Genomic DNA, 44654 nt, shown 5'->3' on the forward strand with positions numbered 1-44654 from the left:
CGCATGGAATGAATGTCCATTGGGAAATTTGCTAAACGTGTTGGTGTAAATGTTGTAACGCTGAGAAGAATGGAAACAAAGGGCGAGTTTATGCCTACCCTGGCGGTACGAGATATGACTCTGTTGAACAATTAAATATCTGCTCTTGTGGATTAAAATTGGATAGAGATTTGAACGCAAGCATTAACTTAGCAAATTACTCAATCTAGGGAATTTAACTGACACTAAACCTTAGATGTGTACGCAACGATACTGCGGAATTTAAGCCTTTGGAGAGTCATACTAAATGGCAGTAGCTTTATGCGAAACCAGACTCGGAGAATAAGGAAGACACAAATACGAAAGTCGGAAGATATAAGTGGTGTCACAGTAGAGATGTATACATTTTTTAAGAAATGTATATGTTTTTCGTATCGGAAAGTAGGACATTAACTAAAGGTGAACATGAATTTGCCTATAAATTAAAAAATAAATTGCAAACGCTTTCTTATTTCCAGCAAAACCCAGAATTTATTGAATTACATGATGCGGGCCTTGAACGCAATGCTGTGACTGCCTTGTATAAGCACCCATCTGCAACAGAAACGGTTGTGTTAATTAGTCATTTTGATACGGTCCATACGGAAGAATATGGCGAGCTGGAACCATTAGCCTTCTACCCTGAAGAGCTGACAAAAAAGCTAATGGAACCTAAATACAAAAAGGATTTACCTGAAGCGGCAAGGTTTGATTTAGAATCAGGCAACTATTTATTTGGTCGTGGAACGATGGATATGAAAATGGGGCTTGCTTTGCATATGCAGTTGATTGAAAAGGCAAGTATCGAAGAATGGCCCATCAATCTTATTTTAACGGCTGTGCCAGACGAAGAAGTGAATTCTGCTGGGATGCGTGCAGCAGTTGTAGAGCTTGTCAGACTTCGTGAACAGCACGGACTCTCTTATAAACTATTTTTAAATAGTGAGCCTTCTTTTTCACAAGGACCAGCTGATACCAATGAATATATTTATTCAGGAACGATCGGTAAAATTATGCCGGCTGCCTTATTTTACGGAAAAGAGACACATGTGGGTGAGCCATTAAAAGGAATGACCGCAAATTTTATTGCTTCCTATATGACGCAGCATATGGAATGGAATCCGATTTTCCGTGAAACAGATCTTGGTGAAAGTACACCATTACCAGTATCCTTACAATTAAAAGATTTGAAAATGGAGTATTCTACACAAACACCCTATCGTGCAGCAGCCCTTTACAATGTGTTTTTATTAAAGCGTACAGCATCGCAAGTAATGGATATTTTTGAACAAGTTGCATCGGAAGCAATGTCAGCTTGTAATGAACAATATAAGCGGATTTGTGAGCGAGAAAAGGTACAAGGCGTAGGTGAAGTAAAAGTACTTCGTTATGAGGCACTTTTAGAGTATGCGATTAATAAATTCGGCGCCGAGGAAGTAAATTTAATAAAAAATCAAGTTCTTGAAAATAGCGCATGGGATGATCGAGAGAAATCTATTCGCATCGTGGATCAGCTAATGATTCGTTGCCAGGAACTATCACCAGCGACAGTGTTGCTATATGCACCACCTTACTATCCGGCTATCAATTCATCCAATGATCCTCTTGTTATTCAATCCATTGAATTGATGAAGAAAACAGCCCAAACATTTAATATTGAAGTGGAGCAAATTCACTATTTTAATGGAATTTGTGACTTGAGCTATGTCAATTATTCGGATAACTCTAATGAATGGATAGCATTCGAACGCAACACACCTGTATGGGGAGACACGTATAGTATTCCGTTTGAATCCATGTCCGCGTTACAGGGCCCTGTTTTAAATGTTGGACCGTTTGGGAAGGATGCTCATCAAAAGACGGAAAGACTACATGTGGATAGCGCATTTAAGGAAATGCCAGTGATGATTGATACGCTTATTAAAAGCTTATTTTAATTAAAAAAGTAATTCAAATGAATATAATTGTATGTAGCGTATAGAAATAAAATAGTATTTTAATTAGGCTTGTTAAAATAAAGTACCTATCTATCAGCATAATGGATAGATGGGTACTTAAGTGGTCTTTATTTTTACTTTATGACTTCTATGAATAATAAATTTATATAATTTTTTTCACTAACGTCGCATAAATTTTAATTGAATTTTCTGTTTTCTATTTCTTCCGTTTTTGAAGAAAATAAAAGACTCTCAAATAGAGATAGTAAACATCTATTTTTTTACTATAACCTTTGGCTGGGACAACTGACAGTTCAAAATCCTTATGGTACCGTATTTCCTTCGATTTCTCGAAGCCAAATACGTGCCGGTTTCCATAGTGTTGCTTTTAAGTACCTACTAATTTGTAAGTACGTCCGTGAACTGTTTGTGTGAAGATGTGCTAGTACGTTTAAGCAGTAAACGATCATCGCAATGTACACCTGATTATGCACAGCTTGCTCGCTTTGCCCGTAGAACTTTTTAATGTTCAGATGCTGCTTCATCCACTTAAAAAAAAGTTCGATTGCCCAGCGTGATTTATACAGTTCAGCGACTTCATCTGCACTTAAATCAAAACGATTCGTCATCAGATGTAGCTCTTTACCGTTTGGATCCAGTACTTCGATACGGCGAAATACATTTTCAGTACGATTTTGCGTGGTGCCAATCAGAATCATTTCATCCGATAACACCGCTGACTGTTCAGGTACTTCAAATGATTCAATCACACGTATTACGGCGTTTTTTCGTAAGCGTGAGACAAAGAAAAATCCGTCATCTGTCATGCGGTCAAAGCGTTCATAATCTAGGTAGCCTCGGTCAAAAACGTACATGCACTCCTTGTCATCAACGAGAATTTCAAGCTGACCACGATCATGTTCTTTCGCATTCGTCAGCACCGCTTTATCAGGGTACGAACAACCTTTTTCTAGGTAAACAAGGCGCAAATGTAACTTTACCCCTGATTTTGTTTTACGGAATTCAGCCCATCTATGGTTGTTTAAGTTCAATGGCAGTGTGCTGGAATCAATGATTTTCAGTGGTGTTGTGGTTTTTCGGCTCTGTTCAAAATGCGTTTTCTCATGAATTTGCCCGACTAAGTCTAGAAAAATCTGTTGAAAAAACTCAGTTGGCACTCGATTTAATCGCCGACCTAACTGCGAAAAGCTGATGGACTCTAAATACGTTGCTTTTTGTAAGTCATCTGATAACAGCGTGTCACTAATGGCACGTAGACTTTCGGTTTCATTTAGCTGCGCAAACAGTAATAATTTCAAGAATGAAGCGATGTGAAGCTTCTTTGTATAGTAATTTAATTGATGAATTTCAACTAATTTCTCCATTTGCGTAGAAGAAATAGGTGAAAACCATTGTTCAAATGATGTTTTTCGTGTAAACTTAACCATGCTTATGTCCTTTATTTTGGATTTGGATGGTTTACTACCACCCAACCATTATAAAGGCTTTTTTTATGCACGCATAATATTGCGGAAAATTCAGTTTTTAAAAATACATTGAATTATTTTAATGCGACGCTAGTGAATTTTTTTGAAGACGAAAGCATACCCTATCCCCTTGTTTGAATTAAAACTAAATGACCTAAATATTTTTGTGTATCCATGAACGTAACTTTTCCGCGTAGAAAGGTCGTTCGTCAGGTTCTGTGTAGTAACCTTTCGTCATGTAAAGATTGTCACCTTCAAATCTTGGATATACATGAAGATGATAATGCCACACATCTTGATTTCCTGCAGGTTCATTATGCTGCCGAGTAGAAATCCCATCACAACCGTATGTATTTTTCATTGCAAATGCTGCTAATTGAGCAACACGATGAATTTCAGTAGCCATTTCTGCTGGAAGTTCATATATATTTTCAAAATGTTCGTTCGGAACAACTAGAACATGTCCTTTATTGTTTGGCCACCATTTACTCGCAATAAATGCTGTTACATGTTTATCTTGATAAATAATGTCTCTTTGTTTTGTACCATTATTTTGTTTTTCTTTACCTGATACAATACGACAAAATGGACACTCATAATCTTTTGGCTTATGAGAATACAACCTAGCACACCACCATTTCCTTATGTATATAAATATTGAAATATTTATCAATACTTTTATTATATAAGGAAATCAGAAAGAGGGTATGAAAATAAAATTCCCACGCAAATTTTTAAAAACTTTAGTATCTTTAGAGCCACTTCTGCCGTAACGGTGCGATGACACTTCGTTTTCGCGCAGAAAACATTGATTGCTGCCGTTTCACTGTCGCACAAACAAAACCCAGTTGTTGCCCCGACGCCCCCGGAAAGCGCCCGGCCGGAACGAAAATCAACCCCTCACTTTGCAACAAAACCATATTTTTAGGGCACCTTCATTTCATTGACACAATAGTTTTACAAAAAACATGAAAGCTGATCTTTGAAATAAAGCAGCAGCTTTTTTATTTTTTTGAGAATGTTTTATGCAGCGAAGTGAAATGCCTGCTATAGAAGTTTTGTTTTTTGAGCTTTGGCTAAAAGTGGAGCTAATTCCACTCCTTTTTAAATGATTTTGCAAAGACTACTTGTAATTTTCATTGTTTAGACGATAAAAATAGCACAAATTATCTTCATTCAGCCATTTTTTAGCGAAATCGGTTGCGACAGCAATAATTACGCCATGGCGAAATGAATTTGCAAGATTGTTTTATTAGGAGCGGACGTTATGGAAAATCAAGAAAAGCTAGTTCTCTCTATACGGAAAGAAATGATTCAATTTAATTTGAAACGTATGCGAACAGTAGCGTGGACATTAATGTATGTATCAGCCATCATTACAATAATTCATTATGGTGAGGTCTTTTTTTCGAAAACAGAACGAGCGATGGTGCCAGCTTATATAGCAATACACACTATATTGTTTTATATAGATTTAGCGGTGTTATTATTTGTAAAAGAAAAGAGAATTCAGGTTACAACTCTTAATTTACGAAAATATGAATTTATCTTACTCTCTTATATTTATACTATATTGTTATTAATTACTGTTATCACCGTAATGGACGTTTATTTCTTTAAACATGCGGCTCTTTATGAAGTGCTGTTTTTATTGATTTGCGTTATTTTTTCTATCCCTTTCCTGAAAATTTTTTGGATTATGTTAATAACAGTACCACCCATTTTAATAAGTGCTTATCTGAGTGTTGGGGTATCGGGTGAAAGTATTAAAATACTTTTACCAATGTCCCTTATTATTCCCATAGGGCTAGTTATTCAGCGATATATTTATAAAGTTCAAAGACAATTGACGAAACAACATATTTTATTACAAGAAGAAATGATTAAATCCAAAAAATTGTCGGAATTATTAGCTGAGAAAAATAATGAACTATCAGAGCAAGCGCTTCGGGACACGTTGACAAATTTGCCTAATCGACGAGCTTTTAATAATAAATTGACACAAATAGGACAACAACTTAGTAAACCAAAATCTTTATCTGTCATGATGATTGATATTGATTTCTTTAAAAATTTAAATGATACTTACGGTCATTTACAAGGTGATGAAGCATTAATAAAAGTGGCAGCTCTTTTAGATGAAATTGCAGAAAAGTATAATGCATTTGCAGCACGTTGGGGAGGCGAAGAATTCGTAATCGTTAGCCAGCATGCCGCCAAGTTTTCAGAGCATGTTTGTGAGGAAATTTTAGAGGAAGTACGCAACTTAAACATTCGTCATGAGCATTCAAAAGTAGCTGATATTCTTACGGTCAGCATCGGGATGTGTCATGCTAAAATTTCAAATAGCGAGCAATTAAAAACATGCTGTGAATTAGCCGATCAAGCACTATACACAGCAAAGCAAAACGGTCGTAACAACTTTTACAGTAAAAGTGGAAATTTCGATGAAGATGTATGTGTACCTTTATAATGTCAGAAAAACGTTGATACAGTGCGCTTTCATGCCTTCTAAGGTTGCTTAATGTATAACGAAAGTGTTACAATATCATTTAGTCAAAAAGAGCCAAGGGGGCATTTCTATGTCAATTGAGTTAAACAATGAATTCGGCCAAATTGATATTTCAACTGATGTACTTGCGCAAATAGCTGGTGGCGCTGCTGTAGAGTGCTACGGTATTGTTGGCATGGCATCTAAACATCAAATTCGTGATGGTCTAACTGATATTTTACGTAAAGAAAACTTTGCAAAAGGTGTTGTGATTCGAAAACAAGACGACGATTTACATATTGATATGTACATTATTGTTAGTTACGGGACAAAAATTTCGGAAGTTGCTTATCAAGTACAATCGAAAGTGAAATATACAGTGGATAAAACATTAGGTATGAGCGTAAAATCTGTCAATATCTTTGTGCAGGGCGTTCGTGTAGCGAATGACTAAGGAGGAACTAAATCGAATGCAGTCTTTAGACGGAATAAAGTTTGCAGAAATGGTGCAAATGGGTGCCCATCACCTATTCCAAAATGCAAATTATGTTGATTCATTAAATGTATTTCCAGTACCAGATGGTGATACAGGAACGAATATGAACTTATCGATGACATCTGGCGCAAAGGAAACGGAGCAATATGTCTCAGAGCATATCGGTAAAACTGCTCAAGCTTTATCAAAAGGTTTACTTATGGGAGCACGCGGGAATTCTGGCGTTATTTTATCGCAGTTATTCCGTGGCTTTGGTAAATTTATTGAAAAAGAAGCGACAATTGATGCCAAGGGCTTAGCAGGTGCTTTCCAAGCTGGCGTTGAAACTGCCTATAAAGCAGTAATGAAGCCGGTTGAAGGAACAATTTTAACAGTTGCACGTGAAGCGGCGAAAAAAGGCGTGGAAGTGGCAGAAACTGAAACCGATATCATTGCAGTGATGGAAGCCTTTACTGCTGAAGCACAGGCTTCGTTAGAGCGTACACCTGAGCTTTTACCTGTTCTAAAAGAAGTAGGTGTTGTAGATAGTGGTGGCCAGGGTCTATTATTTGTGTACGAAGGATTTTTAGCATCCTTAAAAGGTGAGCCATTACCGGTGAAAAATGAAGCAACTTTAGATGATTTAATTAATGCAGAGCATCATAGAGCACAAGATTTCATGAATACTATCGATATTGAGTTTGGTTATTGTACAGAAATCATGGTACGTTTTGAAGAAGGAAAAGAGCCATTTAGCGAGGAACAATTCCGTAATGAATTAAACCCTCTAGGTGATTCTTTACTTGTTATTTCAGATGAAGAGATTGCAAAAGTGCATATTCATTCTGAGCAGCCAGGTTCTGTTTTAGCAATGGGTCAAAAATATGGTAGTCTTATTAAAATTAAGGTCGACAATATGCGTGAACAGCATTCTGCCATTGTTGGTGAGGATCATAAAGCACCTTCTCCAGCTAAAAAAGCAGAAAAGCATCCATATGCAATTGTAACGATTGCAATGGGCGAGGGAGTTGCTGAACTACTTCGTTCAATTGGTGCCTCTTATGTTATTGAAGGCGGTCAAACAATGAACCCTTCAACTGAAGATATTGTGAAGGCGGTACAAGAAATTGGTGCTGAAAAAGTATTAATTTTACCAAATAACAAAAATATCGTCATGGCAGCAGAACAAGCGGTAGAGCTTTTAGATATAGAAGCGGCCGTAGTTCCTACGAAAACAATCCCTCAAGGTATGGCAGCGATTCTATCGTTTAATCCAGAGGCGACAGTTGAAATGAACCAAGCAACAATGACAGAAGCTTATGCAAATGTTAAAACAGGTCAAGTAACCTATGCAGTTCGAGATACATCTATTGATGGTGTGGACATTCATAAGGACGATTTCATGGCTCTTGCAGAAGGTAAAATTGTATTATCTACTCCAGCATTAAAAGATGCTGCTGAGAAGGTAATTACTGATTTAGTGGATGAAGATGCAGAAATTGTAACAGTCATCTATGGTGAGGATACAACAGAAGAAAATGCCTCGGAATTAGTAAAATTTATTGAAGAGAATTATCCAGAGGTTGAAGTAGAGTTATTTAATGGTAAACAAGGATTATATCCATATATTATTTCAGCAGAATAATTCAATGCTACTTGCGGATAAGTAGACAAAGCAGTGCACACAACGTGTACTGCTTTTGTTTATGGTACAAGGAGACTAGGGGAATATATTAGATATAAATTCGCTAAAATAAACGATTTGATGTGCGTATCCAGAGGACGATGCATTTGAAAATGCTGGAATATCGGCAATTTGAAATCGTTGTTTATCTGGAGTAGACAAAGGTAATCAATATTTCCATTGTGTAAATTATAGTCGTGTAAATTTTCTGAAAGTTGATAAAGAAATGTTTTGCTTTTATAGTAACTATCAAGCATTATATAAGTAAAAAATCAAAAAAATTATATAGATAGAATAGAGGGGTGTTATTATGAAGTTTACTTCAGTATTTGATATTATTGGACCAGTGATGATTGGGCCTTCTTCTTCTCATACGGCAGGTGCCGCACGAATTGGTCGTGTAGCTAGAGATTTATTTGGAAGACAACCAAAGTGGGCGAAAATACACTTATATGGTTCGTTTGCAGAAACGTATAAAGGACATGGAACAGACGTAGCTTTGATAGGGGGCCTATTAAATTACGATACATTCGATGAGCGAATTAAAACAGCTTTTGCCGATGCAGAAAAGGCCGGCTTAGACTATGAATTTATCCCAGAAACAGCAAATATGGAGCATCCGAATACAGCTCGCCTTGTGATTGGCGATGATGAAGGAGAGATGTCCGTTGTTGGTATTTCTATCGGTGGCGGTAAAATTGAAGTCAGTGAGGTGAACGGCTTCAAGCTACGTTTAACAGGAGGCATGCCAGCAATTCTTGTTGTCCATGATGATCGTGCAGGCTGTATTGCCAATGTGGCAAATTGTTTGGCGATGCATGCAGTCAACATTGGGCATATGGAGGTTTCTCGTATTGAACGTGGTTTAACAGCCCTTATGGTGATAGAAATCGATCAAAACATCGAGGAAAAAGTATTACAACAAATTTCTTTAATACCACATATTTCGAAGGTTTCTAAAATTAATAACTAAGGAGGTGCCCCAATATGGACGTATTGTTTCATAATGTTCGTGAACTAGTTGAACGAGCGGAGCAAGAAGGAAAACTAATTTCTGAAATTATGATAGAGCAGGAAATGTTAATAACTGGACGCACAAGAGAAGAAATTATACAGCAAATGGACAATAATTTAACGGTGATGGAGGAAGCTGTTGAAAGAGGTTTGAAGGGTGTTAAATCTGTAACGGGTTTAACAGGTGGTGACGCAGTATTGCTTCAAAATTACATTGCACAAGGAAAATCATTGTCGGGGGATTTATTACTAGACGCGGTGAGTAAAGCGGTTGCAACAAATGAAGTTAATGCGGCTATGGGCACTATTTGTGCTACCCCAACTGCAGGTTCAGCTGGAGTTGTACCAGGGACACTGTTTGCAGTGAAGAATAAGCTGAATCCGACACGTGAGCAAATGATTCGTTATTTATTCACATCGGGTGCTTTCGGCTTCGTTGTTGCCAATAATGCTTCGATTTCAGGCGCTGCTGGCGGCTGTCAAGCAGAGGTTGGCTCAGCTGCTGGTATGGCAGCGGCAGCGATTGTAGAGATGGCTGGTGGTACACCGCAGCAATGTTCAGAAGCATTTGCCATTACATTGAAAAATATGCTAGGGCTTGTTTGTGACCCGGTGGCTGGATTAGTAGAGGTTCCTTGTGTTAAGCGAAATGCTATGGGAGCGGCAAATTCACTTGTTGCAGCGGATATGGCACTTGCAGGGGTCACAAGTCGCATCCCGTGTGATGAAGTGATTGGTGCAATGTATCGAATTGGACAATCTATGAGTCCGAATTTAAAAGAAACTGCACGTGGAGGCCTTGCTGCAACACCAACAGGTAAAGCGATAAGCAAAGCCATTTTTGATAATGGTAATTTAGAAAGTATCAAATCACTTCAAAAATAAAAATACTAAGCACGCTTTCCTAAGTGGAAGGCGTGTTTTTTTGAGGCAATATAAATGAAAAGTTATATAATGATAATTGAATCTATATAAATGCGTAGCATGGATTATTCAAAAGTGTTAAACGCGAACAACAATATTATGAAAGCTAATAGTAATCGTAAGAAAGGGGAAAACTCAAATGCTGAAAAATAGTATGGTGAAACGAATGGCTGTAGGTAAAGTACTTGTGGTGAAAAAAATTGGAGGAGCTGTCGTGCAAGGTGACTGATTTAACGTGTCCCGTTACTGAATTAAAGGGAATCGGGAAAGAAACAGCAGGACATTTAGAGGCATTAGGCATCGAGACAATCGCGGATTTGTTATGGACTTTTCCGCATCGACATGAGGATTTTCGTTTAAAGGATTTGGCACAAACACCACATAATGAACGTGTCACTGTTGAGTGTAAAGTTGAAAGTGAGCCAACAGTTTTGTTTTTAGGTCGCAATAAATCACGATTACAAGTCACGGTGCTAGCGGGTCGACATTTAGTTAAGGTTGTTTTTTTTAACCAAGGCTATTTGAAGCAGAAGCTTGTACCGGGAGCTATTATTACCGTTACAGGGAAATGGGACAGGGGTAGACAAGTAATCAATGGAACGTCTGTAACGTTTGGGCCTAAGACAGATCAAGTCGACTTTGAACCTGTTTATAGTTTAAAAGGTTTGATTCCGCAAAAACGTTTTCGTAAATATATGCGTCAAGTGCTCGATGAATTTGGTGCTGATATACCTGATGCTGTTCCACAGAGCTTACGAACGGATTATAAGCTTGCTACAATACGTGATGGGCTGGAGGGAATACATTTCCCTATTGATGCAGGACATGCGAAGCAGGCTAGAAGACGCTTTGCTTATGAGGAGTTACTAAACTTTCAACTACGTATTCAAGCGTTACGTAAAATTAGAAAGGACAGTGAGCAAGGGACAGTTATACAGTTTGATTTGCAAAAGATACGTGCCTTTATTGCATCGTTACCATATGAATTAACAGGTGCACAAAAACGCGTCGTTAATGAAATTTGCAAAGATTTGAAAGAGCCACATCGTATGAACCGCTTACTTCAAGGTGATGTAGGGTCGGGGAAAACCGTTGTTGCGGCAATATGTTTATACGCAGCCGTAACTGCTAGTTTTCAGGGGGCATTAATGGCGCCGACGGAAATTTTAGCTGAGCAGCATGCTGAAAATTTGGTGGAATGGTTTGAGCCATTTGGCGTACGTGTATCTTTACTATCAGGATCAACGAAAGCGAAGGAGCGTCGTTTACTGTTAGAAGAACTGGCAAATGGAGATATAGATATTTTAATTGGTACACATGCGCTAATTCAGCCTGATGTTGTTTTTTGCAAGCTTGGTTTTGTTATTACAGATGAACAGCATCGTTTTGGTGTAGAGCAGCGTAGAATATTGCGTGATAAAGGAGAAAATCCAGATGTGCTCTTTATGACGGCGACACCAATACCGCGTACACTAGCGATTACAGCATTCGGAGAAATGGATGTTTCAATGATCGATGAAATGCCAGCCGGGCGTAAGCAAATTGAAACACATTGGATGAAAAAAGAGCAATTTGGCTCTGTTATGTCAAAGCTAGAATTAGAACTTGCTGCTGGTAGACAGGCTTATGCTATTTGTCCTCTGATCGAGGAATCAGACAAGCTGGATGTACAAAATGCTGTAGAAATCTATGAACAGCTTGCTGCATATTTTAATGGGCGTTACAATGTCGGATTAATGCATGGTCGCCTATCCGCGGATGAAAAAGACGCTGTTATGCGAGCCTTTAGTGAAGGAACTATTCATGTGCTTGTGTCTACAACAGTTGTTGAAGTTGGGGTTAACGTGCCGAATGCAACGTTTATGATTATTTATGATGCTGAACGCTTTGGCTTAGCTCAGTTGCATCAGCTACGTGGGCGTGTTGGACGAGGTGAACATCAGTCATATTGTGTGTTGCTAGCCGATCCTAAATCGGATGAAGGTAAAGAGCGAATGCAGTCGATGACAGAAACGAATGATGGCTTCCGCCTAGCTGAAAAGGATTTGGAACTACGTGGTCCGGGTGATTTCTTTGGGCGTAAACAAAGTGGTTTGCCTGATTTTAAAGTAGCGGATTTAGTGCATGATTATCGAATACTTGAAACTGCGAGAAAAGATGCAACAGATATTCTTAAGACGGATGCTTTTTGGCATGATGATGAGTACAAATATTTACGTGAAATGCTTGAAAATTCAGGTGTTTTACAAGGGGATCGATTCGACTAACTGAATATTGATGCTCCATTAGGAATGTGAGCACTTGTTTTTAAAACAAGTCTTGCATTCTTTTTTTATACTCTATATACTGATATTAGTACCAAGTGCTAATAACAACTAAAAAGGTGGCGAATGATGTTGAGACGAACGAAAAAAGAGCGACAGCGACTATTATCCGAAACGATAGCTGATAATCCATTCGTCACAGATGAACAGCTAGCAACACAGTTTCAGGTTAGTGTCCAAACAATTCGTTTAGATCGTATGGAATTAGCGATTCCAGAATTACGAGAACGAATTAAAGATGTTGCTTCGAAAACCTATGAAAATGAAGTGAAATCTCTACCGATTGATGAAGTGATCGGAGAAATAATTGATATTGAATTGGATAATCGTGCATTATCTATTTTTGATGTAAAAGAAGAACATGTTTTTCAGCGCAATGGCATCGCACGTGGACATCATTTGTTTGCACAGGCAAACTCATTAGCGGTAGCAGTTATTGACGACGAACTAGCATTAACAGTACATTCTAACATTACCTTTGTGAAACCTGTTAGAGCTGGAGATCGTGTTATTACAAAAGCAATCGTTATCGGACGTGATGAAAAAAGTCATCGTACAAAAGTAGAGTTAACGTCCACTGTTAACGGTGAAACAGTTTTTGTTGGTGAATTTGATATGTACCGCACGAAAGGTAAAGGTGAACAACAATGAAATTAGCGCTTGATGGAATGGGTGGAGACAACGCACCTAAATCAGTTGTTGAAGGTGCTTTATTAGCATTAGAGCAAATCCCAAATTTAGAAATTCAATTATATGGTCAGCAGCAAAAGCTTGAACCATTTTTAAAAATACATGATCGATTAACTGTAGTACATTGTGATGAAGTTGTCGAAGGAACAGACGATCCAGCACGCGCTGTTCGTCGTAAAAAGGATTCATCGATGGCGCGAATGATGGATGCCGTTGAAGAAGGAAAGGCGGATGCTTGTCTTTCAGCAGGTAATACAGGTGCTTTAATGGCGGGAGGCTTATTTAAAGTAGGACGTATTGAAGGGATTGCTAGACCTGCTCTAGCCACTACACTGCCTACTTTAGATGGTAAGGGCTTTTTAATGCTTGATTTAGGGGCGAATGCAGACGCGCGACCTGAGCATTTATTGCAATATGCGATTATGGGCGATATTTATGCAAAAAAGGTAGGCGGCTTACAAAAGCCACGTGTCGGCTTGTTGAATATCGGTACTGAGGATAAAAAAGGGAATGAATTAACGAAGGCGGCTTTTGGATTATTAAAAGAAGCAGATTTAAACTTTATCGGCAACGTTGAAGCTCGAGATTTACTTGAAGGGGTAGCGGACGTTGTCGTAACGGATGGGTTTACAGGTAATATGGTGCTGAAATCGATAGAAGGTACAGCTGGCGCATTATTTTCAATGCTAAAAGAGGCGTTTATGTCTTCAACAAAAACGAAAATTTCGGCAGTACTTATGAAAAATAATTTGCGTGACCTAAAAAACAAAATGGACTACACAGAGTACGGTGGTGCAGGTTTGTTTGGTTTACAAGCACCTGTGATTAAAGCACATGGTTCATCCAATGCTAAAGCAATATACAGTGCAATTCGCCAAGCAAATACGATGGTTGAGCATACAGTCATCTCGACGATTACAGAAACAGTACGTCACTTAGAAATTGATTAACTTCTTTCAGCGGGTGTCCAAACACCCACTGAAATAGAGGAACTCAGTCTAAGAACGCCACGTCCTGTGGCAATTTATCTGTGCGAAAGCGAAGCGACAGCAACACTGTTTTATCTGTGCGAAAGCGAAGCGACAGCAACACTGTTTTATCTGTGCGAAAGCGAAGCGACAGCAACAACACACGACTGAGTGACCAACATCATGTTGCTGACGCTACGTTAGCACTGCGCTTTCACACAGAAAACATTTGCTGCTGACGCTACGTTAGCACTGCGCTTTCACACAGAAAACATTTGCTGCTGACGCTACGTTAGCACTGCGCTTTCGCACAGAAAACATTTGCTGCTGACGCTACGTTAGCACTGCGCTTTCGCACAGAAAACATTTGCTGCTGACGCTGCGTTAGCACTACGCTTTCGCGCAAAAAAACATCATGTTGGCCTAAAGCCTCCGGCGGATGACACGGAATTATGCCGAGGCATAATTGATTAAAAAGGGGATTAATAAAAAATGACGAAAATAGCATTTATTTTTCCAGGCCAAGGTTCTCAAGTAGTTGGGATGGGGCAAGAGTTTATCGAGAATGCGGCAGCAAGTAAAGCATTTTATGAACGTGCAAATCAAGCACTTGGCTTTGAGCTATCTAAGCTTATGTTAGAGGGACCAGCTGAGGAGCTAACATTGACTTACCATGCACAGCCGGCACTCTTAACTACTGGTGTGATGGTTGCAGAAAAATTACGTGCAGCAGGTATTACGCCGAATTATGCAGCTGGACATTCACTTGGAGAATACGGTGCATTAGTAATCGCTGGTGTGCTATCGTTCGAGGATGCAGTTTCTGTTGTGCATAAGCGTGGGCTTTATATGAATGAAGCTGTACCTGCAGGGCAAGGTGCTATGGCAGCTATTCTAGGGATGGAGCTTGAGGCACTGCATGAAGTAACTGAAAAAGTATCTGCAGCAGGTGAGCCAGTTCAGGTAGCGAATGTAAACTGTCCAGGGCAAATCGTTATTTCTGGTACAAAAGAAGGCGTTGAAAAGGCTTCTTTAGCGGCAAAGGAAGCTGGTGCAAAACGAGCAATTCCTTTAGTTGTTAGTGGTCCATTCCATTCAGAGTTAATGCGACCATCATCTGAAAAATTAAAAGAAGCGTTGGCTGATTTATCATTATCAGCTCCACAAATCCCTGTAATCGGCAATGTAATGGCGAAAGAATTAGAGGATGTTTCAGCTATTCAACAGGAGCTAGTAGAACAAGTATATAGCGCTGTCCAATGGGAAGCATCTGTGCGTGAAATGATTTCGCAAGGTGTGGAAGTCTTTATTGAGTGCGGACCAGGCAAAGTATTAAGTGGATTAGTGAAAAAAATCGATCGCTCAGTAACGACATACTGTGTTTATGATGAAACATCATTAGAGGCTGTACTAGAAGCGGCGAAGGAGTGGACAATTAATGCGTAAATTAGAGGGTAAAGTAGCTGTTGTAACTGGTGCTTCACGTGGAATAGGACGATCTATTGCATTAAAGCTTGCTAATGAGGGTGCTAAAGTTGTCGTAAACTACAGCGGGTCACAGGCAAAAGCAGAAGAAGTTGTTGCGACGATTCAAGAGAATGGCGGCGAGGCAATAGCCGTACAAGCGAGTGTTTCCAAAACAGAGGAAGTTACAGCATTAATGGATGCAGCGGTGAAAACATTCGGCTCGCTTGATATTTTAGTGAATAATGCGGGTATTACGCGTGATAACTTGTTAATGCGTATGAAAGAAGATGAATGGGACGATGTGCTAGATACGAACCTAAAAGGTGTTTTCCTTTGTACAAAAGCAGTAACACGTCAAATGATGAAGCAACGTGCAGGGCGTATCATTAATATTTCATCGATTGTTGGTGTAGCTGGTAATGCTGGGCAAGCTAATTACGTAGCTGCAAAAGCAGGGGTTATTGGATTGACTAAAACGACTGCTAAGGAATTAGCATCACGTAATATTTTAGTAAATGCGATTGCACCTGGCTTTATAGAGACTGAAATGACTGATCAACTACCAGAAGATCTAAAGCAAGGCATGCTTACGCAAATTCCTCTAGCGAAACTTGGACAACCTGAGGATATTGCAAAGGCCGTAGCTTTTCTAGCTTCAGAGGATGCTAACTATATGACAGGTCAAACGTTACATATAGATGGCGGTATGGTAATGTAATTTCAATTAGTCATAGATAATGATTTTTTGTATAATCATTTGAGGGGAGGTGAATGTTTTGTCTACAGTATTAGAACGCGTAACAAAAGTAATCGTGGACCGTTTAGGTGTTGAAGAAAGTGAAGTTACTCTAGAAGCTTCTTTCCGTGATGATTTAGGTGCTGACTCATTAGACGTAGTTGAGCTTGTAATGGAGCTTGAAGACGAATTCGATATGGAAATTTCTGATGAAGATGCTGAAAAAATCTCAACAGTTGGTTCTGCAATTTCATACATCGAAAGTAAATTAAACTAATTCGTTTAACTTTATATAGCAGAGATTAATCACCTCTACTGGTGCTGACATGGATGCGGTCATTATACAATAAATGTTTATGATTGAATAAAGTTAAAGCCTTTGGCAGAAATTACTCATGCTTTTCTTCAGTGTGAAGAGCAGATACTATGCTGAGGTATGTTTAAAAAGGGGACGAAATGGTTCGTTTAGCGAACTATGAACGTCCTCTTTTTGATTTCGGAAAAAATTAATTTCCAAAACATTGTATTTAAGCCGAAATACTTTTGCATAAATCCCTTGAAAAAGGTACACTTAAACGGTAGAAACTATTAGGAAGGCAGATTGTTCAATGGCTATGAAAAGAAAAGGAACTATGCAGAAATCTGGCGTGCTTCCTGAAAAAGTACGCAATCAATTCGAGCTGTTACAGCATGAATTAAATATCACATTTAGTAATAAAAATTTATTGTATCAAGCATTCACACATTCATCTTATGTGAATGAGCATCGCCGTAAATTGTTTACGGATAATGAGCGTCTTGAATTTTTAGGAGACGCAGTACTTGAACTGTCTGTTTCTAAATACCTTTTTGAGAAATACACTCATATGAGTGAAGGTGAGCTGACGAAGCTACGAGCATCTATAGTATGTGAGCCATCACTTGTTATTTTTGCAAATGAATTAGGCTTTGGCCGCTTTGTATTACTCGGAAAAGGTGAGGAATTAACAGGTGGACGGGAACGCCCAGCGCTACTTGCAGATGTATTTGAGTCATTTGTTGGCGCCCTTTATTTAGATCAAGGCTTACAAACGGTTGTGTCTTTTTTAGAACGAATCGTATTCCCGAAAGTAGAAGTCGGTGCTTTTTCGCATGTGATGGATTTTAAAAGCCAATTGCAAGAAATGGTACAACAAACAAATAACGGCCTTCTTCATTATGAAATTATTGATGAAAAGGGTCCTGCACATAACCGTACCTTTGTATCGAGCGTACTGTTAAATGGTCAGGAGCTAGGTATTGGTCGTGGGAAATCAAAAAAAGAAGCCGAGCAGCAAGCAGCGCAATGTGCAATGCGTACAATGCGTGAGCACACTGCAAAAGAGGAGGCTTAAAAGATGTTCCTAAAACGACTCGAAGTGATTGGCTTTAAATCTTTTGCGGAGCGCATTGGAATTGATTTTGTACCCGGTGTTACAGCAGTGGTTGGACCAAATGGCAGTGGGAAAAGTAATGTCATTGATGCCATTCGTTGGGTACTTGGGGAGCAATCGGCAAAGTCGTTACGTGGGGCAAAGATGGAAGATGTTATTTTTGCTGGGAGTGACTCGCGTAAGCCACTAAACTTTGCAGAGGTAACACTAGTATTAGATAACACAGATGAACAGCTTGCTTTTTCATATACAGAAGTCAGCGTAACAAGACGCGTATACCGTTCAGGTGATAGTGAATATTTACTTAATAACCAGCAGTGTCGCCTGAAGGATATTACGGACTTGTTTATGGACTCGGGACTTGGGAAAGAGGCCTTCTCCATTATTTCACAAGGCCGTGTCGATGAAATTTTAAATAGCCGACCTGATGATCGCCGTTCAATTTTTGAAGAGGCAGCTGGCGTGTTAAAGTATAAACTAAGAAAGAAAAAGGCAGAGCATAAGCTTGTTGAAACAGATGAAAATTTGTATCGTGTTTTAGATATTTTACATGAGTTAGATAGTCGTCTGGAACCGTTAGAAATTCAGGCATCAAGTGCAAGAGATTATGTGCAAATGTCAACAGAGTTAAAGGATTTTGATATCGCCATCCTTGTGCACGATTTAAAAAATTGTGCACAATCTTTGCATGCTCTAAAAACTGAGTACACAGAGCTTTATGAAACAGAGCAAAAACAAGCTCATCATATTTCTTCAATAGAAAAGCAAACTGTTAGTATTCGTAAGCTTTTAAAAGAGCTAGATGACTATTTAGATACTACTCAGGCTGAGTTTGTTAATGCAACGATGGAGGTAGAGCGTTGGGATGGTCGTAAAGCGTTAATGGCTGAAAAGCGACAAAATGCTTCTAATCAACTACTTCAATTGAATACCGCATTACAAGAAGCAAAAGATGAGGTTGAGACTCTTGTAGCTCAAGAACAAGAGAAAAAAGAATTGTTCACTGAAAAACAGCAAGAGGTATTAGAGCTGAAACAAAGTATTAAGCAATTAGAGCAATCTTTAAATCGCTCTGTTTCTGAGATTGAACAAGAAATAGAAGAACAAAAAAACCGATATATCGACTCCTTAAACGAAGAAGCAACAGTAAAAAATGAATTAAAAAATATTGAACAACAATTAGTGCAGCAAAAAGCGATGGCGGCACGAATGTCAGGCCAAACGGATGAAATCGGGCAAGAGCTTGCGCAAATTCTAGCGGAAAAAGAGAAGCTAGTTGTTGCTTATGCTACAACAACAAACGAATTACAGGAAAGTCTCGAGCAATATGAAGCATTGCAAATACAGCTTAAGAACGTGAATGCATCATTTAATGAAAAGCAGGATATGCTTTATAAAGCCTATCAGCATCAGCAGCAACTTAAGGCTAGAAAAGATACGCTTGCTGAACTAGAAGCTGATTTCTCTGGGTTTTTCCATGGAGTAAAAGAAGTATTATTAGCGCGTGATAAAGGTGAATTAGCTGGGATTGAAGGAGCCGTTGCTGAATTAATTCAAGTGGATGGGAAATATTCTCAGGCTATTGAAACGGCATTAGGGGCAGCCTCTCAGCATATTGTGACAACCGATGAACGATATGCGCAACAGGCGATTCATTGGTTAAAACAAAAGAGAGCTGGACGCGCAACATTTTTACCGAAAACAGTTATCAAGTCACGAAAAATCAATCTATCTATGATTCAGCTAGCCACTGAGCACCCAGCGTTTGTTCAAATGGCTGATGCACTTGTAACGTTCGGTGAAGAGAACCGTACAATTGTCGAGAACCTCCTGGGCAATGTCATCGTTGCATCAAGTTTAGAAGGTGCAAGTCAAATTGCTCGATTATGTGGGTTTAGATATCGTGTTGTAACACTTGATGGAGATATCGTCAATGCAGGCGGTTCATTAACAGGTGGTACAACGAAGCAGCAATCTTCACTTTTTACAAGAAAAGCGGAATTAGATGGTTTAATAGTAAAGCTAGAATCGTTGGAAGAATCTATTTATAGTGCTGAACAGGCTGTTTCGGATGAAAAAGAGAAGCTTGCAGTATTACGAGACAAAGTAGAGCAATTGAAACTTGACGGTGAACAACTACGAAAAGAAGAAATGCAGCAAGCAAGTCGTATTCGTGAGCTAGAAGTAGTCGAGAAAAGCTTATCTGCACGAGTATCTTTTGCTTCTAATGAAACACAAGATGTAAAAACTCGTGAAGAGGCATTATTAGATCAGAAGGAAGCGGCAACGGAGCGTTTAACGGCACTAGCAACAGAGCTGTTAGAGATAAATGAAACAGTGGAACAACTAAGTAAGGTGAAGTTACAAAGTGAATCGGAGAAAGATGTACTCCGTGAGCAGTCAGCAGAAAAACGCTCGCAGTTAGCGGTAATGCAGGAGCAAATGTCACAAGTGCAAATTGCTACAGCAGAGTTAGCCCTACAATTAAACAAAGCTCGTCAAAAAGTCGACAATATTTCTCAGGAAATAATTTGGCTTCAATCTGATGAATCGACAAAACTTTTAAGCGATGAAGAAGTGGATGAGCAGGTTACTACGTGGAAAGCGCGAAGAGATTCGCTACAGGATACTATTTCACAGAAAAAAGATGAAAAAGTAGCACAACAACAAGAGCTTACTACTTTAGAAGAACAGCTGAAGGAATTGCAACGTACACATAAAGGCTACCTTGAGGCGATACGTGCAAATGAATTGAAGCGAAATCGCGTAGAATTCGAGGTCAATAATTTCAATGAGCAGCTAGAAGAGAATTATCAGCTAACATTTGAGGAAGCTGAAGAGTTAGCCCTTGCAATTGAAGATGAAGAGCATATGCGACGTCGAGTGAAATTACTGAAGAAATCTATAGAAGAGCTAGGTCCTGTTAATTTGAGCGCCATCGAGGAATACGATCGGGTACTTGAACGCCATTCATTTTTAACAGAGCAACGCGAGGATTTACTTGCTGCGCAGGAAACATTACATGAGGCTATTAAAGAAATGGATGAAGAAATGACGCTACGATTTAGTGAAACATTCTATGCCATTCGAGAGCAATTTAAACGTGTATTCCGTGAATTGTTTGGTGGAGGTCAGGCAGATTTAGTATTATTGGACCCTCAAAACCTGCTAGAAACAGGTATAGAAATTGTAGCTCAACCACCAGGGAAAAAATTACAAAATCTAAGCTTGCTTTCAGGTGGGGAACGTGCACTAACGGCAATCGCTTTATTATTCTCCATCCTAAATATACGACCTGTACCATTCTGTATTCTCGATGAGGTAGAGGCGGCTTTAGATGAGGCAAATGTCGTTCGTTATAGCCAATATTTGAAGAAATTTAGCCTTAATACGCAATTTATTGTGATCACACATCGTAAAGGAACGATGGAGGGAGCGGATGTGTTGTATGGTATTACAATGCAGGAATCTGGCGTGTCTAAACTTGTATCAGTAAAATTAGAAGATGAACCCGTACTTGCGGAGCAAAGGAGCGAACAAGCATGAGTTTTTTTAAACGTTTAAAAGATAAATTGACAGGCAACCCCACCGAGGAAGAAAAAGTAGTAGCAATCAATGAAGAAGAAGCTGCTGAACAGAAGCAAGACGAAGCAACAGAGCCTACTCAAATTGAAGCAACTGTAGATGAAATGGAAAAAGCTGAGAAAGTTTCTGTAACGGAAACCTCAATTGAAACAGAAATTCCTGAAGAAATAGAAGATCAAGAGCAACAAGAGCAACAAGAGCAACAAGAGCAACAAGAAGTGCAAGAGGTCGCGATAGTAGAAGAACTAGTAGAGGAGAAAAAACCTTCTGCATGGTCTATTACACAAAAGTTCAAGGCTGGTCTTGAAAAAACGCGTAATTCATTTACTTCTAAAGTAAACGATCTAGTTGCTCGTTATCGAAAAGTGGATGAAGATTTCTTTGAAGAATTAGAAGACTTATTATTACAGGCAGACGTTGGCTTTGAAACAGTAATGGAGCTAATGGACAAATTACGCTTTGAGGTTCAGCGTAAAAATATAAAAGATACAAACGGTATTCAAACGCTTATTTCTGAAAAACTTGTGGAAATTTATGAGCAAGGAGAAGAGGATTTAATCGAGCTTAATATGCAACCTAAAGGTGAACTTACTGTAATTCTATTCGTCGGGGTAAACGGTGTTGGGAAAACGACAACAATCGGTAAACTTGCCCATCGTTTAAAATCACAAGGTAAAACGGTTGTTTTAGCGGCAGGTGATACTTTCCGTGCTGGTGCCATCGATCAATTACAAGTTTGGGGAGACCGCGTAGGCTGTGAAGTGATTAAACAATCGGAAGGCTCAGATCCAGCAGCAGTTATGTATGATGCAATTCGTGCGGCGAAAAACCGTAATGCAGATGTGTTAATTTGTGATACAGCAGGGCGCCTACAAAACAAAGTAAACTTAATGAATGAACTTGAAAAAGTTCATCGAGTAATCTCTCGAGAGGTACCGAATGCTCCGCATGAAGTACTATTAGCTTTAGATGCAACAACAGGTCAAAATGCACTTGTTCAAGCACAAACATTTAAGGAAGCTACAAATGTAACAGGGATCGTTTTAACAAAGCTTGACGGCACTGCAAAAGGTGGTATTGTTCTTGCTATTCGTAATAAATTACACATTCCTGTGAAGTTTGTTGGTCTTGGCGAAAAAATGGATGATTTACAACCATTTGATGCAGAGCGTTATGTGTATGGCTTATTTGCTGATGGTTTAGATAAAGAACTACAAAATAGTGAGGACTAGGTTCATCACCGATGTGGATGACTTTTGTTAAAACGTATACTATGTAAATAAGTTGATTGGAGTGGAGGCTGGGCGACTCCTTGGGGATTAGCGATAGGTGAACGAAGGCTAAAACCATCACGTCCTGTGATAACGCCTTCGTGACCAACATCGTGTTGGCCCAAGCGGCTCATCGGACGCCCCCAGGAAGCTTTGCTCTGTGCGAAAGCGAAGCGACAGCAACAACAACAAAGCGCCCAGTCGGAACGGAAATCAACCACACGCTTGGTGATGGTCCGAGGATTAACATTTAAGTAAGTAAATTTGTAATTGCGCTCGTCTGTGCAGGTGAATCGCATTGTTTAAAAGGGAAATACTAGCTATAGGTGAAAAACGCCTAAAAAGCAGTTAATTAAAGCTTTTAGACAAGGAGATTACCTTGACACAGACGGGCGCTTTTCGTTATGATACAAATGACTAATAACGGGAGGAGAAACATTCGATGCTACTTGAAAAAACAACACGCATGAACTTTCTCTTCGACTTTTATCAAGCATTATTAACAGATAAGCAACGAAGTTATATGGAGCTCTATTATTTAGATGATCACTCACTTGGAGAGATCGCTGAATCGTATGGAGTTTCACGCCAAGCTGTTTATGATAATATTCGTCGAACAGAAGCGATGCTTGAAGAATATGAAGAAAAACTATGTTTACTTGAAAAATTTCAACAACGTACACAAATGCTTGCGCAGCTAACAACAGGGATGACAGAACAAAGTATGACAGTTGAAGAGCAGATAACGCTTATAGAACAGTTGAAAGAATGGGATTAGGAGGCGAAAGCAATGGCTTTTGAAGGATTAGCGGAACGACTCCAAGGAACGATCCAAAAGATTAAAGGTAAAGGTAAAGTATCGGAACAAGACGTTAAAGAAATGATGCGCGAAGTCCGATTTGCTTTAATCGAGGCGGATGTTAACTTAAAAGTAGTCAAAGAATTCGTTAAAAAGGTCAGTGAACGTGCTGTCGGTGTAGATGTTATGCAAAGCTTAACACCAGGTCAGCAAGTTATTAAAATCGTACAAGAAGAATTAACAGAATTAATGGGTGGTGAGCAAAGCCCAATTAAATTTAATACAAAGCCACCAACTGTTATTATGATGGTCGGCTTACAAGGTGCAGGTAAAACGACAACTACAGGTAAATTGGCAAATGTGTTACGTAAAAAATATAATCGTAAGCCATTACTAGTTGCTGCTGACGTTTACCGTCCAGCGGCTGTTCAACAGCTACAAACATTAGGAAAGCAGTTATCCCTACCTGTTTTTTCGTTAGGAACTGATGTATCTCCAGTAGAAATTGCACGACAGGCAATTGAATTGGCAAAAGAAGAACATCATGATGTTGTGATAATTGATACAGCAGGGCGCTTGCATATCGATGAAGAATTAATGCAAGAATTAAAAGATATTCGTGCGTTAAAAGAGCCGGATGAAGTATTCCTAGTTGTAGATGCTATGACAGGTCAAGATGCTGTCAACGTGGCAGAAAGCTTTAATGAAGCAGTCGGTATTACAGGAGTTGTTTTAACAAAGCTCGATGGTGATACACGTGGTGGTGCGGCATTATCAATTCGTTCTGTTACACAGAAGCCGATTAAATTTGTCGGTATGGGTGAGAAGCTGGATGCGCTGGAACCCTTCCATCCAGAGCGTATGGCGTCTCGTATATTAGGTATGGGTGACGTTTTATCGCTTATTGAAAAGGCTCAGGCAAATGTTGACGAAGCAAAGGCTAAAGAACTAGAGGAAAAATTTAAAACCCAAAGCTTTACATTTGATGATTTTGTTGAGCAATTGCAGCAAGTAAAGAAAATGGGGCCACTTGACGAAATTTTAAAAATGTTACCAGGTGCTGGCAAAATCAAAGGCTTAGACAATGTTAAAGTTGATGATAAGCAAATGGGCCGCGTAGAAGCGATTATTTATTCGATGACACCTGCTGAAAAGACGAATCCAGAAATTATTAACGGTAGCCGTAAAAAGCGTATAGCGAAGGGTTCAGGGACATCGATTCAAGAGGTAAATCGTTTAATAAAGCAATTTGATGAAATGAAAAAAATGATGAAGCAAATGACAGGCATGGCAAGTGGCAAAGGCAAGAAAAAGATGAAACTACCAGGCTTCGATTCATTGTTTAAATAATAATTTATAGGTGTTAAGAAAAAACACTTTACAAACAACCTAAACATTGATAATATACTATCTTGTGTGAAACTTATTCGGAGGTGCTATTAAAATGGCAGTTAAAATTCGCTTAAAACGTATGGGAGCTAAAAAATCTCCTTTCTATCGTATCGTAGTTGCAGACGCTCGTTCACCACGTGACGGTCGTTCAATCGAAACAGTTGGTACTTACAACCCACTTACTCAACCAGCTACTGTAAACATCGATGAAGAGAAAGCTCTTAAATGGTTAACTGACGGTGCAAAACCATCAGATACAGTGCGTAACTTGTTCTCAGAACAAGGTATCATGGAAAAATTCCATAACCAAAAATTCAGTAAATAATCGGGGGCGACGTTTTTGAAGCAGCTGATTGAAGCAATCGTTTTACCATTAGTCGATTATCCAGAAGAAGTTCGTATAGAGACGGATGAAAATGCAAATCGAATTGTTTATAAACTTTTTGTTCATCCAGAGGATAGAGGGAAAGTCATAGGCAAGCAAGGGCGAGTAGCGAAAGCGATTCGTACAATTGTTTATTCAGCGGCGGGTAGTCACCATCAAAAAAAGACCTACGTCGATATATTGGATTGATAGAAAAGATTTTCACGCTCTTTTACATGCAACAAGCACTGGAGAGTCCTGATCGGTATGTTTACATGCGCTTAGGAATTCGAAGTGGCCTTGAGGTAAAGCGGAAAATCTGGACTACAAAGGAAGGAGCTTGCCGGTTCCTTCCTTTTTTCATTATCATCATTACTTTGAGAGGTAATTGAACATAATGACATTAAGGGAGACTGGTCAACTTCTTCTTAGCTATAACATCGTCCGCCAAAAGTTAATCTGCTACTTTAGGTGAAAGTGAGAGAAGGTTACTTTTATTCTGGTTAGCTAGTAGCTTGACGGGGATAGGATGTTTAGCAATTGTGTACTGTGCGAAAGCGAAACGGTCGCAAAAAAATGTTTTGTAATGAAAGTAAAACGGCAGTTATAGAATACGCCCATCTCTAAAGGTGGGAAGGTGAAAAACATACGTTGGTTTAAAGCCTCTGGCGGATGTCATGGATTTTGATTTGTGCTAGCACATTCAAAATCGGGACGCATTGTTTATCTGTAACAATTACGTCAAGGCGAAATTGATACGAGGTGAGATTTGAATGGAATGGTTTAATGTAGGTCGTATTGTCAATACGCATGGTATTCGTGGTGAGGTGCGTATATTATCAACAACAGATTTTGAGGAAGAACGCTTCGCAGTAGGAAATAAGCTTGCAGCGTTTAAAAAAGACGATAAAAAGCCAACATGGGTAACAATTGAATCAATGCGTCGTCATAAGAACTTTATTTTATTAACTTTTGAAGGAATGTATAACATCAATTTTGTGGAGCCTTTCAAAGAAGGCATGCTTAAAATTACGAAGGATCAATTGTCAGATAATTTATTAGAGGAAAATGAATATTTCTACCATGATATAATTGGCTGTTCAGTTGTTTCTGAAGAAGGCGAAACAATCGGAGCAGTGACCGACATTCTTCAAACAGGTGCAAATGATGTATGGGTAGTCAAAGGCGCTAAAAAAGAGCATTACATCCCGTATATCGAAGACATTGTTAAGGAAATTAATATTGATGAGAAGAAAATTGTGATATACGTAATGGAAGGCCTGCTATGATGAATATTCATGTGTTAAGTTTATTTCCTGATATGTTTACAGGTGTCTTTGGTGCATCGATATTAAAAAAAGCACAAGAAAAAGATGCTGTAAAGCTAGAAGTAACCGATATCCGTGAATATTCGGGTAACAAGCACAATCAAGTAGACGATTATCCGTATGGTGGTGGTGCGGGAATGGTGTTAAAACCAGAGCCGATGTTTAGCGCTGTCGAGGCCATTACTGAAGGAAGAAATCCTCGTATCATTTTGATGTGTCCACAAGGTGAGCGTTTTACTCAAAAAAAGGCAGAAGAGCTAGCGCAAGAACAAGAACTAGTATTTTTATGTGGTCATTATGAAGGCTATGATGAACGCATTCGTCAGCATCTTGTCACAGACGAGATTTCAATTGGAGATTTCGTCTTGACTGGTGGAGAGCTAGGGGCTATGACGGTTATAGATAGCGTTGTACGTCTTCTGCCGGGGGTTTTAGGACAAGAGGATTCCCACATACAGGATTCGTTCTCAACAGGTCTTTTAGAGCACCCACATTATACACGACCTGCTGAATTTCGCGGAATGAAAGTACCTGATATTTTACTATCGGGCAATCATGCAAAGATTGAGCAATGGCGTGAGGAAGAATCTTTTAAAAGAACATTCGAGCGTCGTCCAGATTTACTCGAGAATTATCCGTTAACAGATAAACAAAAATTGTATGTAGAAAAACTTAAAAACAATAATAAAGATGCTTGATTGCTATCTATATTTATGATAACATCTATTCTGTACTTCTATGTGGAGTACTGAATTACGGTGTTCCGCTGTGGCATAGATTGCGTGCAAGAGCATCTGTCTAAGGAGAGAAAACAATGTCAAACATTATTACAGAAATTACTAAAGATCAGCTTCGCACTGATCTACCAACTTTCCGTCCTGGTGATACTGTTAAGGTACACGTGAAAGTAGTAGAGGGTACTCGTGAACGTGTCCAAGTATACGAAGGTGTAGTAATTAAACGTCGTGGTGGCGGTATTAGCGAAACTTTCACAGTTCGTAAAATTTCTTATGGTGTAGGTGTTGAACGTACATTCCCTGTACACACACCAAAAATCGCTAACTTAGAAGTTGTACGTCGTGGTAAAGTACGTCGTGCTAAACTTTACTACCTACGTAACCTACGTGGTAAAGCTGCTCGTATTAAAGAAATTCGATAATTATGACTTAAAAGTGAGGGGCTTGTGCAACAAGCTCCTTTTCTTTTTGCTTGTCATCTTAAATAGCTATCAACTAAAATGAGGATAGACAAGGGGGCAATTCTCGATGGAAAAACAGGTTAAAGAAAAGAATGAACTATGGGAATGGACGAAGGCACTTCTAATTGCATTTGCGATTGCAGCGATTATTCGTTATTTTTTATTTACACCTATTGCAGTAGATGGAGAGTCCATGATGCCAACCCTTGAAGATGGCGACCGTATGATTGTGAATAAAATTGGTTATAAAATAGGTGAACCAAAACGCTTTGATATTGTTGTATTCCATGCTCCTGAAAAGAAGAACTATATTAAACGTGTTATTGGGCTACCGGGAGATACTTTGGAATATAAAAATGATCAATTATACATTAACGGTGAACCGATAGACGAGCCTTATTTAGATGCCTACAAATCAAAAATTACAGAAGGTACTTTAACAGAGGATTTTACGTTAAACGACATTGATGTAAATTTAAAAGATGGAATTCCAAAAGGTTATGTTTTCGTTATGGGAGATAATCGTCGATACAGTAAGGACAGTCGTCATATTGGACTTGTCGATCAGAAAGAGATTATTGGTAATACAAGTCTGATTTTCTGGCCGTTTAGTGATATTAAAATTGTAAAGTAATTCTTAAAAGGGAGGACAAACACTCCCTTTTTCTTTTAGTTTAGGAGGTATAGATATGGCTATACAATGGTTTCCAGGGCATATGGCAAAGGCCCGCAGAGAAGTAACAGAAAAATTAAAGCTCGTTGATATTATATTTGAATTAATAGATGCACGTTTGCCTCTATCTTCCCGAAATCCAATGATAGACGAAGTGATTAATCAAAAACCACGTCTTCTTATTTTAAATAAATCAGATATGGCGGATGAGCAGGAAACACGTAAATGGGTTGAATACTTTGCGCAAAGGGGTCATAAGGCAGTAGCCATCAATTCTCTTGAAGGCAAAGGATTACAACAGGTTACAAAGGCTGCTCAAGAAATATTAAAAGAAAAATTTGAGCGTATGAAGTCACGTGGGATGAAGCCAAGAGCCATTCGTGCAATGATTGTCGGAATTCCGAACGTAGGGAAATCGACGCTAATTAATCGCCTAGCAAAGAAAAATATAGCAAAAACAGGGAATACTCCAGGGGTAACTAAGGCTCAGCAATGGATAAAGGTTGCGAAGGAGCTTGAATTACTCGATACGCCAGGTATTTTATGGCCGAAATTTGAAGATCAAGAAGTAGGCTATAAATTAGCCTTAACAGGTGCCATAAAGGATACTATAACGAATATGGAGGATTTAGCCGTATATGGCCTACGCTTTTTATCCGTTCATTATCCGGCAAGAATGGAAGAACGCTATGGCTTCCAGTTTATACATGAAGATTTAGTTGAAACCTTTGATCATATTGGGAAACTTCGACGTGTTTTTGGTCCTGGAGGAGAAATTGATTATGATCAAGTAGCTCAACTAATTGTTCGAGATATTCGAGGATTACAATTAGGTAAACTAACATTTGACTTTGTTAACGAACAGCTTGAAAAGGAAGCACAGCAGTAATAAGAAAAAAACTGTCATACTCACTTGAGAAGGTTGTGAGCATGGCAGTTTTTCTTTTAGGAATACTTCTTCTTGCCGATAAATGATATAGAGCGAGAAATTTATTAGATTGTATAGTTGTCTATTGAAAAAAGGAATACATATTTTACGAGACGGTCCTCTATTCACTAAGACAAAAACTGATCGGCTTCGTCAATAATTTGAGTAGAATGCTCAAAAGCAATTAGCAAAGATATATTAGAACGCAAACATTGGCTACGAACTGTTGATGTAGAACCAAAAGGGAGTAAGTAATATGAAAACAATTAAAGAGATTACAGCAGCATTGAAAGAAGCGGAGGAATGGCAGGAATGGATGACCACTGTAGCAACCGACGAACGAGCGGGAGTGCAAAAAGCTTGGCAAAGTTGGGAAAAGCGTCAAGAGAAAAAACAACAACTAGTAAAGGAACATCAAGCGAAAGTCGATTTTGACCGAAGCTATGGAGGGATAGGGGCACTCATTGCAGGGATAGATGAAGCAGGGCGTGGACCGTTAGCAGGGCCAGTAGTAACAGCAGCTGTTATTTTACCTGCAAACTGTGAAGCGCTAGTCGGATTAAATGATTCAAAGCAATTATCAAAAGATAAACGCAATGCTTATGCTGCTTTAGTAAAAGAGCATGCATTATGTTATTTTATCCATTTCCAATCAGCGCAACAAATCGATGAATTAAATATTTACGAAGCGACGAAGCAATCGATGAAGACAAGTGTAGAATCGTTATCTATGAAACCTGATTATGTACTAGTAGATGCTATGACGCTGCCAATCTCTATTCCACAGGATTCAATCATTAAAGGGGACGCGAAAAGCCTTGCTATTGCAGCAGCATCGATATTGGCTAAAACGGCTCGAGATGATTATATGGATCAATTGGATGAGGAATTCCCTATGTATGGTTTTGCTCAGCATGCGGGATATGGAACAAAGCAGCATTTAATAGCACTTGAAGAACACGGTCCGACTATTCATCATCGCAAATCATTTGAGCCGATAAAGTCAATGCTTTAACTTGTTTCAGCAATTGTTTTATGTAGCGAAAGCAAAGCGGCAGCTACAAATGTTTTATGTAGCGAAAGCAAAACGAAAGCTACAATTGTTTTATGTAGCGAAAGCAAAACGAAAGCTACAATTGTTTTATGTAGCGAAAGCAAAGCGGCAGCTACAAATATTTATTGTGCAAACATCCGCTGAAATAAGTTAATGCTCCGGCGGATGTCATTTTGAAAACATAATAGCATACAAAAAATAAAAGGCACATCACCAAAAGTTAGGAATGATATTTGCTAAAACGATCATGTGCATAAGTTGATTGGAGCGGAGACTGGGCGACTCCTTGGGGCTCATCGGACGCCCCCTAGGAAAGCGTCCAGTCGGAGCGGAAATCAACCCCATGCTATAGCGATGAGCCAAAAAAAATGGAAGCAATTACGCCGAGGAGTAATTGATGAAAGGAGTACGTATATGACAGCCACATCTTTTAATCCGATTCAAATGCAACAAGCTGCCTTAACCTCAGCTAATCAGCCACTTACTTTAAAACAAGGACAAGTATTTCAAGGAACAATCAAACAATTATATCCAGACCAAATGGCAGAAATACAGGTTGGTCAACAAAAGTTTATTGCTAAACTCGAAGTGCCACTAAAAGCAGGTGATGCTCATTTCTTTCAAGTAACCGGTACAAGCCCACAAACAGAACTAAAAGTTGTTACGGGTCCTATGGAGCAAACGGCTACCCAAAGTCAACAAATTAATCAGTTACTTGAATCAATGAATTTGCCTAAAACAGCTGAAACACAGCAGCTTCTAGCTCATTTTATGAAAGCGCAGCTACCGATTTCAAAAGAGCAACTGATGCAGGCAGAAATGTGGTTAAAAGCATTACCAGAGGGCGTAACTAAAATGGATGCCCTGCAAGCCATTCAAAAAATGGTGGAGTTTAAAATGCCAATGACAAATGATGTTTTTCAAGCTCTTATTAGTGGACAAAAAACTGCCGGCATGATTTCTATAATGGAAAACTTTACACAGCTTTTAACGAAGGATATAGCTTTACCAGAAAATCTTAAACAAAATCTAATGCAACAAGTGCAGGCAATTGCAAAGCCTTTTGAAGTAGAAACAGGTAGTTTAGTACTGGCCAAGTCTATACAAATATTAACGAATAATGCGGCTTCTATGAGTGAAAAGATTCAAGCTATGAATAGCTTAAAAGAGGCAGGGATACTACCTCAAGAGGCTACTTTGCAAAATTGGTCCAGCCTTAGCGATGTAAAGTCTATACAGTCAAATCAGTTTCAACAGGCTGGAGAAGTTATTCAAACAATTTTATCGACAAAATCTGACAATATCAATCATCTTATTAATCAGCTTAAATCATGGACAGCGAATCAAAGCTTGTTAACAGATGAACAAAAGCAATCATTAAATCAACTTATCGAACGATTTAATCAGCTGCCAGCAACTAAACAAACGCTAGAAATTTTTGCAAAACAGATGCAAGAACAACTTCTAAAAGCATTTGCAGAAAATTCTTCGGAGCGACTATTTACACAAGATGCCAATGCTCTTTCAGTGAAGGACCATTTATTATCCCTTCTAAAGCATGAGGCTACTACTCCGCTACAAAATGAAGCATTCATGCGGAATCTAATGAAAAATAGTGTTGAATCTCCCCAATCAATGATTCAGCAAATTGTTACGCAAGCAGATGCCCATGTACAAAATTCTATGGATAGTAAAGCAATGGAACATGCGCTTAAAACGGTATTAAAAAATCTAGGAGTTAGCTATGAAGCGACACTTAGTAATAAGTCAGCGGATTTACAGCAGATTGCACATCAATTAAAACCTCAGCTTCATACATTATTGCAGGAAACAAATATTACTCCGCAACTGAAGGAAGCTGCCGAAATGTTAATGGCACGTATGAACGGCATGCAACTAGCATCAGGGGAGAATGGCCATCAGCATCAACTTATAATGCAAGTGCCATTAGAATTCTTCGGCAAGAAAATGGATGCAACACTACAATGGAATGGACGCATGAAGGAAGATGGTAAAATTGATGCCAATTACGCCCGTATATTATTTTATTTACAAATGGAATCAATGCAAGAAACGGTAATTGATATGCAAGTTCAAAACCGTGTCGTTTCTGTGACAGTATTTAATGAAAATAATGATATTATTCCGCTTGCAGAACCACTAAAAGCAGCGTTAAAAGTAGGCCTAGCTGAAAAAGAGTATCAACTTTCAGGTGTTTTTATAAAGCAATTTGAAAAAGCCCAACCTGAAAAAACCCCTGTAGTAGAACAGGAGGAGGAACATAGTGGGGTGGATTTCCGCGTATGAGTGAAGAAAAAATTACTCGAAAAGAGGCTATCGCTCTCACGTATAAGTTAGGACGTTTTGATAGTCCGACAGTGGTGGCAAAAGGGAAAGGGAAAATAGCAGAAAATATATTAGCACGCGCAAATGAGCACGATGTCCCGATTTATGAGGATCCGAACCTAGTTCAATTACTTGGACAATTAGATTTAAATGAGTCAATTCCAGAAGAATTGTATGAAGCTGTTGCCGAGGTTTTTGCGTTTATTTATCGATTAGACCAACAATATGCACAAAAATATAGAAAAGATAGAGAATTCTGATTTTCATAAAACTCTGTTTTAGTACACGAAACAGAATAAAGTGTCATATTAATAGATAAAAAATGAATAAAAGACAAGGTGTAGACTTTATCAGAATCTTTCGTTAGAATAGATTATGTTAGTAAAACAATTTTATGCAAATGTTTGATGGGAGGATGTATTATGAATATCCATGAATATCAAGGGAAAGAGATTCTAAGAAAATATGGTGTAGCTGTACCAAACGGAAAAGTTGCTTTTTCCCCTGATGAAGCTGTGAAAGTAGCGAAGGAACTTGGCTCTAATGTGACAGTAGTCAAGGCGCAAATACATGCAGGTGGACGCGGAAAAGCGGGTGGCGTAAAAATCGCTAAAAACCTTGACGAGGTGCGTACATATGCAAAAGAATTACTAGGTAAAATTTTAGTAACTCATCAAACAGGTCCTGAAGGAAAAGAAATAAAACGCTTATATATTGAAGAGGGTTCTGATATTCAAAAAGAATACTATTTAAGTTTAGTATTAGACCGCGCAACATCCCGTGTAACAGTGATGGGATCAGAAGAGGGCGGCATGGATATTGAGGAAGTAGCGGAATCACATCCAGAAAAAATCTTCAAAGAAGTTGTGGATCCTGTTGTGGGATTAACAGGTTTCCAGGCACGTCGCATGGCGTTCAATATGAATATTCCAGCTAACCTAGTAGGGAAAGCTGTTAAATTAATGTTAGGCCTATATCAAGCGTTTATCGACAAAGATGCTTCTATTGTAGAAATTAATCCACTTGTTATAACTGGACAAGGAGAAGTTTTGGCATTAGATGCTAAATTTAATTTCGATGCAAATGCGTTGTATCGTCATAAAGATATTGTCGAACTACGTGATTTTGATGAAGAAGATCCAAAGGAAATCGAAGCATCAAAATATGACCTTAGTTATATTTCATTAGATGGCAACATTGGCTGTATGGTTAATGGAGCAGGTCTAGCAATGGCTACAATGGACACAATTAGTTATTATGGCGGAAGTCCTGCTAACTTCCTAGATGTAGGTGGCGGTGCGACAGCTGAAAAAGTAACAGAAGCTTTCAAAATCATCCTTTCTGATTCACATGTAAAAGGCATCTTTGTAAACATTTTTGGCGGAATTATGAAATGTGACATTATCGCTGAGGGTGTTGTAGCAGCTGCCAAAGAACTTGGTTTAGCTGTGCCGTTAGTTGTACGTTTAGAAGGTACAAATGTAGAACTTGGAAAAGAGATTTTAAATGCATCTGGTTTAAACATCGTTGCAGCGGATTCAATGGCTGACGGTGCACAAAAAATTGTGGGACTAGTAGGCTAAGGAAGGCAGGGAGAACAATGGCTGTATTTATTGATAAAGATACGAAGGTAATTGTACAAGGGATTACAGGCGAAACAGCGCTTTTCCATACGAAGCAAATGCTTGAGTATGGTACTAAAATTGTAGCTGGTGTAACACCAGGTAAAGGTGGTCTTGAAATCGAAGGAGTGCCTGTATTTAACACTGTAGCGGAAGCTGTGGCTGCAACAGGTGCGACAACTTCAGTTATTTATGTACCTGCTCCATTCGCGGCAGATGCTATTTTAGAGGCTGTTGATGCTGAATTAGAATTAACTATCTGTATAACTGAGCATATTCCTGTACTTGATATGGTTAAGGTTAAACGTTATATGGAAGGTAAAAAGACACGTCTAGTAGGTCCAAACTGTCCAGGTGTTATTACGGCAGATGAATGTAAGATTGGTATTATGCCTGGTTATATCCATACGAAAGGGCATGTAGGAGTTGTATCTCGTTCTGGTACATTAACATATGAAGCCGTACACCAATTAACACAAGCTGGTATAGGTCAAACTACTGCTGTAGGTATCGGTGGAGACCCTGTCAATGGTACAAACTTTATCGATGTTTTGGAAGCGTTTAACAACGATCCAGAAACATATGCAGTTGTGATGATTGGGGAAATTGGGGGTACAGCTGAAGAAGAAGCAGCTGAATGGATTAAAGCGAATATGACAAAACCTGTCGTTGGCTTTATCGGTGGACAAACTGCTCCTCCAGGTAAACGTATGGGTCACGCTGGTGCTATTATCTCAGGTGGTAAAGGAACGGCGGCAGAGAAAATTAAGGCCATGAATGTTGCTGGGATTGAAGTAGCGGAAACGCCATCTGTCATTGGTGAAACGCTTATTAAAGTAATTAAAGAAAAAGGGCTATACGAAAAGTGTAAAACCCATTAAAATGGAAGATGTAGCACATTGTGGCTACATCTTTTTCTTTAACTTATTTCAGCGGGTGTTTGGACACCCGCTGAAATAGAGGAACTCAGTCTAAGAACGCCACGTCCTGTGGCAATGAGTGACCAACATCGTGTTGGCCCAAAGCCTCCGGCGGATGTCATGGAATCAGAAAGGAGTGCTTAGGGGATGTTAGCCTAAAATCATCGCATCCATGCGATAACGGCTAACTGACCTGCGTCGGTAAAAGCGCCACGTCCTGTGGCATTACCGAAATGACCGACCTCGTGTCGGCCCTCGTGCAGGCCTAAGCACAAAGCAGATTCCAGACGCAATTATGCCGAGGCAAAATTTATTTAGACACGGCTTTACTATGCTTTTAATGGAAATGTGTCAAAAGATGAAATTTCTAACTCCTACTTACTTTTAAAAGGACCTTTCCTAAAAAAGCTGTGTCATTAAAAATGCGGTCATTTAATTTCTTCTATATAAAAGGAGGCTTTTAAATGATTTTTTCAGTCGATACGCAGAGATTGCTAGCTTTACATTATTTATACCCATTACCACTTCAAAAACTTCAGCAATTATTGTCCCCGGTGGATATACTAAGTAATTTTGAAGAAGCGCCCCCCTACGAGATTGCGAAGGCACTGCAAATATCATCTCAAAAAGCATTGGAAATATCCCAGAGTTTTCGACAGATTATGACATTTTCGTTTAGGGAAGCTTATGAACGGGCCAATATTTCCCCAATACCTTTTCATCATCCTTTTTACCCGGCGCAATTATTTGAAATATCCAGTCCACCTACTGTATTGTATGTGAAAGGTCGGTATTCTCTATTGACGAAAGAAAAACAAGTAGCCATTATAGGTTCTAGAAAGGCTACAGCATATACAAAAACTGCGATGGATATAATTGTCCCACCTCTTGTTGAACACGGATATACAGTTGTAAGTGGGCTTGCAAGAGGGGCAGATACGATAGCTCATGAGACAACCATAAAAGTTGGTGGTTCCACAATTGCAGTGCTTGGTCACGGGTTTAATTATATATACCCTAAGGAAAATCAGTCTCTCGCTGAGCATATGGCGGAGCATCAATTACTTGTCACAGAGTATCCCCCATATATGAAGCCTGAGAAATGGCATTTTCCAATGCGTAACCGAATCATTAGTGGATTGTCCAAAGCTTTAGTTGTAACTGAAGCGGCATTAAGAAGTGGAACGCTTATTACAACGGACTATGCATTAGAGCAAGGAAAAGATGTATTTGTTGTACCGGGTCCAATTAATGCGGAGCAATCAAAAGGTACAAATAAACTACTATTAGAAGGAGCTATTCCAGTGTGTAATGGTCACGAAATCGTTGAAACACTTACGCTCTTTTCTAACAAAAATTGAAAAAAAGTTGCATTATCTTAAAATCTGTTATACATTTTGCAACAGGTAACTTAAAAAAATTAGCAATAGACCTCGCTAAGGGGGAGACATAGATGGCGGATTATTTAGTGATTGTAGAATCACCAGCAAAAGCAAAAACAATTGAACGATATTTAGGGAAAAAATATAAAGTGAAAGCGTCAGTCGGGCATGTTCGTGATCTACCACGTAGCCAAATGGGCGTTAGTCCTGAAAATAATTATGAACCTAAATATATTACTATACGTGGTAAAGGGCCTGTTTTACAGGACTTAAAGTCTGCGGCTAAAAAAGTGAAGAAAGTCTTTCTAGCGGCCGATCCAGACCGCGAGGGAGAAGCGATTGCTTGGCACCTTGCGACTGCGTTAAATATTGATATTCATTCAGATTGTCGTGTCGTTTTTAATGAAATTACAAAAGATGCGATTGTAGAATCCTTTAAAAATCCACGTCCTATTAATATGGATTTAGTAGATGCACAGCAAACACGTCGAATATTGGACAGACTTGTGGGTTATAACATTAGTCCGATTCTTTGGAAAAAGGTTAAAAAGGGATTATCGGCAGGACGAGTACAATCTGTAGCTCTACGCATGATTATTGATCGTGAAAATGAAATTAAAAACTTCCAACCGGAAGAATATTGGACTATAGAAGGTTCTTTTGAAAAAGGTAAGAAAACGTTCGATGCCCTTTATTACGGTGATGGCAAAGAAAAAATTAAATTAACAAATGAAGAACAAGTAAAATCTATTTTAAAAAATGTTAAAGGTACAAGTTTTGAAGTTATCAATGTATCTAAAAAAGAACGAAAACGAAATGCAGCACCTGCTTTTACAACATCTTCTTTACAGCAAGAGGCAGCACGTAAGTTGAATTTCCGTGCAAAGAAAACGATGATGCTTGCGCAACAATTATATGAAGGTATTGATGTTGGTAAAAAAGAGGGGACAGTCGGTTTAATTACTTATATGCGTACCGATTCTACTCGTATTTCGGATACAGCAAAAACAGAGGTTGTTGCATACATTGAATCCAAATACGGCAAAGAATTCATCTCCACAGAATCGAAGCCGGCTAAAAAAGCATCAAATGCACAAGATGCCCATGAGGCTATTCGTCCAACTAGCACGATGCGAACTCCGGAAGAATTAAAGGCAGTGCTTAGTCGCGACCAATTGCGCTTATATCGTTTAATTTGGGAACGCTTTATTGCAAGTCAGATGGCGCCGGCCATACTTGATACAGTTGCTGTTGATCTACAAAATAGTGATGTTTTATTCCGTGCAAACGGCTCGCAAGTTAAATTTGCTGGTTTCATGAAGCTTTATATTGAGGGTACAGATGATCAAACAGAAGAGACAAACAAGCTTCTACCTGAAATGGAAGTTGGCGATCAAGTAAAATCTCTTGAAATCGAGCCAAAGCAACATTTCACACAGCCACCACCACGTTATTCAGAGGCGCGTCTTGTAAAAACAATGGAAGAGTTAGGTATAGGGCGCCCGTCCACATATGCACCGACCCTTGATACAATTCAGCGCCGTGGCTATGTCGTATTAGATGCAAAACGATTTATGCCTACAGAGCTAGGAGAAATCGTGCACCAACTCGTACTAGAGTTTTTCCCTGATATCATAAATATCGAATTCACAGCACAAATGGAGCAAGATTTGGACCATATTGAAGAAGGCGATCGTCAGTGGAAAGAAGTTGTACATGAGTTTTATAAGGATTTTGAGGTCCATGTAAAATATGCAGATGAGGCTATGGAAAAGGTTGTTATAAAAGATGAACCGGCTGGCGAGGATTGTGAGCTTTGTGGATCTCCAATGGTCTTTAAGCTTGGACGTTATGGGAAATTTATGGCTTGTTCAAACTTCCCAGATTGCCGCAATACAAAAGCGATTATGAAACCTATTGGCGTAAAATGTCCTTCTTGTGAAACAGGCGAAATTGTAGAACGAAAGAGTAAAACAAAGCGTTTATTCTATGGCTGCAATCAGTACCCTGAGTGTGAATTTGTTTCATGGGACAAGCCAATTAGTAGACCGTGTCCGAAATGTAGTGCATTATTAGTAGAGAAAAAAATTAAAAAAGGTGTGCAAATTCAGTGTACGAAATGTGACTATGAAGAGACACCTACTCAATGATAGAAAGATGGTAAGAACATGACTGAACAAGTAGTAAATGTAATAGGTGCAGGTCTTGCAGGCAGTGAGGCTGCTTGGCAAATTGCTCAACGTGGTGTGAAAGTTAAACTTTATGAAATGCGTCCAGTAAAGCAAACACCAGCTCACCATACTGATAAATTTGCAGAGCTTGTTTGTTCGAACTCACTACGTGCAAATGGATTAACGAATGCCGTAGGTGTGATTAAAGAAGAAATGCGTATGTTAGATTCTGTTATTATGAAGGCAGCCGATGCATGTTCAGTACCAGCAGGCGGTGCATTAGCAGTAGATCGACATGAATTTGCAGGCTATGTGACAGAAGCAGTGAAAAATCATCCTCTTGTGGAAGTCGTTCATGAAGAAGTCACTGAAATTCCGGAAGGCATTACTGTTATTGCCACAGGACCACTAACATCGAAAGCTTTAGCTGAAAAAATTCAGGGTTTAACTGGTTTAGATTATCTATATTTCTATGATGCAGCAGCACCAATTATTGAAAAAGATAGCATCGATATGGAAAAGGTTTATTTAAAATCTCGTTACGATAAAGGGGAAGCAGCTTATTTAAACTGTCCTATGACAAAGGAAGAATTTGATCGTTTCCGTCAAGCGTTAATCGAGGCAGAGGTTGTGCCATTAAAAGAATTTGAAAAGGAAATTTACTTTGAAGGCTGTATGCCTATCGAAGTAATGGCTGCTCGCGGTGAGAAAACAATGTTATTTGGACCGATGAAGCCAGTAGGTTTAGAAGATCCAAAAACAGGGAAACGACCTTATGCGGTTGTCCAATTACGTCAAGATGATGCAGCGGGAACTCTTTACAATATCGTTGGCTTCCAAACACATTTAAAATGGGGACCACAGAAGGAAGTACTACAATTAATTCCGGGATTAGAGAATGTTGAAATCGTTCGTTATGGGGTAATGCATAGAAATACATTCATTAATTCGCCAAAGGTTCTAGAGAAAACTTATCAGCTTCGCGAGCAAAAAAATATTTTCTTTGCTGGTCAAATGACAGGTGTCGAAGGATATGTTGAATCTGCAGGTAGTGGATTAATTGCCGGTATTAATGCAGCTCGATTAGCATTAGGACAAGAGCAAATTATCTTCCCATTTGAAACGGCTTTAGGCAGTATGGCGCGTTATATAACAGAAGCACAATCGAAAAACTTCCAGCCGATGAACGTTAACTTCGGAATTTTTCCTGAATTACCACCAGGACGTCGTTCAAAGCCAGAGCGTGCAGAGATGCATGCTACACGCGCAATAAGCACAATTCGTAATTTTGTGAATTCACAAACAATTTGATTGCAAAAAGCCTCTAAAAGTTGATATACTCTTAGAGGCTTTTTCTTTTTTGTAGCAAAATTGCTAATTTACACGTATTTTATTATTTTGTATGGAGAATTTCTCAAAATATAAGCATTTCCACTTGCCATATGATGAAGATAGGTATAGTGTCAGTATGTATGTTTATCTTCATTAACGATACCCAATGTGACAAACAAAAGAGGATAAATGAAATTGTGCATTCTTTAATAGCAAGGTGTAAGTATTTGGGCTCATCACTAAACGTTGGGGATGACATTAAAACGTATGCTTTGTATAAAGTTGGTTGGAGTGAGACTGGACGCCCTCAGGAAAGCGCCTAGTCGGAACAGAAACCACCCACGTTATGGTGATGACCCATAATTTGAGAAGGTTATCAATAATTCATTGGTGGTGAATCTTTCCATGTTAGTTTCGTCCCAAGATGCACTTGAACAGTTTATGCTTTATATCCAAATTGAAAAAAACTTCTCTGTTCATACAGTGCGAGAATATGAATCGGACCTACTAGATTTTTTAGCGTTTTTGCAAGCGGAGGGCGTAAATGATTTAGCTAGTGTTGAGTATATACATGCACGTCTTTATGTAACGAAGTTGTACGATGAAAAGAGAGCAAGATCATCTGTATCAAGGAAAATCTCCTCAATACGCTCCTTCTTTCGCTTTCTAAATAAACAGTACGGATTAGATGATGGGGCATTTCGATCACTTTATCATCCAAAAAAAGAATCACGTTTACCTAGTTTTTTCTATGAAGAAGAATTGAAGCAGCTATTTGATGCGAATGTCGGCGATGATTTGAAATCATTAAGAAATATGGCTATATTGGAGCTGTTATATGCGACAGGTATTCGTGTAAGTGAGCTCACCTCAATTCAAGTAGAAGATGTTGATTTCCATTATTCGATTATTAGGGTAATGGGAAAAGGGCGAAAAGAACGTATTATTCCATTCGGGCAATTTGCGAGTTTAGCTATGCAGGATTACATAGAACAAACTCGTCCGCGATTGATGAAAAACACAAGTCATCAGCAATTGTTTGTCAACATGCGCGGTGGGGAACTTACTCCACGAGGTGTACGTCATATTTTAACAGAAATGATTGATAAGGCCTCACTCCATACGAAAATATATCCACATATGCTTCGCCATACTTTTGCCACACATTTATTGAATAATGGCGCAGATTTACGTACGGTGCAGGAGTTATTAGGCCATGCTCATTTAACTTCTACACAAGTTTACACTCATGTAACAAAAGAGCATCTACGTCAAACATATATGAATGCTCATCCAAGGGCATAATAAGCTAAGGAGGAAGGCAAATGGGACAAATTCATGCGACAACGATATTTGCGGTTCATCATAACGGGGGTTGCGCAATGGCAGGTGATGGTCAAGTGACTCTAGGGAATGCGGTTGTTATGAAGGGTTCAGCAAGGAAGGTCAGACGTCTGTTTAATGGGCAGGTGCTTGCCGGATTTGCAGGATCCGTTGCCGATGCTTTTACACTTTTTGAAATGTTTGAAGGAAAGTTAAATGAATACAATGGCAACTTACAACGTGCAGCAGTAGAAGTTGCTAAGCAATGGCGCGGAGATAAAATGCTTCGTCAATTAGAGGCCATGCTACTTGTAATGGATAAAAGTACACTCCTTCTTGTTTCGGGTACGGGAGAAGTAATTGAACCGGATGATGGAATTTTGGCAATTGGTTCAGGGGGTAACTATGCATTATCAGCAGGTCGTGCCCTGAAAAAATATGCAGGTGATACAATGTCTGCTCGCGAAATTGCAGAAGCGGCATTAGAAACCGCTGCTGGAATCTGTGTGTTTACGAATCATAATATTATCGTGGAGGCGCTTAACTAATGACAAAAAATAATTTAACGCCAAGACAAATTACTGAGCATTTGGATCGTTATATCGTTGGACAAAATGAAGCGAAGCGAGCGGTAGCTATTGCACTACGTAATCGATATCGTCGCTCACTGTTAAGTGATGAGATGAAGGCTGAAGTAATTCCGAAAAATATTTTGATGATTGGACCTACAGGTGTCGGAAAAACAGAAATTGCACGAAGAATTGCAAAGCTAACTGGTGCACCATTTGTGAAAGTGGAAGCAACAAAGTTTACAGAAGTAGGATATGTTGGACGTGACGTAGAGTCAATGGTACGTGATGTAGTAGAAGCTTCTCATCGCCTTGTAAAAGAAGAAATGATGGAGTCTGTGAAAGACCAAGCAGAAGAATTAGCAAATGAAGCTATCGTTAAGTTGTTGGTTCCCTCATTACGAAAAAAACAGTCCATGCAAAATCCGTTTGAAATGTTATTTGGTGGGAAAGAACAGCAAGCCAATGATGATTCTTCTTCTGAAGAAACTGAAGTGCGCTCCAAACGTGCGCAAATCGCTATCGATTTACGTAATGGTAAATTAGAAAATGAATGGGTTACAGTTGAAGTAACTGAACAAAATCCTTCTATTTTTGATGCGTTACAAGGAACGGGTATGGATATGTCTGCAAACAGTGGCATGCAGGATATGCTATCTAGTTTAATGCCTAAAAAGCAGAAAAAACGTCGTCTACAAGTGAAAGACGCACGTCGTATTTTAACAATCGAGGAAGCAAATAAGCTCATAGATGCAGACGAAGTTGCACAAGAAGCCATTTCAAGAGCTGAACAATCAGGTATTATTTTTATTGATGAAATTGATAAAGTCGCTAGTAAGGATGGTAACTCCTCTGCGAATGTATCTCGTGAAGGTGTGCAACGTGATATTCTGCCAATTGTTGAAGGTTCTACTGTAACGACAAAGTACGGTGCTGTAAAAACTGACTTTATGCTTTTCATTGCTGCTGGAGCATTTCATATGTCGAAGCCATCAGATTTAATTCCTGAATTGCAAGGTCGATTCCCGATTCGAGTGGAGCTTGAAAAATTAACGAAACAAGATTTTGTCCGTATTTTGCAAGAGCCGGATCAATCACTTATTTTGCAATACAAGGCATTATTAGAAACTGAGGGCGTGGAAATAAACTTTACGGAAGACGCGATTGAACGAATTGCGGAAATTGCAACTGAGGTCAATCAGGAGACTGATAATATTGGAGCTCGACGTTTGCACACAATTTTAGAACGCTTATTAGAAGAATTATCGTTTGAAGCTGCTGAAATTGCACCTGCAAATATTCCAATCACAGCTGCATATGTAGATCAAAAACTTGCGGGTATAGTAAAAAACAAAGATTTGTCACAGTTTATATTGTAAGATAAGGCTGAATAGTTTCAATCAGTTGAAAAAACATTTAGAATATTAGGAAAATACTCTTCGGATTATTTATAGGAGGAACATATAATGAATTTATTAGAAAAAACGCGTAAAATTAACTCGATGCTCCAAGCATCTGCTGGTAAACCGGTAAACTTTAAAGAAATGGCAGATACATTAGGGGATATTATCGACAGTAATGTTTATATTGTAAGCCGTAAAGGAAAGCTTTTAGGCATTTCAATTCACCAACAAATTGAAAACGAACGTATGAAAAAGATGTTCGAAGAGCGTCAATTCCCAGAAGAATATACACATAGCTTGTTTACAATTTCTGAAACATCTTCAAACCTAGATATTCATGACGAGCATACTGCTTTCCCAATTGAAAACAAAGAGCTATTCCAAAATGCATTAACAACGATTGTACCGATTGTTGGTGGTGGTGAGCGTCTTGGTACATTAATTCTTGCTCGCTTATCTTCACAATTTGAGGATGATGATTTAATTTTAGCTGAGTATGGTGCAACGGTAGTTGGTATGGAAATTTTACGTGAGAAATCTGAGGAAATTGAAGAGGAAGCTCGTAGCAAAGCTGTTGTACAAATGGCAATCAATTCTCTTTCATATAGTGAGTTAGAGGCTATTGAACATATCTTTGAAGAGCTTGACGGCCATGAAGGCTTACTTGTTGCTTCAAAAATTGCAGACCGAGTTGGCATTACACGTTCAGTAATCGTAAACGCATTACGTAAACTAGAATCTGCAGGTGTGATCGAATCTCGTTCTCTAGGTATGAAAGGTACTTACATTAAAGTACTAAACGATAAATTCTTAAATGCATTAGCTGAAATTAAAATGAAATAAATAATAAAGCGTCCTATTGGGACGGTCTAAGGCATCTGGAATTCCAGATGCCTTTTATAGTGTAGAAAAACAAAATGGCTAAGGAAATCTTTGTGAATGTTGTGGTTTTCATATTTCCGTTCCAGGCTGCTTACTTTCTTATGACGAATGTCGATCATTTCCTCCGCTTCTCTACGTTAGCATTGTGTATTCGACATATGACCTTTGTGGCTGTCGCTATACCTTTTCTTACGTAAAACTCCCTGGAAAGCACTCATGGCATGAAAATCATCCCCTTGTTTTGTGAAGGGTCATACTTTATTTAACTTCTTTCGGCGGGTGGCCAAACACCCGCTGAAACAGAGGAACCTAGGCTAAGAATTCACATCCTGTGAAAACGCCTGAGTGACCAACATCGTGCTGTTGTTGCTGTCGCTACGTTAGCACTGCGCTTTCGCACAGAAAACATTTGTTGCTGTCGCTACGTTACACTACGCTTTCGCACAGAAAACATTTGTTGCTGTCGCTACGTTACACTACGCTTT

At 39.0% G+C, this 44654-nt stretch carries 42 protein-coding genes and 1 pseudogene; 40 read left to right on the forward strand and 3 right to left on the reverse strand.

From position 1 onward, the window contains the following. Window positions 1–12 precede the first annotated feature (12 nt). Window positions 13–134: pseudogene (locus ACFCYJ_RS00005) on the forward strand (MerR family transcriptional regulator); the annotation flags it as partial. Between the two features lie 267 nt (window positions 135–401). Next, window positions 402–1955 carry a M20/M25/M40 family metallo-hydrolase gene (locus ACFCYJ_RS00010; protein ID WP_376069025.1) on the forward strand — a complete coding sequence of 518 codons (1554 nt, stop codon included), beginning with the start codon at window positions 402–404 and terminating at the stop codon, window positions 1953–1955. A gap of 323 nt (window positions 1956–2278) precedes the next feature. Here the strand turns inward: ACFCYJ_RS00010 and ACFCYJ_RS00015 are convergent, their stop codons facing one another. Further along, window positions 2279–3403 carry an IS4 family transposase gene (locus ACFCYJ_RS00015; RefSeq protein WP_376069028.1) on the reverse strand — a complete coding sequence of 375 codons (1125 nt, stop codon included), beginning with the start codon at window positions 3401–3403 and terminating at the stop codon, window positions 2279–2281. 193 nt (window positions 3404–3596) lie between these two features. Next, window positions 3597–4064 (reverse strand): HIT family protein, encoded by a 468-nt coding sequence (locus ACFCYJ_RS00020; protein ID WP_376069030.1) that lies wholly within the window; start codon window positions 4062–4064, stop codon window positions 3597–3599. 645 nt (window positions 4065–4709) lie between these two features. On the opposite strand from ACFCYJ_RS00020, the gene ACFCYJ_RS00025 reads away from it, so the two are divergent. From ACFCYJ_RS00025 to ftsY, 15 genes are all read left to right on the forward strand, one after another. Next, the gene (locus tag ACFCYJ_RS00025) at window positions 4710–5915 is read left to right on the forward strand and encodes a GGDEF domain-containing protein (RefSeq protein WP_376069033.1); all 1206 of its coding nucleotides are present in this window, start codon (window positions 4710–4712) and stop codon (window positions 5913–5915) included. 109 nt (window positions 5916–6024) lie between these two features. Beyond that, a complete protein-coding gene (locus tag ACFCYJ_RS00030; RefSeq protein ID WP_053594173.1) occupies window positions 6025–6387 on the forward strand; it encodes an Asp23/Gls24 family envelope stress response protein in 363 nt (120 codons plus the stop codon). Window positions 6388–6403: 16 nt separating this feature from the next. Continuing rightward, complete coding sequence (locus ACFCYJ_RS00035; protein ID WP_376069036.1) at window positions 6404–8053, forward strand: DAK2 domain-containing protein; 1650 nt, start codon at window positions 6404–6406, stop codon at window positions 8051–8053. A gap of 349 nt (window positions 8054–8402) precedes the next feature. Further along, window positions 8403–9065, forward strand: coding sequence for an L-serine ammonia-lyase, iron-sulfur-dependent subunit beta (sdaAB, locus tag ACFCYJ_RS00040; RefSeq protein ID WP_376069038.1), 663 nt, complete (start codon window positions 8403–8405; stop codon window positions 9063–9065). Between the two features lie 14 nt (window positions 9066–9079). Beyond that, a complete protein-coding gene (sdaAA, locus tag ACFCYJ_RS00045) occupies window positions 9080–9991 on the forward strand; it encodes an L-serine ammonia-lyase, iron-sulfur-dependent, subunit alpha (protein WP_376069041.1) in 912 nt (303 codons plus the stop codon). A 260-nt stretch (window positions 9992–10251) separates the two neighbouring features. Then, entirely contained in the window at window positions 10252–12297 is a 2046-nt protein-coding gene (gene recG / locus ACFCYJ_RS00050; protein WP_376069043.1) for an ATP-dependent DNA helicase RecG, read from the forward strand. Between the two features lie 129 nt (window positions 12298–12426). Continuing rightward, complete coding sequence (fapR, locus tag ACFCYJ_RS00055) at window positions 12427–13005, forward strand: transcription factor FapR (protein ID WP_049668746.1); 579 nt, start codon at window positions 12427–12429, stop codon at window positions 13003–13005. Then, window positions 13002–13994, forward strand: coding sequence for a phosphate acyltransferase PlsX (plsX, locus tag ACFCYJ_RS00060; RefSeq protein ID WP_376069044.1), 993 nt, complete (start codon window positions 13002–13004; stop codon window positions 13992–13994). Before fapR ends, plsX begins: the two co-directional genes overlap by 4 nt. 80 nt (window positions 13995–14074) lie before the next feature. Then, window positions 14075–14251 (forward strand): hypothetical protein, encoded by a 177-nt coding sequence (locus ACFCYJ_RS00065; RefSeq protein WP_376069047.1) that lies wholly within the window; start codon window positions 14075–14077, stop codon window positions 14249–14251. 253 nt (window positions 14252–14504) lie between these two features. Next, window positions 14505–15458 (forward strand): ACP S-malonyltransferase, encoded by a 954-nt coding sequence (gene fabD, locus ACFCYJ_RS00070; protein WP_376069050.1) that lies wholly within the window; start codon window positions 14505–14507, stop codon window positions 15456–15458. Then, entirely contained in the window at window positions 15451–16197 is a 747-nt protein-coding gene (gene fabG / locus ACFCYJ_RS00075; protein WP_376069052.1) for a 3-oxoacyl-[acyl-carrier-protein] reductase, read from the forward strand. The genes fabD and fabG overlap by 8 nt, the downstream gene beginning before the upstream one ends. A gap of 58 nt (window positions 16198–16255) precedes the next feature. Next, entirely contained in the window at window positions 16256–16492 is a 237-nt protein-coding gene (gene acpP, locus ACFCYJ_RS00080) for an acyl carrier protein (protein ID WP_036124798.1), read from the forward strand. 331 nt (window positions 16493–16823) lie between these two features. Beyond that, window positions 16824–17588: a ribonuclease III gene (rnc, locus tag ACFCYJ_RS00085; RefSeq protein ID WP_376069056.1), complete on the forward strand. Its 765-nt coding sequence runs from the start codon at window positions 16824–16826 to the stop codon at window positions 17586–17588. Between the two features lie 3 nt (window positions 17589–17591). After that, entirely contained in the window at window positions 17592–21173 is a 3582-nt protein-coding gene (smc, locus tag ACFCYJ_RS00090) for a chromosome segregation protein SMC (protein ID WP_376069059.1), read from the forward strand. Continuing rightward, window positions 21170–22444, forward strand: a complete 1275-nt coding sequence (ftsY, locus tag ACFCYJ_RS00095) for a signal recognition particle-docking protein FtsY (protein ID WP_376069061.1) — start codon at window positions 21170–21172, stop codon at window positions 22442–22444. The genes smc and ftsY overlap by 4 nt, the downstream gene beginning before the upstream one ends. Window positions 22445–22449: 5 nt before the next feature. Here the strand turns inward: ftsY and ACFCYJ_RS00100 are convergent, their stop codons facing one another. Continuing rightward, window positions 22450–22617 carry a hypothetical protein gene (locus tag ACFCYJ_RS00100; protein ID WP_376069064.1) on the reverse strand — a complete coding sequence of 56 codons (168 nt, stop codon included), beginning with the start codon at window positions 22615–22617 and terminating at the stop codon, window positions 22450–22452. Here ACFCYJ_RS00100 and ACFCYJ_RS00105 point away from each other — a divergent pair. The 23 genes from ACFCYJ_RS00105 to codY all read left to right on the forward strand — a co-directional run bounded on the left by ACFCYJ_RS00105 (window position 22597) and on the right by codY (window position 44130). Beyond that, entirely contained in the window at window positions 22597–22737 is a 141-nt protein-coding gene (locus ACFCYJ_RS00105) for a hypothetical protein (protein ID WP_376069067.1), read from the forward strand. The genes ACFCYJ_RS00100 and ACFCYJ_RS00105 overlap by 21 nt on opposite strands. Window positions 22738–22925: 188 nt before the next feature. Then, the gene (locus tag ACFCYJ_RS00110) at window positions 22926–23261 is read left to right on the forward strand and encodes a putative DNA-binding protein (RefSeq protein WP_376069069.1); all 336 of its coding nucleotides are present in this window, start codon (window positions 22926–22928) and stop codon (window positions 23259–23261) included. A gap of 12 nt (window positions 23262–23273) precedes the next feature. Continuing rightward, a complete protein-coding gene (ffh, locus tag ACFCYJ_RS00115) occupies window positions 23274–24632 on the forward strand; it encodes a signal recognition particle protein (RefSeq protein WP_376069072.1) in 1359 nt (452 codons plus the stop codon). A 94-nt stretch (window positions 24633–24726) separates the two neighbouring features. Further along, on the forward strand, window positions 24727–24999 hold the full coding sequence (gene rpsP / locus ACFCYJ_RS00120) for a 30S ribosomal protein S16 (RefSeq protein WP_053483320.1): 273 nt from the start codon (window positions 24727–24729) through the stop codon (window positions 24997–24999). Window positions 25000–25014: 15 nt separating this feature from the next. After that, the gene (locus ACFCYJ_RS00125) at window positions 25015–25248 is read left to right on the forward strand and encodes a KH domain-containing protein (RefSeq protein WP_004269410.1); all 234 of its coding nucleotides are present in this window, start codon (window positions 25015–25017) and stop codon (window positions 25246–25248) included. Window positions 25249–25811: 563 nt separating this feature from the next. Then, window positions 25812–26327, forward strand: coding sequence for a ribosome maturation factor RimM (rimM, locus tag ACFCYJ_RS00130; RefSeq protein WP_376069078.1), 516 nt, complete (start codon window positions 25812–25814; stop codon window positions 26325–26327). Then, window positions 26327–27064, forward strand: coding sequence for a tRNA (guanosine(37)-N1)-methyltransferase TrmD (trmD, locus tag ACFCYJ_RS00135; protein WP_376069998.1), 738 nt, complete (start codon window positions 26327–26329; stop codon window positions 27062–27064). Before rimM ends, trmD begins: the two co-directional genes overlap by 1 nt. Window positions 27065–27180: 116 nt before the next feature. After that, on the forward strand, window positions 27181–27525 hold the full coding sequence (gene rplS, locus ACFCYJ_RS00140; protein ID WP_376069080.1) for a 50S ribosomal protein L19: 345 nt from the start codon (window positions 27181–27183) through the stop codon (window positions 27523–27525). Window positions 27526–27631: 106 nt separating this feature from the next. Then, window positions 27632–28198, forward strand: coding sequence for a signal peptidase I (gene lepB / locus ACFCYJ_RS00145; protein WP_376069082.1), 567 nt, complete (start codon window positions 27632–27634; stop codon window positions 28196–28198). Between the two features lie 55 nt (window positions 28199–28253). Continuing rightward, a complete protein-coding gene (ylqF, locus tag ACFCYJ_RS00150; RefSeq protein ID WP_376069085.1) occupies window positions 28254–29126 on the forward strand; it encodes a ribosome biogenesis GTPase YlqF in 873 nt (290 codons plus the stop codon). 295 nt (window positions 29127–29421) lie between these two features. After that, window positions 29422–30180 (forward strand): ribonuclease HII, encoded by a 759-nt coding sequence (locus tag ACFCYJ_RS00155; protein WP_376069087.1) that lies wholly within the window; start codon window positions 29422–29424, stop codon window positions 30178–30180. Between the two features lies 1 nt (window position 30181). Then, a complete protein-coding gene (locus ACFCYJ_RS00160; protein ID WP_376069090.1) occupies window positions 30182–30373 on the forward strand; it encodes a hypothetical protein in 192 nt (63 codons plus the stop codon). Between the two features lie 200 nt (window positions 30374–30573). After that, entirely contained in the window at window positions 30574–32526 is a 1953-nt protein-coding gene (locus ACFCYJ_RS00165) for a hypothetical protein (RefSeq protein WP_376069092.1), read from the forward strand. Next, complete coding sequence (locus tag ACFCYJ_RS00170) at window positions 32523–32825, forward strand: EscU/YscU/HrcU family type III secretion system export apparatus switch protein (RefSeq protein WP_376069095.1); 303 nt, start codon at window positions 32523–32525, stop codon at window positions 32823–32825. Before ACFCYJ_RS00165 ends, ACFCYJ_RS00170 begins: the two co-directional genes overlap by 4 nt. Before the next feature lie 162 nt (window positions 32826–32987). Then, window positions 32988–34148 carry an ADP-forming succinate--CoA ligase subunit beta gene (gene sucC / locus ACFCYJ_RS00175; RefSeq protein WP_376069098.1) on the forward strand — a complete coding sequence of 387 codons (1161 nt, stop codon included), beginning with the start codon at window positions 32988–32990 and terminating at the stop codon, window positions 34146–34148. Window positions 34149–34165: 17 nt separating this feature from the next. Next, on the forward strand, window positions 34166–35068 hold the full coding sequence (gene sucD / locus ACFCYJ_RS00180) for a succinate--CoA ligase subunit alpha (RefSeq protein ID WP_376069099.1): 903 nt from the start codon (window positions 34166–34168) through the stop codon (window positions 35066–35068). A 503-nt stretch (window positions 35069–35571) separates the two neighbouring features. Then, a complete protein-coding gene (gene dprA / locus ACFCYJ_RS00185; RefSeq protein ID WP_376069102.1) occupies window positions 35572–36468 on the forward strand; it encodes a DNA-processing protein DprA in 897 nt (298 codons plus the stop codon). Between the two features lie 92 nt (window positions 36469–36560). After that, the gene (gene topA / locus ACFCYJ_RS00190) at window positions 36561–38639 is read left to right on the forward strand and encodes a type I DNA topoisomerase (protein WP_376069105.1); all 2079 of its coding nucleotides are present in this window, start codon (window positions 36561–36563) and stop codon (window positions 38637–38639) included. Between the two features lie 18 nt (window positions 38640–38657). Next, a complete protein-coding gene (trmFO, locus tag ACFCYJ_RS00195; protein ID WP_376069107.1) occupies window positions 38658–39971 on the forward strand; it encodes an FADH(2)-oxidizing methylenetetrahydrofolate--tRNA-(uracil(54)-C(5))-methyltransferase TrmFO in 1314 nt (437 codons plus the stop codon). Window positions 39972–40397: 426 nt separating this feature from the next. After that, window positions 40398–41297: a tyrosine recombinase XerC gene (gene xerC, locus ACFCYJ_RS00200; protein ID WP_376069110.1), complete on the forward strand. Its 900-nt coding sequence runs from the start codon at window positions 40398–40400 to the stop codon at window positions 41295–41297. Window positions 41298–41317: 20 nt separating this feature from the next. After that, a complete protein-coding gene (hslV, locus tag ACFCYJ_RS00205; RefSeq protein ID WP_376069112.1) occupies window positions 41318–41863 on the forward strand; it encodes an ATP-dependent protease subunit HslV in 546 nt (181 codons plus the stop codon). Beyond that, window positions 41863–43263: an ATP-dependent protease ATPase subunit HslU gene (hslU, locus tag ACFCYJ_RS00210; protein ID WP_376069115.1), complete on the forward strand. Its 1401-nt coding sequence runs from the start codon at window positions 41863–41865 to the stop codon at window positions 43261–43263. Before hslV ends, hslU begins: the two co-directional genes overlap by 1 nt. Window positions 43264–43350: 87 nt before the next feature. Further along, window positions 43351–44130 carry a GTP-sensing pleiotropic transcriptional regulator CodY gene (gene codY, locus ACFCYJ_RS00215; RefSeq protein WP_376069118.1) on the forward strand — a complete coding sequence of 260 codons (780 nt, stop codon included), beginning with the start codon at window positions 43351–43353 and terminating at the stop codon, window positions 44128–44130. The last annotated feature ends 524 nt before the right edge of the window (window positions 44131–44654 follow it).

The sequence above is a fragment of the Lysinibacillus sp. NPDC056232 genome, from assembly GCF_042267565.1.
Lineage (GTDB): Bacteria > Bacillota > Bacilli > Bacillales_A > Planococcaceae > Lysinibacillus.

Coding starts and splice junctions, on each gene's coding strand:
- ACFCYJ_RS00010 (WP_376069025.1), top strand. CDS start 402: ATGTTTTTCGTATCGGAAAGTAGGACATTAACTAAAGGTGAACATGAA.
- ACFCYJ_RS00015 (WP_376069028.1), bottom strand. CDS start 3,403: ATGGTTAAGTTTACACGAAAAACATCATTTGAACAATGGTTTTCACCT.
- ACFCYJ_RS00025 (WP_376069033.1), top strand. CDS start 4,710: ATGGAAAATCAAGAAAAGCTAGTTCTCTCTATACGGAAAGAAATGATT.
- ACFCYJ_RS00030 (WP_053594173.1), top strand. CDS start 6,025: ATGTCAATTGAGTTAAACAATGAATTCGGCCAAATTGATATTTCAACT.
- ACFCYJ_RS00035 (WP_376069036.1), top strand. CDS start 6,404: ATGCAGTCTTTAGACGGAATAAAGTTTGCAGAAATGGTGCAAATGGGT.
- sdaAB (WP_376069038.1), top strand. CDS start 8,403: ATGAAGTTTACTTCAGTATTTGATATTATTGGACCAGTGATGATTGGG.
- sdaAA (WP_376069041.1), top strand. CDS start 9,080: ATGGACGTATTGTTTCATAATGTTCGTGAACTAGTTGAACGAGCGGAG.
- plsX (WP_376069044.1), top strand. CDS start 13,002: ATGAAATTAGCGCTTGATGGAATGGGTGGAGACAACGCACCTAAATCA.
- fabD (WP_376069050.1), top strand. CDS start 14,505: ATGACGAAAATAGCATTTATTTTTCCAGGCCAAGGTTCTCAAGTAGTT.
- fabG (WP_376069052.1), top strand. CDS start 15,451: ATGCGTAAATTAGAGGGTAAAGTAGCTGTTGTAACTGGTGCTTCACGT.
- rnc (WP_376069056.1), top strand. CDS start 16,824: ATGGCTATGAAAAGAAAAGGAACTATGCAGAAATCTGGCGTGCTTCCT.
- smc (WP_376069059.1), top strand. CDS start 17,592: ATGTTCCTAAAACGACTCGAAGTGATTGGCTTTAAATCTTTTGCGGAG.
- ftsY (WP_376069061.1), top strand. CDS start 21,170: ATGAGTTTTTTTAAACGTTTAAAAGATAAATTGACAGGCAACCCCACC.
- ACFCYJ_RS00100 (WP_376069064.1), bottom strand. CDS start 22,617: ATGAGCCGCTTGGGCCAACACGATGTTGGTCACGAAGGCGTTATCACA.
- ACFCYJ_RS00110 (WP_376069069.1), top strand. CDS start 22,926: ATGCTACTTGAAAAAACAACACGCATGAACTTTCTCTTCGACTTTTAT.
- ffh (WP_376069072.1), top strand. CDS start 23,274: ATGGCTTTTGAAGGATTAGCGGAACGACTCCAAGGAACGATCCAAAAG.
- rpsP (WP_053483320.1), top strand. CDS start 24,727: ATGGCAGTTAAAATTCGCTTAAAACGTATGGGAGCTAAAAAATCTCCT.
- rimM (WP_376069078.1), top strand. CDS start 25,812: ATGGAATGGTTTAATGTAGGTCGTATTGTCAATACGCATGGTATTCGT.
- trmD (WP_376069998.1), top strand. CDS start 26,327: ATGAATATTCATGTGTTAAGTTTATTTCCTGATATGTTTACAGGTGTC.
- rplS (WP_376069080.1), top strand. CDS start 27,181: ATGTCAAACATTATTACAGAAATTACTAAAGATCAGCTTCGCACTGAT.
- lepB (WP_376069082.1), top strand. CDS start 27,632: ATGGAAAAACAGGTTAAAGAAAAGAATGAACTATGGGAATGGACGAAG.
- ylqF (WP_376069085.1), top strand. CDS start 28,254: ATGGCTATACAATGGTTTCCAGGGCATATGGCAAAGGCCCGCAGAGAA.
- ACFCYJ_RS00155 (WP_376069087.1), top strand. CDS start 29,422: ATGAAAACAATTAAAGAGATTACAGCAGCATTGAAAGAAGCGGAGGAA.
- ACFCYJ_RS00165 (WP_376069092.1), top strand. CDS start 30,574: ATGAGCCAAAAAAAATGGAAGCAATTACGCCGAGGAGTAATTGATGAA.
- ACFCYJ_RS00170 (WP_376069095.1), top strand. CDS start 32,523: ATGAGTGAAGAAAAAATTACTCGAAAAGAGGCTATCGCTCTCACGTAT.
- sucC (WP_376069098.1), top strand. CDS start 32,988: ATGAATATCCATGAATATCAAGGGAAAGAGATTCTAAGAAAATATGGT.
- sucD (WP_376069099.1), top strand. CDS start 34,166: ATGGCTGTATTTATTGATAAAGATACGAAGGTAATTGTACAAGGGATT.
- dprA (WP_376069102.1), top strand. CDS start 35,572: ATGATTTTTTCAGTCGATACGCAGAGATTGCTAGCTTTACATTATTTA.
- topA (WP_376069105.1), top strand. CDS start 36,561: ATGGCGGATTATTTAGTGATTGTAGAATCACCAGCAAAAGCAAAAACA.
- trmFO (WP_376069107.1), top strand. CDS start 38,658: ATGACTGAACAAGTAGTAAATGTAATAGGTGCAGGTCTTGCAGGCAGT.
- xerC (WP_376069110.1), top strand. CDS start 40,398: ATGTTAGTTTCGTCCCAAGATGCACTTGAACAGTTTATGCTTTATATC.
- hslV (WP_376069112.1), top strand. CDS start 41,318: ATGGGACAAATTCATGCGACAACGATATTTGCGGTTCATCATAACGGG.
- hslU (WP_376069115.1), top strand. CDS start 41,863: ATGACAAAAAATAATTTAACGCCAAGACAAATTACTGAGCATTTGGAT.
- codY (WP_376069118.1), top strand. CDS start 43,351: ATGAATTTATTAGAAAAAACGCGTAAAATTAACTCGATGCTCCAAGCA.